Source organism: Streptomyces sp. B5E4, from assembly GCF_039871555.1.
Lineage (GTDB): Bacteria > Actinomycetota > Actinomycetes > Streptomycetales > Streptomycetaceae > Streptomyces.
In genome coordinates this window covers 1-57,671 of sequence record NZ_JBDPMI010000016.1, presented here as the reverse complement: position 1 = coordinate 57,671, position 57,671 = coordinate 1, and the positions used below count along the sequence as shown (strand labels likewise).

49 protein-coding genes and 1 pseudogene (1 of these 50 running past the window's edge) are annotated in these 57,671 nt (G+C 71.5%); 27 read left to right on the top strand and 23 right to left on the bottom strand.

The features are described 5' to 3' along the window. On the bottom strand, positions 1 to 1,749 hold the 5' portion of the coding sequence (gene dnaA / locus ABGA99_RS21140; RefSeq protein WP_347583204.1) for a chromosomal replication initiator protein DnaA. The gene continues 210 nt to the left of window position 1, outside the view; 1,749 of the gene's 1,959 nt are visible here — the first part of the coding sequence; the start codon lies at positions 1,747 to 1,749; its stop codon lies beyond the left edge, outside the window. Between the two features lie 370 nt (positions 1,750 to 2,119). Here dnaA and rpmH point away from each other — a divergent pair, with 370 nt between their 5' ends. The 9 genes from rpmH (at position 2,120) to ABGA99_RS21095 (ending at position 8,722) form a co-directional block, all read left to right on the top strand. Beyond that, positions 2,120 to 2,257 carry a 50S ribosomal protein L34 gene (gene rpmH / locus ABGA99_RS21135; RefSeq protein ID WP_027773413.1) on the top strand — a complete coding sequence of 46 codons (138 nt, stop codon included), beginning with the start codon at positions 2,120 to 2,122 and terminating at the stop codon, positions 2,255 to 2,257. Between the two features lie 15 nt (positions 2,258 to 2,272). Then, complete coding sequence (rnpA, locus tag ABGA99_RS21130) at positions 2,273 to 2,641, top strand: ribonuclease P protein component (protein WP_047020124.1); 369 nt, start codon at positions 2,273 to 2,275, stop codon at positions 2,639 to 2,641. Next, entirely contained in the window at positions 2,638 to 2,922 is a 285-nt protein-coding gene (yidD, locus tag ABGA99_RS21125) for a membrane protein insertion efficiency factor YidD (RefSeq protein ID WP_018838819.1), read from the top strand. The genes rnpA and yidD overlap by 4 nt, the downstream gene beginning before the upstream one ends. 3 nt (positions 2,923 to 2,925) lie before the next feature. Then, positions 2,926 to 4,197, top strand: coding sequence for a membrane protein insertase YidC (yidC, locus tag ABGA99_RS21120; RefSeq protein WP_347579731.1), 1,272 nt, complete (start codon positions 2,926 to 2,928; stop codon positions 4,195 to 4,197). A 56-nt stretch (positions 4,198 to 4,253) separates the two neighbouring features. Beyond that, the gene (locus tag ABGA99_RS21115) at positions 4,254 to 4,769 is read left to right on the top strand and encodes a R3H domain-containing nucleic acid-binding protein (protein ID WP_347579760.1); all 516 of its coding nucleotides are present in this window, start codon (positions 4,254 to 4,256) and stop codon (positions 4,767 to 4,769) included. Between the two features lie 106 nt (positions 4,770 to 4,875). Then, entirely contained in the window at positions 4,876 to 5,604 is a 729-nt protein-coding gene (gene rsmG, locus ABGA99_RS21110; RefSeq protein WP_347579730.1) for a 16S rRNA (guanine(527)-N(7))-methyltransferase RsmG, read from the top strand. A gap of 236 nt (positions 5,605 to 5,840) precedes the next feature. Beyond that, positions 5,841 to 6,884, top strand: a complete 1,044-nt coding sequence (locus ABGA99_RS21105) for a ParA family protein (RefSeq protein WP_347579729.1) — start codon at positions 5,841 to 5,843, stop codon at positions 6,882 to 6,884. Further along, the gene (locus ABGA99_RS21100; RefSeq protein WP_347579728.1) at positions 6,881 to 7,981 is read left to right on the top strand and encodes a ParB/RepB/Spo0J family partition protein; all 1,101 of its coding nucleotides are present in this window, start codon (positions 6,881 to 6,883) and stop codon (positions 7,979 to 7,981) included. Before ABGA99_RS21105 ends, ABGA99_RS21100 begins: the two co-directional genes overlap by 4 nt. Positions 7,982 to 8,104: 123 nt before the next feature. Further along, positions 8,105 to 8,722: a GNAT family N-acetyltransferase gene (locus ABGA99_RS21095; RefSeq protein WP_347583203.1), complete on the top strand. Its 618-nt coding sequence runs from the start codon at positions 8,105 to 8,107 to the stop codon at positions 8,720 to 8,722. A 114-nt stretch (positions 8,723 to 8,836) separates the two neighbouring features. On the opposite strand, the gene trxA is transcribed toward ABGA99_RS21095, so the two are convergent. The 7 genes from trxA to ABGA99_RS21060 all read right to left on the bottom strand — a co-directional run bounded on the left by trxA (position 8,837) and on the right by ABGA99_RS21060 (position 19,108). Beyond that, positions 8,837 to 9,196, bottom strand: coding sequence for a thioredoxin (trxA, locus tag ABGA99_RS21090; RefSeq protein ID WP_347579759.1), 360 nt, complete (start codon positions 9,194 to 9,196; stop codon positions 8,837 to 8,839). Between the two features lie 12 nt (positions 9,197 to 9,208). Continuing rightward, a complete protein-coding gene (gene trxB, locus ABGA99_RS21085; protein ID WP_347583202.1) occupies positions 9,209 to 10,186 on the bottom strand; it encodes a thioredoxin-disulfide reductase in 978 nt (325 codons plus the stop codon). A gap of 118 nt (positions 10,187 to 10,304) precedes the next feature. Beyond that, on the bottom strand, positions 10,305 to 11,258 hold the full coding sequence (locus ABGA99_RS21080; protein WP_347583201.1) for a hypothetical protein: 954 nt from the start codon (positions 11,256 to 11,258) through the stop codon (positions 10,305 to 10,307). Then, complete coding sequence (gene sigM, locus ABGA99_RS21075) at positions 11,255 to 11,941, bottom strand: RNA polymerase sigma factor SigM (RefSeq protein ID WP_347579724.1); 687 nt, start codon at positions 11,939 to 11,941, stop codon at positions 11,255 to 11,257. Before sigM ends, ABGA99_RS21080 begins: the two co-directional genes overlap by 4 nt. A 33-nt stretch (positions 11,942 to 11,974) precedes the next feature. Next, positions 11,975 to 13,786, bottom strand: a complete 1,812-nt coding sequence (locus tag ABGA99_RS21070) for a protein kinase family protein (protein WP_347583200.1) — start codon at positions 13,784 to 13,786, stop codon at positions 11,975 to 11,977. Between the two features lie 111 nt (positions 13,787 to 13,897). After that, entirely contained in the window at positions 13,898 to 16,651 is a 2,754-nt protein-coding gene (murJ, locus tag ABGA99_RS21065) for a murein biosynthesis integral membrane protein MurJ (protein WP_347583228.1), read from the bottom strand. A gap of 48 nt (positions 16,652 to 16,699) precedes the next feature. Then, the gene (locus tag ABGA99_RS21060) at positions 16,700 to 19,108 is read right to left on the bottom strand and encodes a DUF6049 family protein (protein ID WP_347579722.1); all 2,409 of its coding nucleotides are present in this window, start codon (positions 19,106 to 19,108) and stop codon (positions 16,700 to 16,702) included. 214 nt (positions 19,109 to 19,322) lie between these two features. Here ABGA99_RS21060 and ABGA99_RS21055 point away from each other — a divergent pair, with 214 nt between their 5' ends. Then, entirely contained in the window at positions 19,323 to 20,783 is a 1,461-nt protein-coding gene (locus tag ABGA99_RS21055) for a CCA tRNA nucleotidyltransferase (protein WP_347579721.1), read from the top strand. Between the two features lie 62 nt (positions 20,784 to 20,845). On the opposite strand, the gene ABGA99_RS21050 is transcribed toward ABGA99_RS21055, so the two are convergent. The 3 genes from ABGA99_RS21050 to ABGA99_RS21040 form a co-directional block, all read right to left on the bottom strand. Further along, positions 20,846 to 22,180, bottom strand: a complete 1,335-nt coding sequence (locus ABGA99_RS21050; RefSeq protein WP_347579720.1) for an MFS transporter — start codon at positions 22,178 to 22,180, stop codon at positions 20,846 to 20,848. Between the two features lie 84 nt (positions 22,181 to 22,264). Further along, entirely contained in the window at positions 22,265 to 23,347 is a 1,083-nt protein-coding gene (locus ABGA99_RS21045; RefSeq protein ID WP_347579719.1) for an inositol-3-phosphate synthase, read from the bottom strand. 47 nt (positions 23,348 to 23,394) lie between these two features. After that, the gene (locus tag ABGA99_RS21040; protein WP_347579718.1) at positions 23,395 to 24,057 is read right to left on the bottom strand and encodes a PadR family transcriptional regulator; all 663 of its coding nucleotides are present in this window, start codon (positions 24,055 to 24,057) and stop codon (positions 23,395 to 23,397) included. Between the two features lie 399 nt (positions 24,058 to 24,456). Between ABGA99_RS21040 and ABGA99_RS21035 the strand changes: the two genes are divergently transcribed. Together ABGA99_RS21035 and ABGA99_RS21030 are read left to right on the top strand one after the other, a co-directional pair. Beyond that, on the top strand, positions 24,457 to 27,177 hold the full coding sequence (locus tag ABGA99_RS21035; protein ID WP_347579717.1) for a transglycosylase domain-containing protein: 2,721 nt from the start codon (positions 24,457 to 24,459) through the stop codon (positions 27,175 to 27,177). Between the two features lie 158 nt (positions 27,178 to 27,335). After that, positions 27,336 to 28,934 (top strand): glycosyltransferase 87 family protein, encoded by a 1,599-nt coding sequence (locus ABGA99_RS21030; RefSeq protein WP_347579716.1) that lies wholly within the window; start codon positions 27,336 to 27,338, stop codon positions 28,932 to 28,934. 163 nt (positions 28,935 to 29,097) lie between these two features. On the opposite strand, the gene ABGA99_RS21025 is transcribed toward ABGA99_RS21030, so the two are convergent. The 3 genes from ABGA99_RS21025 to ABGA99_RS21015 all read right to left on the bottom strand — a co-directional run bounded on the left by ABGA99_RS21025 (position 29,098) and on the right by ABGA99_RS21015 (position 31,796). Next, a complete protein-coding gene (locus ABGA99_RS21025) occupies positions 29,098 to 30,129 on the bottom strand; it encodes an alanine racemase (RefSeq protein ID WP_347583199.1) in 1,032 nt (343 codons plus the stop codon). An 84-nt stretch (positions 30,130 to 30,213) separates the two neighbouring features. Further along, entirely contained in the window at positions 30,214 to 31,332 is a 1,119-nt protein-coding gene (locus tag ABGA99_RS21020) for a peptidoglycan bridge formation glycyltransferase FemA/FemB family protein (protein ID WP_347579715.1), read from the bottom strand. A gap of 158 nt (positions 31,333 to 31,490) precedes the next feature. Continuing rightward, positions 31,491 to 31,796, bottom strand: a complete 306-nt coding sequence (locus ABGA99_RS21015) for a hypothetical protein (RefSeq protein ID WP_347579714.1) — start codon at positions 31,794 to 31,796, stop codon at positions 31,491 to 31,493. A 294-nt stretch (positions 31,797 to 32,090) separates the two neighbouring features. Between ABGA99_RS21015 and rpsF the strand changes: the two genes are divergently transcribed. The 4 genes from rpsF (at position 32,091) to rplI (ending at position 33,906) form a co-directional block, all read left to right on the top strand. After that, positions 32,091 to 32,381 carry a 30S ribosomal protein S6 gene (rpsF, locus tag ABGA99_RS21010; RefSeq protein WP_347579713.1) on the top strand — a complete coding sequence of 97 codons (291 nt, stop codon included), beginning with the start codon at positions 32,091 to 32,093 and terminating at the stop codon, positions 32,379 to 32,381. Between the two features lie 137 nt (positions 32,382 to 32,518). Next, positions 32,519 to 33,130: a single-stranded DNA-binding protein gene (locus ABGA99_RS21005; RefSeq protein WP_347579712.1), complete on the top strand. Its 612-nt coding sequence runs from the start codon at positions 32,519 to 32,521 to the stop codon at positions 33,128 to 33,130. 73 nt (positions 33,131 to 33,203) lie between these two features. After that, entirely contained in the window at positions 33,204 to 33,440 is a 237-nt protein-coding gene (gene rpsR / locus ABGA99_RS21000; RefSeq protein ID WP_018838794.1) for a 30S ribosomal protein S18, read from the top strand. A gap of 19 nt (positions 33,441 to 33,459) precedes the next feature. Continuing rightward, positions 33,460 to 33,906, top strand: a complete 447-nt coding sequence (gene rplI, locus ABGA99_RS20995) for a 50S ribosomal protein L9 (protein ID WP_347579711.1) — start codon at positions 33,460 to 33,462, stop codon at positions 33,904 to 33,906. 156 nt (positions 33,907 to 34,062) lie between these two features. On the opposite strand, the gene ABGA99_RS20990 is transcribed toward rplI, so the two are convergent. Then, a complete protein-coding gene (locus tag ABGA99_RS20990) occupies positions 34,063 to 35,436 on the bottom strand; it encodes an MATE family efflux transporter (RefSeq protein WP_347583198.1) in 1,374 nt (457 codons plus the stop codon). Positions 35,437 to 35,941: 505 nt separating this feature from the next. Here ABGA99_RS20990 and ABGA99_RS20985 point away from each other — a divergent pair. After that, positions 35,942 to 39,835, top strand: coding sequence for a replicative DNA helicase (locus ABGA99_RS20985; RefSeq protein ID WP_347583227.1), 3,894 nt, complete (start codon positions 35,942 to 35,944; stop codon positions 39,833 to 39,835). A gap of 34 nt (positions 39,836 to 39,869) precedes the next feature. Here ABGA99_RS20985 and ABGA99_RS20980 read toward each other — a convergent pair whose 3' ends face one another. Together ABGA99_RS20980 and ABGA99_RS20975 are read right to left on the bottom strand one after the other, a co-directional pair. After that, complete coding sequence (locus ABGA99_RS20980; RefSeq protein WP_347579709.1) at positions 39,870 to 40,433, bottom strand: dihydrofolate reductase family protein; 564 nt, start codon at positions 40,431 to 40,433, stop codon at positions 39,870 to 39,872. Positions 40,434 to 40,636: 203 nt separating this feature from the next. Then, positions 40,637 to 41,422, bottom strand: a complete 786-nt coding sequence (locus ABGA99_RS20975) for a DUF6193 family natural product biosynthesis protein (RefSeq protein ID WP_347583197.1) — start codon at positions 41,420 to 41,422, stop codon at positions 40,637 to 40,639. A gap of 70 nt (positions 41,423 to 41,492) precedes the next feature. Here ABGA99_RS20975 and ABGA99_RS20970 point away from each other — a divergent pair, with 70 nt between their 5' ends. Together ABGA99_RS20970 and ABGA99_RS20965 are read left to right on the top strand one after the other, a co-directional pair. Then, positions 41,493 to 41,825, top strand: coding sequence for a hypothetical protein (locus tag ABGA99_RS20970; protein WP_347583196.1), 333 nt, complete (start codon positions 41,493 to 41,495; stop codon positions 41,823 to 41,825). Positions 41,826 to 42,055: 230 nt separating this feature from the next. Continuing rightward, the gene (locus tag ABGA99_RS20965; protein ID WP_347583195.1) at positions 42,056 to 42,625 is read left to right on the top strand and encodes a YfbM family protein; all 570 of its coding nucleotides are present in this window, start codon (positions 42,056 to 42,058) and stop codon (positions 42,623 to 42,625) included. A 203-nt stretch (positions 42,626 to 42,828) separates the two neighbouring features. Here ABGA99_RS20965 and ABGA99_RS20960 read toward each other — a convergent pair whose 3' ends face one another. The 4 genes from ABGA99_RS20960 to ABGA99_RS20945 are packed head-to-tail and all read right to left on the bottom strand — an operon-like array spanning position 42,829 to position 46,464. Further along, entirely contained in the window at positions 42,829 to 43,548 is a 720-nt protein-coding gene (locus ABGA99_RS20960; protein ID WP_347579756.1) for an ABC transporter permease, read from the bottom strand. A gap of 21 nt (positions 43,549 to 43,569) precedes the next feature. After that, positions 43,570 to 44,481 carry an ABC transporter ATP-binding protein gene (locus ABGA99_RS20955; protein WP_347579706.1) on the bottom strand — a complete coding sequence of 304 codons (912 nt, stop codon included), beginning with the start codon at positions 44,479 to 44,481 and terminating at the stop codon, positions 43,570 to 43,572. Then, positions 44,478 to 45,446 (bottom strand): ABC transporter permease, encoded by a 969-nt coding sequence (locus ABGA99_RS20950; protein WP_347579705.1) that lies wholly within the window; start codon positions 45,444 to 45,446, stop codon positions 44,478 to 44,480. Before ABGA99_RS20950 ends, ABGA99_RS20955 begins: the two co-directional genes overlap by 4 nt. Then, complete coding sequence (locus ABGA99_RS20945) at positions 45,436 to 46,464, bottom strand: ABC transporter ATP-binding protein (protein WP_347579704.1); 1,029 nt, start codon at positions 46,462 to 46,464, stop codon at positions 45,436 to 45,438. The genes ABGA99_RS20950 and ABGA99_RS20945 overlap by 11 nt, the downstream gene beginning before the upstream one ends. Positions 46,465 to 46,819: 355 nt before the next feature. Between ABGA99_RS20945 and ABGA99_RS20940 the strand changes: the two are divergent. The 6 genes and pseudogenes from ABGA99_RS20940 to ABGA99_RS20915 form a co-directional block, all read left to right on the top strand. After that, positions 46,820 to 47,647: pseudogene (locus ABGA99_RS20940) on the top strand (M24 family metallopeptidase); the annotation flags it as partial. Between the two features lie 149 nt (positions 47,648 to 47,796). Next, a complete protein-coding gene (locus tag ABGA99_RS20935) occupies positions 47,797 to 49,566 on the top strand; it encodes an SDR family oxidoreductase (RefSeq protein WP_347579703.1) in 1,770 nt (589 codons plus the stop codon). A 349-nt stretch (positions 49,567 to 49,915) separates the two neighbouring features. Beyond that, the gene (locus ABGA99_RS20930) at positions 49,916 to 50,851 is read left to right on the top strand and encodes a MerR family transcriptional regulator (protein ID WP_347579755.1); all 936 of its coding nucleotides are present in this window, start codon (positions 49,916 to 49,918) and stop codon (positions 50,849 to 50,851) included. 161 nt (positions 50,852 to 51,012) lie between these two features. Next, entirely contained in the window at positions 51,013 to 52,221 is a 1,209-nt protein-coding gene (locus tag ABGA99_RS20925; protein ID WP_347579702.1) for a hypothetical protein, read from the top strand. Between the two features lie 56 nt (positions 52,222 to 52,277). Next, positions 52,278 to 53,339, top strand: coding sequence for a GTP-binding protein (locus tag ABGA99_RS20920; protein ID WP_347579701.1), 1,062 nt, complete (start codon positions 52,278 to 52,280; stop codon positions 53,337 to 53,339). 103 nt (positions 53,340 to 53,442) lie between these two features. Next, on the top strand, positions 53,443 to 54,618 hold the full coding sequence (locus ABGA99_RS20915) for a hypothetical protein (protein WP_347583194.1): 1,176 nt from the start codon (positions 53,443 to 53,445) through the stop codon (positions 54,616 to 54,618). Between the two features lie 68 nt (positions 54,619 to 54,686). Here ABGA99_RS20915 and ABGA99_RS20910 read toward each other — a convergent pair whose 3' ends face one another. Beyond that, positions 54,687 to 55,028 carry a hypothetical protein gene (locus tag ABGA99_RS20910; protein ID WP_347579754.1) on the bottom strand — a complete coding sequence of 114 codons (342 nt, stop codon included), beginning with the start codon at positions 55,026 to 55,028 and terminating at the stop codon, positions 54,687 to 54,689. A 235-nt stretch (positions 55,029 to 55,263) separates the two neighbouring features. On the opposite strand from ABGA99_RS20910, the gene ABGA99_RS20905 reads away from it, so the two are divergent. Together ABGA99_RS20905 and ABGA99_RS20900 are read left to right on the top strand one after the other, a co-directional pair. Next, positions 55,264 to 55,815, top strand: a complete 552-nt coding sequence (locus ABGA99_RS20905; protein ID WP_347579699.1) for a hypothetical protein — start codon at positions 55,264 to 55,266, stop codon at positions 55,813 to 55,815. Positions 55,816 to 55,876: 61 nt separating this feature from the next. Then, on the top strand, positions 55,877 to 56,770 hold the full coding sequence (locus tag ABGA99_RS20900) for an LLM class flavin-dependent oxidoreductase (RefSeq protein ID WP_347579698.1): 894 nt from the start codon (positions 55,877 to 55,879) through the stop codon (positions 56,768 to 56,770). Between the two features lie 4 nt (positions 56,771 to 56,774). Here ABGA99_RS20900 and ABGA99_RS20895 read toward each other — a convergent pair whose 3' ends face one another. Further along, positions 56,775 to 57,626, bottom strand: coding sequence for a serine hydrolase (locus ABGA99_RS20895; RefSeq protein WP_347583226.1), 852 nt, complete (start codon positions 57,624 to 57,626; stop codon positions 56,775 to 56,777). Positions 57,627 to 57,671 lie beyond the last annotated feature (45 nt).

The following is a 57,671-nucleotide window of genomic DNA, read 5'->3' as shown; positions in this document are numbered from 1 at the left end:
GCGGGAGGAGCCGCACAGGTCCTCCACCGTCAGCCCGAAGTAGTCGGCGGTGGCGGCCATGATGGCGGCCGCGGTGATCTCCGGGGCCGCGTCCTCGCCGCCGGGGATGAGGTCCTTCAGCACGATCTCGGTGAGCCCGAGGTCCACCGGCTGCCGGTTGAGCGAGGCGAAGGCCGTCACCCGGATCAGGGCGCCCTCCAGCTCGCGGATGTTGCGGGAGATCCGGGAGGCGATGAACTCCAGCACCTCCGGCGGCGCGTTCAGCTGCTCCTGGACCGCCTTCTTGCGCAGAATCGCGATCCGGGTCTCCAGCTCCGGCGGCTGCACGTCGGTGATCAGGCCCCACTCGAAGCGGTTGCGGAGCCGGTCCTCCAGGGTGATCAGCTGCTTGGGCGGCCGGTCGCTGGAGAGCACGATCTGCTTGTTGGCGTTGTGCAGGGTGTTGAACGTATGGAAGAACTCCTCCTGCGTCGACTCCTTGCTCGCCAGGAACTGGACGTCGTCGACCAGGAGGATGTCCATGTCGCGGTAGCGCTTGCGGAACGTGTCCGCCTTGCCGTCGCGGATGGAGTTGATGAACTCGTTGGTGAACTCCTCGGAGCTCACGTACCGCACCCGGGTGCCGGGGTAGAGGCTGCGGGCGTAGTGGCCGATGGCGTGCAGCAGGTGCGTCTTGCCCAGGCCGGACTCGCCGTAGATGAACAGCGGGTTGTACGCCTTGGCCGGGGCCTCGGCGACGGCGACCGCGGCGGCGTGCGCGAAGCGGTTGGAGGCGCCGATGACGAAGGTGTCGAAGAGGTACTTCGGGTTCAGCCGCGCGGTCGGCTCGCCGGGTCCGGTGGCCGGGGCGGGCTGGGCGGCGAGCGGGCCGGGCGCACCGCTGGGCGCGGGCAGCTCGACGTTCCCCATGGCCTGCACCAGCGGAGGGATCGGGGCACCGGAGGGGCCGTGCCCGCCGGGATGGCCCGCCGGGTGGGCTCCCGTGTGCCCGCCGGGGTGGCTCCCGGGGTGCGCGTACCGGTCATGGGCGGGGCGCTGCCCGAGATGGTCGCGCGACCCGTAGAAATCCGTGCCGTCGGCCCCCGCCCCGGTGTCCGGCCGGGCGCCGGGCGGGCCCGGGTGGTGGTCGGCGCGGGGCCAGGCGGCCGGCGCCGGGCGCGGCTGGGCGTACTCGGGGTACGTGGGGGCGGCGGTGGGGAGGCGGTCGTCCCCGGGCGCCGGGCGGCTGTACGCGTCGTACGGCGGCTCGGGGAGCTGCCCGCCGTGGCTCTGGTGCGGCGGCTGGTGGGCCGGGTGGCTCTGGTGCGTGGGCTGCGCGGCGGTGTGGGGCAGCGGGAATTGCGGGGCGCCGGGGTGTGCGGCCTGCTCGTGCGCCGGCGGCTGCGGAGCCTGGGAGGGGTGGGGTACGTGCGGACCGTGCCCGCCCGACTCGGGGCCCGGCTGCGGCGGCGGGGCCTGCTGCGGCTGCTTCGGCTCCGGCTCGCCGGGGCTGACGGTGACGGCCAGCCCGATGGGCTGGCGGCAGGCGTGGCTCAGCGCCTCGGTGATCTTGGAGGCCAGGCGGCCCTCGAAGACACCCTTCGCGTACTCGTTGGGCACGGCCAGCACCGCGGTGCCGGCGACGAGGACGAGCGGCTGGCAGTCGCGCAGCCAGCGGTGGTCCTTGGCCTCGATGCCCTGGTCGTCCGCGAGCAGCCGCTCGAGCACGCGTGGCCAGACTGCAGCGAGATCGGCAGGCAGGTCGGCCACGGGGCACGCTCTTTCAGGTCACGGCAGGTCACGAAGGTGTGATCTCGGGACGGGTGGGATGGATCTGCGCAAGGGTCGGAAGTCCAGCCACGGTAGTCACGCCGAGCTGCCCCATTCAAGTCGCTGTCCACAGGCTGTGCACAGTGTCCGGTGGTGTGTCGGCCGCGCAGGGCGGGTTTGACCGGACGGCGGCTCCCCGCGTACCGTGTCGAGGTCGAGATGTCGACGGCTGCTGCCGCCTGCCTCCGATCAGTCTCAGGCCGCGACAGTGATCATGTCACGTGTCGGGCGATGACGAGCCGGCTCGAGGGCGCACGGTGGCAGCCGTTCGGCGCCTAACCACCCGTGACAACCCTCCTGGAGCCCCCGAGTGAGCAAGCGCACTTTCCAGCCGAACAACCGCAAGCGTGCCAAGACGCACGGCTTCCGGCTGCGTATGCGTACCCGCGCCGGCCGTGCCATCATCACGGCCCGTCGCACCAAGGGCCGCGCACGCCTGTCCGCCTGACCCCTTGGTGTGCTCGTGCTGCCCGCTGAGCACCGGCTGCGGCGGCGCGAGGACTTCGCCCGAGCGGTACGCCGCGGACGACGGGCCGGCCGCCCGCTACTCGTCGTCCATCTGAACAGCGGCGGAGACCCGCATGCCGCCGGGGAGGACGCCTCCCCGACGCGTGCGGGTTTCGTCGTCAGCAGGGCCGTCGGACCGGCGGTCGCGCGCAACCTCGTCAAGCGTCGCCTGCGTCATCTCCTACGGGATCGGTTGGATCTGCTGCCCGCAGGTAGCCTGGTGGTCGTACGGGCGCTGCCTGGCGCCGCGGAGGCCGGCTACGACCGGCTGCGCGATGACCTGGACGCAGCGCTGGGGCGGTTGCTGGGAAGGGCGCCGCGATGAAGTATCCGTTGCTTTGGTTGATCAAGCTGTACCAGTGGACCATCAGCCCGCTGCTGGGGCCGGTCTGCAAGTACTACCCGTCGTGTTCGCACTACGGCTATGAGGCGATCCGGCTGCACGGAGCGGTCAAAGGCACAGGCCTGACCGCCTGGCGCATCCTGCGCTGCAATCCGTGGTCGCTCGGCGGGGTCGATCACGTTCCGCCCCGCAAGCATCCGGTCTGGCACCAGCGGCTGCGCAGCCGCCTGGGCAAGACGCAGCCCAAGGCCCAAGGAGCCTGATTCGTGGACACGGTCCTCAAACCTCTCTATATCGCCGTTTCCTGGATCATCGTCCAGTTCCACTCGCTGTTCAGCCTCGTCTTCGACGAGGCCAGCGGCTGGGCGTGGGGGCTGTCCATCGTGGCGCTGGTGGTCGTGATCCGTATCGCGCTGATCCCGCTGTTCGTGAAGCAGATCAAGGCGACGCGGAACATGCAGGTCCTGCAGCCGAAGATGAAGGCGATCCAGGAGCGCTACAAGAACGACAAGCAGCGCCAGTCCGAGGAGATGATGAAGCTGTACCGGGAGACGGGTACCAACCCGCTCTCGAGCTGTCTTCCGATCCTCGCCCAGTCGCCCTTCTTCCTGGCGCTCTTCCAGGTGCTGAACAAGATCGCCGGTAACAACGAGGTCGGCGTCCTCAACGCCACGCAGGTCGAGCAGGCCCGTGAGGCCCACGTCTTCGGTGCGCCGATCGCCGCGAAGTTCATGGACAGCGCGAGCAAGGTGGAGAGCCTCGGCGCCACGCTCGCCGACGTCCGGGTCGTCACCGTCATCATGATCGTGCTGATGTCGGGGTCGCAGTTCTACACGCAGCGCCAGCTCATGACGAAGAACGTCGACCTGACGGTCAAGACGCCGTTCATGCAGCAGCAGAAGATGCTGATGTACATCTTCCCGATCATGTTCGCCGTCTTCGGCATCAACTTCCCGGTCGGCGTCCTGATCTACTGGCTGACGACCAACGTGTGGTCCATGGGCCAGCAGATGTACGTGATCAAGCGGAACCCCACCCCGGGCAGCAAGTCCTACGCGCACCTGCTGGAGCGCATGCAGAAGCACGTCATCGACCACGGCGGCGTGCGCGGCCGCCGCGACCGCTACGTCGTCAAGCAGATGGTCGCCAAGGGCAAGGACCGCAACGAGGACGAGCGGAAGTTCGTCTCCGGCCTGGCCAAGCACGACCTGCTGCCCCAGGCGGACGGCACCGTGATCAAGAGCGAGACGCCGCTGGCGGACGCCAAGCCCGGCGGCGGCGACCCCGGCCGGCGGCAGCAGCCGAAGCGGCAGTCGAAGTCCCAGCGCCGCAGCCACGCCTCCTCCGGCGGCTCCGGCCAGCAGCCGGAGGACGAGGACGGCGCCGCGGAGCCCGAGGACAAGAAGCCCGCGTCGAGCGCCGCGAAGAAGAAGGCGGGCGGCTCATCCGGCCGCGGCGGTGCGGGCGGGAACGCCCGTAACGCGAAGTCCGGTCAGCGCAAGGGGCCGCAGCGGCCCAAGCACCCGTCGAAGAAGTAAGAAGGAGTCCCCACGTGACGGACACCGCGTCCGCGACCGGCGAAGCCGGTTCGGAGATCGAGGCCCAGGCCGAGCAGACCGAGGCCTCGGCCGAGGACATCCTGACGCGCCTGGAGCAGGAAGGCGAGATCGCCGCCGACTACCTGGAGGAGCTGCTCGACATCGCAGACCTCGACGGCGACATCGACATGGACGTCGAGGGCGGCCGGGCCTCGGTATCGATCATCGGTGAAGGCTCGTCGGACCGTCATCTGCAGAAGCTGGTGGGGCGCGAAGGCGAGGTGCTGGAGGCGCTCCAGGAGCTGACCCGGCTGGCCGTACACCGGGAGACGGGCGACCGCAGCCGGCTGATGCTGGACATCGCGGGGTTCCGGGCGCGCAAGCGCGAGGAGCTGACCGAGCTGGGCACGGAGGCCGTGGAGCGGGTCAAGGAGAGCGGCGAGCCGGAGAAGCTGCGGCCGATGTCCCCGTTCGAGCGCAAGGTGGTGCACGACGCGGTGAAGGCCGCGGGGCTGCGCAGCGAGTCGGAGGGCGAGGAGCCCGAGCGGCGCGTGGTCGTGCTCCCGGCCTGACCGGAACACTGCTGCCTCACCCCTGGGCCGGTTGACCCGACCGGCCCAGACTGCTCCCCTGTCACCTGCCGTCGCCCCGCCCGTGCTCCAGCGAGAGGACGTCCCCGTGTCCGAAGTTGCGGATCTGCCGCCGGTGCCGGAAGCCGCCGGCAAGGTCTTCGGCGGTGCCCTTCCGGACGCGGTGCGCTACGCCGAGCTGCTGGCCGACACGGCGGTGACCCGCGGGCTGATCGGCCCGCGGGAGGTACCCCGGCTGTGGGAGCGGCATCTGCTGAACTGCGCGGTGCTCGCCGAAGTGGTGCCCGACGGCGTCGCGGTCTGTGACGTCGGCTCGGGTGCCGGGCTGCCGGGTATCCCGCTGGCCCTCGTCCGCCCCGACCTGCGGATCACGCTGCTGGAGCCGCTGCTGCGGCGGACCCGGTTTCTGCAGGAGGTCACCGAGCTGCTGGGGCTGGAGCAGCAGGTGACCGTCGTCCGCGGCCGGGCCGAGGAGGTCCTCGGCACGCTGGAGCCCGTCCATGTGGTCACCGCGCGGGCGGTCGCCCCGCTGGACCGGCTCGCCGGCTGGGGCGTCCCCCTGCTGCGCCCGTACGGCGAGATGCTGGCGCTCAAGGGCGAGAGCGCCGAGGAAGAACTGCGTGCCTCGAAGGCCGCGCTGCACAAGCTCGGCGTCACGGAGACCGAGATCGTCCAGGTCGGAGCCGATGTGGTGGACCCGCCGGCGACCGTCGTACGGGCCGTGGTGGGCGAGAGTCCCGGAGGCGTGCGCTTCGCCGCCAAGCGGGCCCGCGCCGCTCGTAAGGGCGGTCGCGGCGGGCACGGCCGACGCCGCTAGTCTGCTCGTATCCGAAAGAGGGCCGATCGGTCCATTAAAGCCGCCTACCGTACGTACACCGGAGTGTCGCTGCGGTGGGGCCCGCGGGGCTGTGCATCGTGTTTCACGTGAAACATCGTTCGTTGCTCCCCGGGATCCTCAGCCGAGGACGCGGTGCCGTAGAGGCCCGCGAGTCAGCTGTGGATAAGGAATCATCCACAGGAGAACGGGCCTCGCTGGTTCGCGACCCCGAAAGCATGGCAGGCTCTGTGCAGTGCGAGTCTGAAGTCGAGGAGAGTGAATCCTTGCGGTCCGACGCCAATGTCGCGGGGCCGATGGCCGATCCGGTCCCCGGTCCCCGCTCCGAATCGGCGGATGTTTCACGTGAAACACCGCCTCCGATGGACGACACTCCGATCGGCCGTGCCGCTCAACTCGCCGTAGAGGCGCTCGGGCGGGCCGGTCAGGGTCTGCCGCGCCCTGAGCAGACCCGTGTGATGGTCGTCGCCAACCAGAAGGGCGGGGTCGGCAAGACCACCACCACGGTCAACCTGGCGGCCTCACTGGCCCTGCACGGGGGCCGGGTGTTGGTCATCGACCTCGACCCGCAGGGCAATGCCTCGACCGCACTGGGCGTCGACCACCACGCGGAGGTGCCGTCGGTCTACGACGTGCTGGTGGAGGCCAAGCCGCTGGCCGAGGTGGTGCAGCCGGTTCCCGATGTCGAGGGGCTGTTCTGTGCGCCGGCGACGATCGATCTCGCGGGTGCGGAGATCGAGTTGGTCTCGCTGGTGGCGCGGGAGAGCCGGCTGAAGCGGGCGATCGACGCCTACGAGCAGCCGTTGGACTACATCTTCATCGACTGCCCGCCCTCGCTCGGCCTGTTGACCGTCAACGCCATGGTCGCGGGCAACGAGGTCCTCATCCCGATCCAGTGTGAGTACTACGCGCTGGAAGGGCTGGGCCAACTGCTCCACAACGTCGACCTGGTGCGCGGGCATCTCAACCCCCGGCTCCATGTGTCGACGATCCTCCTCACGATGTACGACGGGAGGACGCGCCTGGCCTCCCAGGTGGCGGAAGAGGTCCGCAGCCACTTCGGCAACGAGGTTCTGAGGACCAGCATCCCGCGCTCGGTGCGCATCTCCGAGGCACCGAGCTACGGACAGACGGTCCTCACCTACGATCCGGGGTCCAGCGGCTCGCTCTCCTACCTGGAGGCGGCCCGCGAGATGGCTCTGCGCGGTATGCCCAGACAGGGCGAAGCTCATCACGAGCGGCACGACGGAGGGGCTCAGTGACGGAACGACGCAGAGGGCTGGGCCGCGGGCTGGGGGCGCTGATTCCCGCCGCTCCCACTCCCGCCGATGACTCCGGACCACTGGTCGGCGGCGCCACCATGTCGCCGGGAGCGGTACCGGTCATAGTGTCGGAGCGGACGCCGCCGCCTGAGGCACAGGGGTACGAGGAGCAGGCACCGCCGGAGCACGCCTACGAGGCGCCGCCGGTCGTCGAGGGTGCCGCGGAGAGCGGCGAAGTGGCCGGTGCGCACTTCGCCGAGGTTCCGCTGGACGCCATCACGCCGAACCCGCGGCAGCCTCGCGAGGTGTTCGACGAGGACTCCCTCGCCGAACTGGTCACCTCCATCCAGGAGGTCGGGCTCCTCCAGCCGGTCGTCGTCCGCCGGCTGGGCTCCGACCGGTATGAGCTGGTCATGGGTGAGCGCCGCTGGCGTGCCTGCCGCGAGGCGGGCATGGAGCGGATTCCCGCGATCGTCCGAGCCACGGACGACGAGAAGCTCCTCCTGGACGCGCTGCTTGAGAACCTGCATCGAGCGCAGCTCAACCCGCTGGAAGAGGCCGCCGCCTACGATCAGTTGCTGCGGGACTTCGAGTGCACGCATGACCAGCTCGCCGACCGGATCGGCCGCTCCCGTCCGCAGGTCTCCAACACCCTGCGGCTGCTGCGGCTCTCGCCGCCCGTGCAGCGGCGGGTGGCGGCCGGGGTGATCTCGGCAGGCCATGCGCGGGCGCTGCTGTCCGTGGAGGACGCGAGCGAGCAGGACCGGCTGGCGCATCGCATCGTGGCCGAAGGGCTGTCGGTGCGGGCCGTCGAGGAGATCGTGACCCTGATGGCGTCGGAGCCCACGACCGGGCGCCGGCCGAAGGCGCCGCGAGCCGGCAACCGGATGTCCCCGGCGCTGACCGATCTGGCGTCCCGGCTCTCCGACCGTTTCGAGACCCGGGTGAAGGTCGACCTCGGGCAGAAGAAGGGGAAGATCGTCGTCGAGTTCGCCTCGATAGAGGATCTGGAGCGCATCCTCGGGTCGATGGCGCCCGGCGAGGGCAGGGTGCTGGAGAAGAAGCTGAGCGAGGAGGACGCCGACGAGGACGAGTGACCTCTCCCCTCCTCGAACCCACGAGACAGGCCGCGGATGGAATCCGCGGCCTGTTTTGTCGTCTCCGGATACGATGCATACGGGTATCGAGGGGGATGCCGGTGAAGGAGAGGATCGGGCTGCATGGGGCGAAGGCTCGTACCGCTCACCCTGGACAATCTCCGGGACGTTCCCAGACGTTGTCGCTCGTGCGTCTTCTGGGAGCTGGATCCCGTCAGCGGTGAGGCCGCCGTCAAGTCCGGGCATCCGGAGCGGGAGAAGGAAGCCTGGATCTCCTCCGTCCTGCTGGAATGGGGCTCCTGCGGCCGCGTCCTCTACATCGACGACGTGCCGGCCGGGTTCGTGATGTACGCCCCGCCCGCCTACGTGCCCCGCTCCCTCGCCTTTCCGACGAGCCCGGTGTCCGCGGACGCCGTCCAGCTCATGACCGCGTGGCTCAACCCGGGGTATCAGGGGCAAGGGCTGGGCCGGACCCTCGTCCAGACCGTCGCGAAGGATCTGCTGCGCCGGAGCGTCAAAGCCGTCGAGGCGTTCGGAGACGCGGCCTGGAAGGAACCGGCGTGCGTGCTGCCGGCGGACCATCTGGTGGCGGTCGGCTTCAAGACCGTACGGCCCCACCACCGCTATCCCCGGATGCGGCTGGAGCTGCGCTCTGCGATCTCCTGGAAGGAAGACGTGGAGCTGGCGCTCGACAAGCTGCTCGGTGCCGCACGCAAGGATCCGGTGCTGCGGCCGCTCTGACATCCGCTCCGGCACGACGAAGGGCCCGTCCCCCGCGGGGACGGGCCCTTCGTCTGTCCGTGTCTGCGTTTCACGCGCCACGTAGATGTTTCACGTGAAACGAGGACCGCTTCGTCAGCCGATGAACTCGTTGAGGTCGCGCTCCAGGGCAGCCTTCGGCTTGGCACCGACGATGGTCTTCACGACCTCGCCACCCTGGTAGACGTTCATCGTCGGGATCGACATGATGCCGTACTTCGCGGCCGTGGCCGGGTTCTCGTCGATGTTGAGCTTGACGATGGTGATCTTCTCGGGGTTCTCCGCGGCGATGGCCTCCAGCGACGGAGCGATCTGGCGGCACGGACCGCACCAGGCAGCCCAGAAGTCGACCAGTACGGGCTTGTCGCTCTTGAGGACCTTCTCCTCGAAGTCCGCATCGGTTGCGGTCACCGTGGCACCGGCCATGGCGTACTCCTTACGTCGTTGTGCGTTGATGGCTGCTCGGTCTCAGACGGCGTCTGCGACCTTCTCCGGCTCCGCCGACTTCTCCTTGTCGGCGATCGCGGCGAGGTAGCGCTCGGCGTCCAGCGCCGAAGAGCAACCTGTCCCGGCGGCGGTGATCGCCTGGCGGTAGGTGTGGTCGACGACGTCGCCCGAGGCGAAGACCCCGGTGAGGTTGGTGCGGGTGGAGGGGGCGTCGACCGTGAGGTAGCCCTCCCCGTCGAGCTCCAACTGTCCCTTGAACAGCTCCGTGCGGGGGTCGTGCCCGATGGCGATGAACAGACCCGTGACCGCGATCTCGGACTCCTCGCCGGTCTGGGTGTTCCTGAGGGTCAGTCCGGAGAGCTTGTCGCCGCCGTGGATGGCGGAGACCTCGCTGTCCCAGATGAACGAGATCTTCGGGTCCGCGAAGGCCCGCTCCTGCATTGCCTTGCTGGCGCGCAGGCTGTCCCGGCGGTGGACGACCGTGACGCTCCTGGCGAAGCGGGAGAGGAACGTGGCCTCCTCCATAGCGGTGTCGCCCCCGCCGACGACCACGATGTCCTGCTCGCGGAAGAAGAAACCGTCACAGGTGGCACACCACGAGATGCCCCGGCCGGACAGCTCGTCCTCCCGGGGCAGCCCCAGCTTGCGGTGCTGCGACCCGGTGGAGATGATCACGGTCCGCGCGCGGTGCACCGTGCCGGCGGTGTCGGTGACGGTCTTGATATCGCCGGTGAGGTCCACGGACACCACGTCGTCGGGGACGAGCTCGGCGCCGAAGCGCTCGGCCTGTGCCCGCATGTTGTCCATGAGGTCCGGGCCCATGATCCCCTCGCGGAACCCCGGGAAGTTCTCCACGTCCGTGGTGTTCATAAGCGCGCCACCCGCGGTGACGGCGCCTTCGAAGACCAGCGGCTGCAGCGCGGCGCGGGCGGTGTACAGCGCGGCGGTATAGCCCGCCGGCCCCGAGCCGATGATGATCACGTTGCGAACGTCGCTCACGGACTCTTCCTTGTCTACGACCGGCTGCCTGAAGGGGCGGGGGACCTTGCGTCCTGTCCCTCTCACCCACCCAACGGATCCTACGGGCCGGACATTCCCGTGGGTGGATGGGCGCGGCTCAGGGTCGCTGGAAGGTGTCGTGGTGCAGAATCTCGCCCGGCTGCTCCGGGGAGGATGTGCAGGAAGAATTCACCACGTAGGCGTCCACTCGCTGCGAGTCGCCGGTGTGCGGCAGCACGACGATGTAGACGGGAGTTCCCTCGTACGTGTCGGTCTCGGCCGCGAGCGGTGTATCGGCGCGGTTGACGGCGGCCCGGACGCACTGAGGCACCTGGGGAGCGTCCCCCTCGGCGATGAACGGATCGTCGCCGCTGTCGGACGGGCCCTCGCCGGCGCCCCCGCCCTCGCGTCGGTCGGGCTGCTGCAGCATGCCGAGAACCCGGGACTCCAGCGAGCCGGGGCTCAGCGCTCCCTGGCTGCCATCGCTCGGCGCGGCCTTCGGGGCGTTCCCCTGGGACTGCTCCTGGTTGGCCGTCATGTCGACGCTGCCCTCGTCGCTGCCGCTCTGCGGGAGCTGAACGAGGACGACGGTCAGCGCGACGAGCGCGGCCGCCCCGGCGGCGCCGAGGAGGGCGCGCGGCCAGCGCCGGGCGCGGCGGCCGGGGCCGGTGGCGTCCGCGCGGTGTGCGGCGGGCCGGCGGTGGGAGCGGCCGGACCGTGTTTCACGTGAAACGGCCTCGCGGGGCGCGGGCACATGGACCTCCGGCGACGCGGTTTCACGTGAAACATCGACGGCCGACACATCGGCGTCGTAGCGCGCCTCGGCGGCCAGCGCGGCGTCGATACGCCCCGCGATCTCGGCCGGCATCGGGCCGGGCTCCGGCAGGCTGCCGAGGAGCCCGCGTACGCCGTCGAGGGCCTCTTGGATCTCACGGCAGGTGGCGCACTCGTCGAGATGGTGGTGGAGCTGCTGCGAGCGGGCGGGGGAGGCCAGACCCTCCGCGAGGTCGGCCAGTTCCTCGACCTCCGGGTGCCCGTCGTCGGCGCCGGAGGGCTGCGAGGGCAGCGTCATTCCTTCTCACCTCCACCCTTCGCCGCGCGTACGTCGCTCTGCTCTGCCGTCTGTGGGACGGATGTCCCCTGCGCCGGGTTCCGTCCACCCGTCCCGGAGCCGGCTGCGGACAGCCGCAGATGACGTACGAGAGGAAGGAGACGGGCACGGCCACGAGCGCAGCGGCTCTTCACGGTACCCGCGGGAACGCCGAGGATGTCGGCCGCCTCGGCGACGGGATAGCCCGCCATGTCCACGAGCACGAGGGCGGCCCGCTGTTCCATGGGCAGGGTCGCCAGCGCCTGGCGTAGCTCACGGCCGGTGTCCTCCCGCTCCGCGGGCGCCTCGGCGGACTCCTCAGGCTCCAGCAACTGCTCGAAGTGCTCGGTGTCCCCGACGGGTGCCGCGCGGCGGCTGGCGGCCTTACGGGCCCGGTCCAGACAGGCGTTCACGGTGATGCGGTGCAGCCACGTGGTGACGGCGGACTGGCCGCGGAAGGTGTGCGCCGCGCGGAACGCCGACAGCAGTGCGTCCTGCACCGCGTCCGCGGCCTCCTCGCGGTCGCCGAGGGTGCGGAGCGCCACGGCCCACAGCCGGTCCCGGTGCCGTCGGACGATCTCGGCGAAGGCGTACGGGTCCTCACCGGAGACATGGCGGGCGAGGAGTGTGCGGTCGTCGACGTCGCCGCCGCTGGCGTTCTCCAACGCCGACCCCTCCCCCCGGTCGAGTACTGTCGCTCAACTCCGAATCTGGATGTCGGAGATCTTGCCACGGAAGTTGCCCTCGTTCGACGGCGGAATCTCCGTGAGCCACAGCAGAACGTACTGGGTGACGACCGGCTTGGTGGGCTTGAGCGTGAGATTGGTGCCGCCCGCGGCGTCGAACTCCTCGAAGCCGGAGAGGTCCGTCGGCATCGACTGCGCGTCCTGCGGGGTGGCCATGGCCGTCAGTTTGGTGTCGCCGATGAGGGACACCTTCACGCTGCCGACGCGCTGGGGCTCACCGAGATCCAGGACCAGGCCCACGCCCTCCTTGAGGTTCCCGAAGACCGCGCTGGTGTACCACTTGGTCTCCCAGTAGCTCGACGGGTCGGAGTCGTAGGCTGCGGAGACGCTGCTCGGGGACTCGCTGCCGGTGCCGTACGGGTCGAAGTCCCGGGCGCTCTCGATCTCCACCGGCTTGCCGCCCTCGCGGCCGCCGCCGGAGCCCCCGCCCCCGCCGGGCTGGGCCGCGGAGTTCCCGGTGTCGCCGCTCCGCCCGTCGTGGTTGATGAGGGCGTCGGCGAGCTGCCAACTGCCGAGGGCGAGCGCGACGATCAGCAGCACGGACACGCACCACTTCACCGCCTTCCCGGTGCGCCCCGGCAGCGTGGGCGGGGCGGGCGGCGGCACGGCGGTGGCGGGACGCGCGGCGGGCCCGCCGGGGCGGGCACCGCTCTGTGCGTAGCCCTGCTGGTACGTCGTCTGCTGGTACGGCGCGGGCCGCGGGTACTGCGGCTCCGGGGGACGGATGCGCGGCAGCTCGGCGCACGCGGCGCTCAGCTCCGCGGACGTCGTACACGGCCGCGGATGCGCCGCGGTGCCGGGGGAGCCGGCCGCGAGCGCGCGCATGGCCAGCTCCGACAGCCCGCGGTGCACCCCCGCGCGCACCTTCTCCGGCGCGATGAGGCCGACGTGCTTGGGCAGCCCGGCCAGCCCGTAGGCGTCCCCCTCGTACGGCCAACGGCCCGTCAGCGCGGCGTACAGCAGCGCGCCGACGGCCTCGGTGTCGGTGCGCTGCGGGTCGTCCGCCTCGGTGCCGTGCAGCGCCGCGTGGACGGACAGCCCGCGGATGCGCCACTGCCCGCTGCCGGTCCGCAGCACGGCGGACGGCGTCAGCCTCAGGTGCGCGAGATCCTTGCGATGGGCGGCGGCCAGCGCCTGGGAGACCTGCGTGACGAGTTCGTACGCCTCGTGCGGCTCTATCGGCGCGCCACCGGCGAGCAGCGTGGACAACTCGGTTGCGTCGGGGAGCCATTCGTGGACCACGTAGACGACGTTGTCCTCCTCGACGGCGTCGAGGACCTGGACGAAGCGCGGGTCGCCGATGAGGGCCGCGGCGCGGGCGGCGTCGAGGACCGCCTCGGCGTGGTCGTGCCCGGCGGCCAGGACATGGACGCCGACGGCGCGGCGGAGCTTCTCGTCGACCGCGCGCCAACTGCTGAAGCCGTCGAGCCGGGTGACGCACTCCTCCAGCCGGTAGCGGTCGGCCAGTTTGTGGCCGCTGTGCATGTCGGCGACGGGAACCCCGGCCCGGGGCGGTGCCTCGGGCGCCGGTGGCTCCGCGGACGGGGCGTCCGCGGCGGGAGGCTCCCCGGCGGCCGGCTGCGGCTCTCCGGCTTCCGTGTCGGTGGCTTCCGCGGCGCCGGGGGCTGCCGCGGCAGGAGCCCCGGCAGCGGACGTCTCCGCAGCGCCCGTTGGATCTTCCGTGTCCGCCGCGTCCGTCGTGTCGGCCGCATCCCTGCGGTCGGCCGCCGAGTCGTCGACGGCTGCCGTGCTCCGTTCCGCCACCGCCGTTCCTGCCTCCCCAACTCTCGTGTCTTACAGCCGCGCCATGACAATTGTGCCCACAGCCTCACGTCATCCACGACACACGGCGATGACGGAAGGTTGTGCCCCCGGTTACCGGCCGAGGCGGCCGCGGACCATCCCCATCATCGCGTTCAGCTCCTGGATCCGCATCCGCCGGGCCGCGACGACGAAGATCGCGCCGAGGGCGAGCGAGCCGGCGAGGAGCGCGGCGAGGGACCCCGTGACGCCCTCGCCGAGCTTGTCGGTCACGGCCCACGCCGCCGCGCCGCCGGCGAGCGCCGCCGGGATGCTGGCGCCGATGAGGCGGGCGTACGTGCGGACGACGTGGGCGCCGTCCAGGTCGTTGGTCCCCATCCGCTGCTTCAGCCGCCGCCAGGCGACGCCGACGCCGACCGTGTACGCGACGCCGTAGCAGGCGGCCATGCCGATGACCGCGTGCCGGTCGGGCAGCAGGACGAAGGAGATCACCGAGCCGGTCGCGAAGACCGCGGCGACGATCAGCGTGTTGTAGAAGGGCGTGCGGGTGTCCTCGTAGGCATAGAAGCCGCGCAGGACGACGTACTGCACGGAGAAGGGGATCAGCCCGAGGCCGAAGGCCATCAGGACGTACCCGATCGAGGTGGCGGCGTCGCTGCCGACGGCGGCGAACAGCAGGGTGCACATCGGGATGCCGAGCGCGACGAGCGCGAAGGCGATCGGCACGATGGCGACGGCCGAGGTCCGCAGGCCGTGCGAGATGTCGTCGCGCACCGCGTGGGGGTCGCCGTCGGAGGCGGCCCGGGAGATGCGCGGCAGCATCGCGGCCATCACCGACACCGTGATGATCGCCTGCGGCATCTGCCAGATCAGCAGCGCGTTCTGGAAGGCCATGATGCCGGTGCCCTTGTGGCCCACCTCGGCGGCGGACTCGCCGGCCCAGGTGGCGAGCTGCGTGACGACGAGCATGCCGGCCTGGTTGGCGAGGACGAAGAGGAACGTCCACTTGGCGAGCTTGGCCGCCTTGCCGAGGCCGTGGCCCTTCCAGTCGAAGCGCGGCCGGATCTTGAAGCCCGTCTGCCGCAGGTACGGGATCATCGCCAGCGACTGCACCACGAGGCCCAGGAGCGTGCCCACGCCGAGGAGCCGTACGCCCTCCGCCGGGATGGTGGTCTCGTCCATCGCCGAGGAGTCGGAGGTGCCGTAGACCCAGAGGAAGAGGCCGAAGGTGGCGATGATGACGATGTTGTTGAGGACCGGGGTCCACATCATCGGGCCGAAGCTGCCGCGCGCGTTGAGGATCTGCCCCATCACCACGTGGATGCCCATGAAGAAGATGGTGGGCAGGCAGTACTGCGCGAAGGTGATCGCGACCTCGTTGGAGTGCGGGTTGTCGGCGATCTTCACCGACATCGCGCGGATGAGCAGCGGGGCGGCGAACACGGCGACGAGCACCATCCCGCCGAGGATGACCGAGACGAGGGTCAGCAGCCTGTTGGCGTAGGCGATGCCGCCGTCGGGGTCGTTCTTCATCGCGCGCACGAGCTGCGGGACGAAGACGGAGTTGAGGCCGCCGCCGATGGTGAGGATGTAGATCATCGTCGGCAGCGTGTACGCGACGGTATAGGTGTCGCCGAGGACCGCGACGCCGAGGGCCGCGGAGATCACCAGCGTGCGCAGGAACCCCGTGATGCGCGAGACGAGCGTCCCGGCGGCCATGACGGCGCTGGAGCGCGCCAGGCTCGCGACCCGGCCGCCACGGCGCTGCGGCGGTACGGGCGCGGGCGCCGCGGGCTGCGGCTGGAGGCCCATCGCCGGCGGCTGCGGGGCGCGCTGGTCGCGGAAGAGGTGGGCGAAGGCGTCCGGCTCCGGCTGCGCCGGCCGGCCGGCCCCGGTGACGAGGTCGTCGACGCCGACGAACTGCGTGGTCTGGTCGCCGTAGTGCAGATGCCGGGTGGGGCCGTCGGGCTCGGGCGCGGGCGGGTCGGCCCACTGGCGGGGGTCCGGGCGGTAGTGCGGCGAGGGCGGCTGCTGGTACGGCGGCTGAGCGGCGGGCTGGCTGCCCGCGGGCGGCGGGGGGTGCGCGGCGTGGTCGTAGAGCGCGTCGCCGAGGGGGTCGGCGCGCTGCTGGTACGGGTCGGGCGCGTAGGCGTCCTGGAGGTACGGGTCCTGGGGGTAGGGGGCCGCTTGGGCGGCGGCTGCCTGGCCGTACGGGTCCCGGGGGTCGGCGTGCGGGTGCTGCGGCTGCCCGCCCTGGGGGTGGTGCGGCTGCTGCGGGTAGTGCGGGTCCCGGGGGTCGCTCTGCTGGTACGGGGAGCGGGGGTCGTGCGGCTGCTGCGGTGCGGGGGCCTGGGGGTCACCGGCATACGGGTCGGCGGCCTGGCCGTACGGGTCCTGACCCTGCCGGCCGTACGGGTCGGGCGCGTACGGGCCCCCGTGCTGCTGCCCCTGGTGCGCGGAGGGCGCGTGCTGGCCGTACTGACCGGGGTGGCCCTGCTGGGGGTGCCCGCCGTGCTGCGGCGGCTGCGGCTGCCCGTAGGGAGGCGGCTGACCGTGCTGACCGGGCTGCGCGTACGGGTCCTGGGCCGGGGGCGCGTGCTGCGCGTAGGGGTCGGGCGCGGCGGGGTGCGCGTAGTGGCCCGGGCCGCTCTGCGCGTACGGGTCGGCGGCGGGCGGGGCGTAGTGCTCCTGGGGGTACGGCGCGTACGGGTCCTGGGCGGGCTGTGCGTACGGGTCGGGCGCGTACGGATCGGCGTTCTGCTGGTCGGCCGGGGGCTGCGGGTGGGCATGCGGAGGCGACCCGGCGGGCGGCAGGTTCGCGGGATCGCCGGTGCCCTGACTGCGGTCACCGTCGTACGGCGCGTTCATCGACACCCCACAAGGGTCATGGCCGGCCTGGAAACGGCCTGATCGCTCTCACCGCTCCACTCTCTCACTGGCACCCGACCGGGCACCGCTTTCCGTGTCGGTGTCGTCGGTGTGATCGCCCCCGGTGAGGTGCGGTCCGTGTGCCTCCTTGTCGGCTTCCCCGGTATCGCCGTCGCTACCGGGATCAGCCGAGTCCTCCGGGCTCCCGGCACCGCCGGTCCCGTCGCCCCCGTCCCCGTTTCCGTCCTCTTCCCCGTTCCCGTCCGCTCCTTCGCCATCCTCGGCCGCCCGGGCGGCGCGCTTGCGCTGCGAGTACATGCGAACCCCGGCGAGGACGAGCAGCAGAATCCCGGCGCCGATGACGAGCAGCACCGTGGAGGTGATGGACGTCACGTCCACCTGGAAGGTCTTCGACTCGCCGAAGCGCTTGCCGTCCGCGGTGTAGAGCTGGGCCGTGATGGTCACCGGGCCGCTGGCCCGCGCGGACGCCTCGAACTTCACCGAGGTGCTGTGGCCGCCCGCCACCTCGATGGACTGCCGGTCCTCCTCGATCCGCAGCCGGCTGGGCACGTCCGACGTCAGCCGCAGCTCCAGCCCGCGGACGTTCTGCACCAGGTTGTTCTGCACCGTCACCGGGATCGTGCCGCTGTTGCCGGACAGGGTGAGGTCCGACTTGTCGATGAGCTGCACCTGCGAGGTGATGTCCTCCAGGTAGCCCTGCACCTCCCGCCGGAACGCCTCCGCCTCCGTCTTGCGCCCGCGCCACTGCGTGGACATCTCGCGCAGCAGCGCGTTGCCGAAGGGCACGGTGACCCGGAGGCTGTTGTCGAGGATCTCGGAGAAGTTGTCGAGGTGGTGCCGGGTGTCCAGGATCCGCTCGAAGGCCTCGCGGGGGATCTCCTGCTTCCGCAGCTTCTTCGGGTACGCACCGGTGGAGGGCACCACGCGGTTGGCGCCCGGGTCCGCCGGCTCCACCGCGGCGCTGCTGAGGTTCAGCGGCGTCATCCACGTGTTGGTGTCGAGGTCGCCGAGCGCCTCCGCCATCGCCTGCACCTGGCCGAGCGTGGGGGTGCGCTGCGGGGCGACCACGATGCTGCGCTGCAGATTCGGCTGCTGCAGCGTCGTCACGAGGGTCTGGGCCAGGAACTCCTGGATGGCCAGGGAGTACGTCTCCGCCCGGCTCATGTCCCCCTCGAAGGCCCGGGAGAGCTGTGCGTCGGCCACCAGCACCGTCCTGCCGCCGCCGATGGGGCGGGCCGCGGTCGGCGTGTACGACAGGCCGCTCTCGGTCATGCTGTCGCTGCGCGAGAGGATCCACTGCGCCCCGGCCGCGCCCGCGACGCCGACGATCCGCTTGTCGATCGCGCCCTCGGCGGGCCAGGCGAGGTCGGTCTCCGGCTCCAGGTGCAGGACCGACTCCACGGTCTTACGGGCCAGGGTGGTGGCGTCGCCGAGCTGGTCGAGCGTGCCGGGGACCTTGCGGCCGCGGTGGGCGACGGAGGCGAGGTCGGGGTCGCCGAAGGGCAGCGCGACGACCTCGCGGCCCTTCACGGCGTTCTGCAGGTCGGCCAGCCACTGCCGGGCGGTGGCCTGGCCCTTGCCGGGGACGGTCCTGCCGTCCTCGCCCACCACGTTGTACGCCTCCGTCATCGCGGACGCCGTGGCGAGCAGGTCCGGGTCGAGGACCCAGGTCACGGGCAGCTCCTCGCCGAGCGCGACCATCTGCTGCAGCCGGCCGCCGGGCTCCATCTGCTCCAGCAGGCGGTCGCTGGCGAGCACGGGGGTCTGCTGCTCGTCCGCCTCGGTGCGCGCGGTGAGCTGGGGGGTGGCGATGACGGGCCAGACGAAGGTGAGCCGGGTCTTGGTCGACAGGTCGTCGGGCTGCCAGGGCAGGAAGGTGTGCTCGATGCCGAGCACCTGCTCGTAGCCGGCGTCGGCGGAGGTGCCGCTGAGGGAGACCGCGAGCTGGTAGACGCCGGGCGCGTCCAGCGGCAGCCGGTTCACGGGGATCGTCAGGCTGAAGTCGCGGCTCATGCCGGGGGCCAGGCTCTTCAGCTCCTCGGTGCCGGGGCCGTCGATCTCGGTCCCGTCGTACTCCGAGATCCAGCCCGTGCGCTCGGTGGCCTGGGTGACCTCGCTGCGGCTCGTCAGCGGGCCGCTGAGGCGCAGGGAGACATGCGGGTCGGTGATCTTGGCGTCGGTCCTGTTGGTGACCTTGCCGGAGACCGTGAGGTTGTCGCCGCCGGAGGGGACGGAGGGATTCAGATAGTCCACGGACACGTTCACCGAGCGGGACCCGGACGGCTGCGCGTGGGCCTTGCCGGCCGTCGGCACCTGCACGAGTGCGGCCGGCAGCAGCAGCGCCACGAGCAGCAGGGCGGTCAGCAGCCGCCGGTGGACCGGGAGACGGGCGGGAGGGCGGTCCGGAGACCCGGTCAAATGTGCCAGCTCGGCCACGCGCTCGCCCGTCCTCGTCGTCCTCGTGCCCGGCCCGCGGCCTTGTGCCGCCTGCCTTGGACCCCGATGGTAACGAGGTACGGGACGCCGGGTGGCGGGGACCGCGTCAACCCCCGGGCGGCCCGCCACCCGATCGGCACCGGGGCCGTACGGAGAGGCCGCGGAGGGTGGCCAGTTGCGGTCCCGCGGCGCGCGGGCCGTACCCTGTTCTGTTGTGCCGAATGCCCGCGAAGACCACCGAACCCAGCAGGCCACGCTCAGCCGTGCCCAGCGCAGCGCCGTCAGCGAACTGCTGCGCGTCTCCCCCGTCGCCGACGACCTGGCGCACCGCTTCCAGGACCAAGGCGCCCGGCTGGCGCTGGTGGGCGGCTCCGTACGGGACGCGCTGCTCGGCCGGCTCGGCAACGACCTCGACTTCACCACCGACGCCCGCCCGGAGCGGGTGCTCGACATCGTCCGGCCGTGGGCCGACGCGGTGTGGGAGGTCGGCATCGCGTTCGGCACCGTCGGCTGCCGCAAGGGCGATCTGCAGATCGAGATCACCACGTACCGCTCCGAGGCGTACGACCGGACGTCCCGCAAGCCCGAGGTGTCCTACGGCGACTCCATCGAGGAGGACCTCGTCCGCCGGGACTTCACGGTCAACGCGATGGCCGTGGCGCTGCCGGAGAAGGAGTTCGTCGACCCGCACGGCGGGCTGGACGATCTGGCGGCCCAGGTGCTGCGCACCCCCGGCACGCCGCAGGAGTCCTTCGGTGACGACCCGCTGCGGATGATGCGGGCCGCGCGGTTCGCGGCCCAGTTGGGCTTCGAGCTGGCGCCGGAGGTCGTCGCGGCGATGACGGACATGGCCGCGCGCATCGAGATCGTGTCCGCCGAGCGGGTGAGGGACGAGCTGAACAAGCTGCTCCTGGCCCCCCGCCCGCGCCTGGGACTGCATCTGCTCGTCGACACCGGGCTGGCCGAGCACGTGCTGCCGGAGCTGCCCGCGCTGCGGCTGGAGCGCGACGAGCACCATCGGCACAAGGACGTCTACGAGCACTCCCTGATCGTGCTGGAGCAGGCCGTCGCGCTGGAGGAGAACGGGCCCGACCTGGTGCTGCGGCTCGCGGCGCTGCTCCACGACATCGGCAAGCCGCGCACGCGCCGCTTCGAGAAGGACGGCCGGGTCTCCTTCCACCACCACGAGGTGGTGGGCGCGAAGATGACCAAGGCCCGGATGACGAAGCTGAAGTACCCCAACGACCAGATCAAGGACGTCTCCCGGCTGGTCGAGCTGCACCTGCGCTTCCACGGCTACGGCACCGGCGAGTGGACCGACTCCGCGGTGCGCCGCTACGTGCGGGATGCCGGGCCGCTGCTGGACCGGCTGCACAAGCTGACCCGCTCCGACTGCACCACGCGCAACAAGCGCAAGGCGCTGGCCCTGCAGCGCGCGTATGACGGGCTGGAGGAGCGCATCGTCCGGCTGCAGGCGCAGGAGGAGCTGGACGCGATCCGCCCGGACCTCGACGGCAACGAGATCATGAAGATCCTCGGCATCGGCCCCGGGCCTGCGGTCGGCGGCGCGTACCGGCACATGCTGGAGCTGCGGCTGGAACACGGACCGATGGGGCACGAGGCCGCTGTCGAGGCGCTGCGCGCGTGGTGGGCGGAGCAGAACCCGCCGGCCTAGGTTCTACGGGCCCGCAGGCGCCTGGGCGTACGGAGACGGCGGCACCGCCGTGGGCACGGCCGTCACGTTTCACGTGAAACATGCGACTCGGCGCCACCCTCCAGAACCGGTGGCTGCCCTTTCTCCGCGGGCGCGTGTTTCACGTGAAACATCGACAAGGCGATGCCCGCGAAGATCACCGAGACTCCCACCACCAGCACAGCCGAGCGCCCGTCCGCGGGCAGCAGTGCCGCCGCGGCCCCCGCGGCGCCCACGAAGGCGACGTTGAAGAGCATGTCGTAGAGGGAGAAGACCCGGCCCCGATAGGCGTCGTCCACCGACGACTGCACCACCGTGTCCGTCGTGATCTTGACGCCCTGCGTGGTCGCCCCGAGGACGAACGCCGCGACCAGCATCGGACCCGGCGCGAAGGACAGCGCCAGCACCGGCGTCAGCACCGCCGCCAGCGCGGCGCACAGCGTCATCCAGCCGGTCCGGCCCAGCCGCGTCACCAGGGACGGCGTCACCACCGCCGCGACGAAGAACCCCAGCCCCGACAGTCCGACGGCCACGCCGAGCAGCGCCATGCCGTCGTCCTCACCGTCGGACCAGGCGTAGCGGCACAGCATCAGCAGCATCACGGTCAGCGCCCCGAAGCAGAAGCGCATCAGGCCCATGGCGGACAGCGCCTGTGCGGCCTCGCGCCGCTCACCCAGATGCCGTACCCCCGCGACGAGCCCGCGCGCGGTGCTGGCGACCGCCGCCCGTATCCGCGGCAGCACCAGCTCCGGGTCCGGCCCCAGCGCCCCCGGCGCCATCCGCAGCGACGCCAGGGCCGCGCAGAGATACAGCCCCGAGCCGACCAGCACCGTTATCGCGTCCGCCGTGCCCCCCTTCGGCCCGGCCAGCCCGACGAGGAAGGCGACGCCACCGCCGGCCGTGGCGGCGAGGGTGCCCGCGGTCGGCGACAGGGAGTTGCCGACCACGAGCTGCTCGTCGGTGTCCACCACGCGCGGCAGCGCGGCGGAGAGCCCGGACAGCACGAAGCGGTTGACGGCGGTGACGGAGAGCGCGGACAGATAGAACAGCCAGTCCGGCACCCCGGCCAGCAGCAGCGCCGCCGTGCCAGCGGCGAAGACGGTGCGCAGCAGATTCCCGTACAGCAGCACCTGACGGCGCCGCCAGCGGTCCAGCAGCACGCCCGCGAAGGGGCCGACGATCGAGTACGGCAGCAGCAGCACGGCCATCGCCGAGGCGATGGCGGCCGGCGAGGTCTGCCGCTCGGGGGAGAAGACCACGTACGCGGCCAGCGCCACCTGGTAGACGCCGTCGGCGCCCTGGGAGAGCAGCCGTACGGCCAGCAGCCGGCGGAAGCCGTGCAGTCGCAGCAGGCTGCGGAGGTCGCGGACAACGGGCATGGCGTTCAGCATCACATGCCCAGGGGCCCCGGGCTGCAGCCCGGGGCCCCTGAAGACGGCGAGTCGTCGGCGGTGGGGTGGTGCTCAGCGCTCCACTTCACCGCGGATGAACTTCTCCACGCTCTCCCGCGCCTCGTCGTCGAAGTACTGCACGGGCGGGGACTTCATGAAGTACGAGGACGCCGAGAGCACCGGGCCGCCGATGCCGCGGTCCTTGGCGATCTTCGCGGCGCGCAGCGCGTCGATGATGATGCCCGCGGAGTTCGGCGAGTCCCAGACCTCCAGCTTGTACTCCAGGTTGAGGGGCACCTCGCCGAAGGCGCGGCCCTCCAGGCGCACGTACGCCCACTTGCGGTCGTCGAGCCAGGCGACGTAGTCCGACGGGCCGATGTGCACGTTGTGCTCGCCCAGCTCGCGGTCGGGGATCTGGGAGGTGACGGCCTGGGTCTTGGAGATCTTCTTGGACTCCAGCCGGTCGCGCTCCAGCATGTTCTTGAAGTCCATGTTGCCGCCGACGTTGAGCTGCATCGTGCGGTCCAGGATCACGCCCCGGTCCTCGAAGAGCTTCGCCATGACGCGGTGGGTGATGGTGGCGCCGACCTGCGACTTGATGTCGTCGCCGACGATCGGCACGCCCGCCGCGGTGAACTTGTCCGCCCACTCCTTGGTGCCCGCGATGAACACCGGCAGCGCGTTGACGAAGCCCACGCCGGCGTCGATGGCGCACTGCGCGTAGAACTTCGCGGCGTCCTCGGAGCCCACCGGCAGGTAGCAGACCAGCACGTCGACCTGCCGGTCCCGCAGCACCTGGACGACGTCGACGGGCTCCTCGGCGGACTCCTCGATCGTCTCGCGGTAGTAGCGCCCGAGGCCGTCGAGGGTGTGGCCGCGCTGCACGGTCACGCCGCTGTTGGGCACGTCGCAGATCTTGATGGTGTTGTTCTCGCTCGCCCCGATGGCGTCGGCGAGGTCGAGGCCCACCTTCTTGGCGTCGACGTCGAACGCCGCGACGAACTCGACGTCACGGACGTGGTAGTCCCCGAACTGGACGTGCATCAGCCCGGGCACCCGGCTGCCCGGGGCGGCGTCCTTGTAGAACTCGACGCCCTGCACGAGAGACGCGGCGCAGTTGCCCACGCCGACGATGGCTACACGTACCGAACCCATTGACGGTTGCTCCCTGTTTTTCGTTGAGGCCGTGCCAGGGCAGGGCCTCAGATGGCGGTGTCGTCGGACGGATCCGGCCGGGTGCTGTCCCGGTCACGGGGCAGGCCGCCCGTCTCTTCCGAACCGGCGTTCCCCGAAGGGCGCTCGTCGCGCCCCGCCCGTTCGCTCTCGATCAGCTCGGTGAGCCAGCGCACCTCGCGCTCGACGGACTCCATCCCATGCCGCTGAAGCTCCAGGGTGTAGTCGTCGAGTCGCTCGCGCGTGCGCGACAGCGACGTGCGCATCTTGTCCAGGCGCTCCTCCAGCCGGCTGCGCCGGCCTTCGAGCACCCGGACCCGTACGTCACGCGACGTCTGGCCGAAGAAGGCGAAGCGGACGCCGAAGTGCTCGTCCTCCCACGCCTCGGGCCCGGTCTGGGCGAGCAGCTCCTCGAAGTGCTCCTTGCCCTCGGCCGTCAGCCGGTAGACGATCTTGGCGCGCCGGCCCGCCAGCGGTACGGCGGGACCGTCCTGGGGTGCAGAAGCGGTCTCCTCCGTCAGCCATCCCTGTGCGACGAGAGTCTTCAGGCAGGGATAGAGGCTGCCGTAGCTGAACGCGCGGAACACCCCCAGCGAGCTGTTGAGCCGCTTGCGCAGCTCGTAGCCGTGCATGGGGGACTCGCGGAGCAGACCGAGGATGGCGAATTCCAGGATGCCTGAGCGCCTGCTCATCGCCGCCTCCTTCCGTACCGCGGATGTCCCGCTCTGGTGATACCGGGCCGATGTGTCGCACCGATGTGTCGTGCTGATGTATCGACTCGATACATCCAAACGATAGGACGGGGCTCGGGCAGCAGCAAGCCGGGGTTCTGTGAACGGCGTCACATCGGCCTGGCCGGGCGCGCCGAAGTGTCCGGTAAAGCGCGTAATACCCGGCGCAAAGCGGGCAACGCCGGTGCGTACTCTGTTCCGCATGCTGTCCGAAGGGAACCGAGAGCCGCATGCGGACGTCTTCGTCCTCGGTACAGTGCGGCTGGTTGCCAGAGGACAGAGAACCGGTCGTGCATCGGGGGGACCGGCTGACAGAAAACGCCTACAGGCGATGCCACCTGTTCGAGGAGTAGTCCCTTCATGAGCGAGCACCGTCGCAAGCCGCCGAACAGCGGCCGCGGAGGAGGCCGTCACGGCGCGCACTCCGGCCGCCGCGGGACGCCCGGCGCGGACGGGGGGGCCACGGCCGGCCGCCGGGCCGCCGGGGGCGGCGGGGGCGGCCGGAGGAGAGCCCCCGACGGGAACGCCGGCTACGGCGCGGGTGCCGGAGCCGGCGCGGGTGCCGCGGCGGGCGCGGCGGCCGGCGCGGCCGGACACGGCCGCAGCCACTCCGCCGCCGGCGGCTACGACGGCCCGCGCCGCAGGCGCCGCCCCGAGCCGCCGCAGCGGAAGCGGTTCATCGACTACCCCCGCTCCAACCACACCGGCCTGCGCCGCTGGCTCCCCTCCTGGAAGCAGGTCACGGGGATGTGCGTGCTCGGCTTCGGCCTGCTCGTCGGCCTGTTCATCCTCGGCTACATGCTGGTGACCGTGCCCAAGGTCGCCGATGCCGCCATGGCGCAGAACAACGTCTACTACTGGTCCGACGGCACCCAGATGGCCACGTACGGCGGCGAGAAGAACCGCCAGGAGGTCGATCTGGAGGACATCCCGAAGGAGATGCAGAACGCGGTCATCGCCGCGGAGAACGCCACCTTCTACTCCGACCCGGGCATCGACCCCAAGGGCATCACCCGCGCCGTCCTCAACATGGCAGGCGGCGGCTCCACCCAGAGCGGCTCGACCATCACCCAGCAGTATGTGAAGAACGCCATGCTCAACGACCAGTCGCAGACGCTCTCCCGCAAGGTCAAGGAGCTGTTCGTCTCCATCAAGGTGGGCGCGAAGGTCGACAAGAACGACATCCTCGCCGGCTATCTCAACACCGCGTACTACGGCCGCGGCGCCTACGGCATCCAGGCCGCCGCCCACGCGTACTTCCGGGTCGACGCCGAGGACCTCACACCCGACCAGTCCGCCTTCCTCGCCGCCGTCCTCAAGGGTCCCGACCTCTACGACCCCCAGGGCGGCTCCGTCCCGGGCGCCTCGCCGGAGGACAACACCAAGCGCGCCAAGGAGCGCTGGGAGTGGATCCTCGACCGGCAGACCGAGGTCGAGCTGGACGGCAAGAAGATGATGTCGCCGGCCGAGCGGGCCAAGTACGACAAGTTCCCCGAGATCGCGAAGTACAACCCCAGCGCGGGTCTGACAGGACAGAAGGGCTATCTCATCGAGACGGCCAACAGATACGTCCTGAAGAACTCCAACATCGACAAGCAGGCGCTGGAGCGCGGCGGCTACCGCATCTACACGACCTTCGACAAGGAGAAGGTCGCGCAGATGGAGAAGGCGGTCGACGACGCCCGCAAGGAGTACCTCGACCCGAAGACCCGGGACAAGGACAAGTACGTCCAGTTCGGCGGGGCCTCGGTCGACCCGACGTCGGGGAAGATCGTCGCCCTCTACGGCGGCGAGGGCTTCGACAAGGACCACTTCACCAACAACGCCGACACCCTCGGCGTCCCCGTGGGCTCCACCTGGAAGCCGTTCGTCCTCGCGTCCGCCTTCGAGAACGGCACGTACCTCAGCGAGGGCCGGCCGATCTCACCGGAGAGCAAGTACAACGGCAACAACGCCGTCATCATCAAGGACCAGAACGGCGACCCGATGCCCGGCCCGGGAGGCGATGACTTCCGGCAGGTCAACGAGGCCGACAAGAGCTACGGCTACGTCGACCTCAACATGGCCACCGGGCTGTCCATCAACACCCCGTACGTCCAGCTCGGCATCGACGTGGGGCTGAACAACATCCGCGAGACGGCAGAGAACCTCGGCATCCTCGAGGACTCGATGGACCCGAACAACAACGCCTCGTTCTCCATCGGCACCTCGACCCCCAGCGCCATCCGCATGGCCAGCGCGTACGGAACGTTCGCCGCCTCCGGCGAGCACATCGAGCCGTACTCCGTGACGAAGGTGGTCAAGGACGGCAACGAGCTGGACGGGTACGACGAGCACCCCACGAAGCGCGGCATCGACGCGGAAGTCGCCGACACCGTCACGAAGGTGATGAAGGAAAACGTCATCGAGGGCGAGTACGGCGAGTACGGCAGCGGCACCGGCGTCGCCGCGCGCGACCTGGAGCGCCCCGCGGCGGGCAAGACCGGTACCACGGACAAGAACAAGTCCGCCTGGTGGGTCGGCTACACCCCGCAGCTGTCCACGGCCGTCACCCTCTTCCGTACCGATCCGCGCAGCGAGAAGCAGGAACTGCTGTCGATGAACGGAACCGGCGGCTTCGACTCCATCCACGGTGGCCAGATCCCGACCGAGATCTGGACCAACTACATGAAGGCCGCCCTGGAGGGCGAGGAGGTCAAGGACTTCCCGGAGCCCGGTCCGCTGGGCGAGAAGGTCGACGGCGGCGGCGTCCCCAGCCCCACCCAGTCGTCGATCGAGCCCGAGCCGACGGAGACCGAGCCCTCCGAGGAGCCGGACGACCCCACCAGCAGCCCGCCGCCCTCGACGTCGCCCCCGCCCAGCCAGACGTGCGAGCCGTGGGACCTGGAGTGCCAGAGCGGCGGCGCGACCAACGGGGGTGATCCCGGCGGTGAGACGGACGGGGAGACGACCGGTGAGACGACCGGAGAGACGACCACCGGTGAGACGACAGGAGAGACGACCACCGGCGAGAACAACGGCGGGGGCAACGGCAACGGGGGTTCAAACGGCGGCGACGACGGCGGAGGACTGATCCCATGACGCCCCCCGCCCCGGCCCTTGCCGCCGTCTCCTGAGCGGTCCGCGCGGGAGCCCCGCTCGGCCCCGGTCGCTTCTACGCGGCCGGGGCCGGCCCGTTTCGCCGGGCGTGGTGGACGTACGCCCGCCTGCGCCCCGTCCCCGTACGGCAGGATGGCCCCATGACGAGCGTGGACCACGACCCGGCCCGGCGGCCGGCCGCCGCCCCGGCGCCGGACGAGCCGCCCGTCGCCCCCACCCGGCACGACGAGATCGCCGCCCGCGGCAGCGAGCTCCTCGGCGGGCCGCTGGGCCGCCGGGCGCTGCTCGGCGGCTCCTGGTGGACTCCGGTGCGGGTGATCGCGCTCGTGGCGATCGGGATGTTCGCGCTCGGCATGGTGCAGAAGTACCCGTGCTACGACGGCGCCTGGTTCTCCGGCGCGAACGCGCAGTACACCCGCGCCTGCTACTCGGACATCCCGCACCTCTACCAGGGCCGCGGCTTCGCCGACGACCTCACGCCCTACTTCGACCGCATCCCGCCGGAGACCTCCGGCGGGATGGAGTTCCTGGAGTACCCGGTCCTGACCGGGCTGTTCATGGAGGTCGCGTCCTGGTTCACCCCGGGCGGCGACGACCTCGTGCACCGTGAGCAGGTCTACTGGCTCGTCAACGCCGGCATGCTGATGGTCTGCGTCGCGATCGTCGCCGTCTGCGTCGCCCGTACGCACCGCCGCCGGCCCTGGGACGGGCTCCTCGTCGCCCTGGCCCCCGCGCTCGCGCTCACCGCGACGATCAACTGGGACCTGCTCGCCGTCGCCCTCACCGCCGCCGCGATGCTCGCCTGGTCCCGCAGCCGGCCCGTCGCCGCCGGCGTGCTCCTCGGCCTCGCCACGGCCGCCAAGCTGTATCCCGTGCTGCTGCTGTGGCCGCTGCTGCTGCTCTGTCTGCGCGCCGGGCGGCTACGGCAGTTCGCCACCGCGACCGCCGCCGCGGCCGGCGCCTGGCTCGTCGTGAACCTGCCCGTGATGATCAAGGCGCCGGACGGCTGGGCGAAGTTCTACACCTTCAGCCAGGAGCGGGGCGTCGACTTCGGCTCGTTCTGGCTGATCATCTCCCAGCGCTCCGGCGAGCCCCTGGACGACGCCAACATCTACGCCGCCGCCCTGATGGTCCTCGGCTGCATCGGCATCGGCGCCCTCGCGCTCACCGCGCCCCGCCGCCCGCGCTTCGCGCAGCTCGCGTTCCTGATCGTGGCGCTGTTCATCGTCACCAACAAGGTCTATTCGCCGCAGTACGTACTGTGGCTCATCCCGCTCGCCGCGCTGGCCCGGCCGCGCTGGCGCGACTTCCTCATCTGGCAGGGCTGCGAGGTCGCGTACTACCTGGGTATCTGGCTCTACCTCGCCTACACCAACGGCGGCGAGGACGCCAAGGGCCTGCCCCCGGACGGCTACCACGTGGCCATCGCCGCGCATCTGCTGGGCACGCTGTACCTGTGCGCGGTGGTCGTACGCGACATCGTGATGCCGGACCGCGATCCCGTACGCCGCCTCGGCGACGACGATCCCGGCGGCGGCGTCCTGGACCGCGCGCGGGACGTACGGGTGCTCGCCGAGACCGGCCACGGGCGGCACGCGGCGGGCGTGCCGGGCGTGCCGGGGGTGCCGGTCCCGGGTGGGCCGGGTTCACCGGGAGCGGGCGGAGCGCCTGGGGTGCTGCGGGTGCGGTGGGGAGCGGAACGGATCGTGAAGCCGGGCCGGGTGTCCCCCACCGAGTGACGGTATCCGGCGGCCAGGGGCGTCCGACCGGGCATTCTGAGCGGTTGGTCAGCCGGAGCGGCCCGCCCCGGACACGGATGAGGGCCCGAAGCCGCGGCTTCGGGCCCTTCGTACGCGCTACGCCGTACGCGGCACGCTCCGTGCCGTACGCGGCGAGCAACCGCTAGCGTTCCACCACCCGGTCCGGCTGCGTCGTCGTGTGCCGCAGATGCGCGACCATCTCGTCGCCCTGCACCGGAGCCGACGACTCCGCCGGCAGGTACAGGATCGACACCTGCATGTGCGGCGGCTCCGCGAACCAGCGCTGCTTGCCCTCCCACACGAACGGCGACAGGTTCCGGTTCACCGTCGCCAGCCCCGCCCGCGCCACACCCTTCGCCCGCGGCGCCAGCCCGTGCATCGCCTTCGGCGCCTCCAGGCCCACGCCCTGCGACGTACCGCCGGCGACCACCACCAGGTGGCCGTCGCCCGACACCTTCTGCTGCCGGTAGCCGAAGCGGTCGCCCTTCGCCACGCGCGTGACGTCCAGCACCGTGCCCCGGTAGTGCGTCGCGTCGTGGTCGCCCAGCCACAGCCGGGTGCCGATCCGCGCCCGGAAGCGCGTCTGCGGGAACTGCCGCTGCAACTGCTCGAACTCGTCCGCCCTGAGATGACTGACGTACATCGTGTGCAGCGGCAGCCGCGCCGCGCGCAGCCGGTCCATCCACGCGATGACCTCGTCCACCGCGCTGGAGCCGTCCGTACGGTCCAGCGGCAGGTGGATCGCGAAGCCCTCCAACGTCACGTCCGACAGCAGCGGCGCCAGCTTCGGCAGTTCCTCCTCCGTCACCCCGTGCCGGCGCATCGAGCTCATCACCTCGATGACGACCCGGGCCCCGACCAGCCGCCCCACCGCGTCCACCGACGCGACGGTGCGGATCACCCGCGTCGGCAGCGGGACGGGCTCCTCGGTGAGCTGGTAGGGGGTGAGGACGAGCAGGTCGCCGCTGACGAAGTCGCGCGCCCGCGCCGCCTCGTACACCGTGCCGACCGCCAGCGGGCTCGCCCCCAGCCGGGCGGCCTCGGCGGCCAGGCGCTCGTGGCCGAAGCCGTAGCCGTTGCCCTTGCAGACGGGGACGAGTCCGGGGAACTGCTCCAGGATGTGCTGCTGGTGTGCGCGCCACCGCGCGGAATCGACGTAGAGCGTGAGCGGCATGGCGGTCGGTGTACCTTCCTTCGCGGTGTCGGGGGCCCTCTTCCTTCACGCGCAAGTCCGCTGCTTCGCGTGAAGTCGCCGTGGTCAGCGGCGGGACATGTAGATGTCGAGAGCCTTGTGGAGCAGCTTATTCAGTGGGTAGTCCCACTCGCCCAGGTATTCGGCCGCCTGCCCGCCCGTGCCCACCTTGAACTGGATCAGCCCGAAGAGGTGGTCGCTGTCGACGAGCGCGTCGCCGATGCCGCGCAGGTCGTACACGTGCGCGCCGGCGGCGTGCGCGTCCTTCATCATCTGCCACTGGATGGCGTTCGACGGCCGCACCTCGCGCCCGTGGTTGGCGGAGGCACCGTACGAGTACCACACGTGCCCGCCCACCGTCAGCATCGTCGTCGCCGCCAGGCACTCGCCCTGGTAGAGCGCGAAGTAGAGCCGCATGCGGCCCGGCTCCTCGGCGTTGAGCACCTTCCACATGCGCTCGAAGTACCCCTGCGGCCGGGGCCGGAACTTGTCGCGCTCGGCCGTGATCTCGTACAGCCGCTGCCACTCGCCGAAGTGCTCCAGACCGCCCTGCACCACCTCGACGCCGGCCTTCTCGGCCTTCTTGACGTTGCGCCGCCAGAGCTGGTTGAAGCCCTTGAAGACCTCGTCCAGGGACCGCCCCGCCAGCGGTACCTGGAAGACGTACCGCGGCTGTACGTCGCCGAAGCCCGCACCGCCGTCCTCGCCCTGCTGCCAGCCCATCCGCCGCAGCCGCTCGGCGACCTCGAAGGCTTGCGGCTCGACGACGTCCGCGTTGACGTCGCGCAGCCGCTTGACGTCGGGGTCGGCGATGCCCGCCTTGATCGTCGGCGCCTCCCAGCGGCGGATGATCACCGGCGGGCCCATCTTCACGGAGAACGCGCCCTGGCTCTTCAGATGCGCCAGCATCGGGTTGAGCCACTGGTCGAGGTTCGGCGCGTACCAGTCGATGACCGGTCCCTCCGGCAGATACGCCAGATACCGCTTCACCTTCGGCAGCTGCCGGTACAGCACCAGAGCCGCGCCCACCTGCCGGCCGTCGGCGTCGAACCAGCCCAGGTTCTCCGCGCGCCACTCGGACTTCACGTCCGCCCACGCCGGGATCTGGCAGTGGCTCGCGGCGGGCAGACTGCGGATGTACGCCAGATGCTGCTCGCGGCTGATGGGCTGCAGGGTCAGGCTCATGGCGGCGCTCCTCGTGCTGCGGCGGGTTGCCGAGTGCGGCAGGCTTCTCGCGGGTGAAGCCTACTGCGGGCGTACCTCGCCCCAGGAGGGAAGGCCCCAAGCCGCGGGGCTGCGCGGACCCGGGAACGCCGATGGTGTATGCGGCGGTGGCGTACGGATCAGAGGGAGAAGCCCCCGCGCGCCATCGCCAGGAAGAAGCCGAGGGCGGACGCCCCCAGCCCCAGGAGGATCAGGAACCGCTCCCGGGTGGTCACGGAGATCATCTGTCCCCATGCCCCGGTGACGATCCCGATCAGTCCCGCCCAGGTCGCGGGCACGTGCAGGCCGCGCCACTGGGCCAGGACGAGCGCGATCGCCCCGACGGCGAGGGTGATGGCGAGAAGGGTGTCCTGGGCCACGTGATATTCGCCGTCGTGGGCGAAAAGGCCGATGTTGCGCTGCGGGGGCTGTACTGCCTGAGGCATAGGGCACCTCCATGCCCGTATGGCGGCGCGGGCTCCAGAGTCGTACGTGACGCCGCTCACACCCGATGTGTACAGATTGCCGGTAATCGTGGCCGGATTTCAACCGGAAGGGCCGCTGCGGGTACTGTGTGCGGTCTGTAGCGGAGTCTGCCCAGGCCATCCCACCGCACCGGCGCCCCCTCGGGCGCCGCCGCCCCGGGTTGTCAGTGCCGGGCGCTACCGTTGCGACGCAATGAAGAACCTCCTGCCACGGAGAGACCGTGGCCGCCGAGTCCAGAGGAGGTGGGTTCCACAATGCGTCACTACGAGGTGATGGTCATCCTCGACCCCGATCTCGAGGAGCGTGCAGTCTCCCCGTTGATCGAGTCCTTCCTGTCCGTGATCCGTGAGGCCGCGGGCAAGGTGGAGAAGGTCGACACCTGGGGCCGTCGTCGTCTCGCTTACGAGATCAAGAAGAAGCCCGAGGGCATCTACTCGGTCATCGACATCCAGGCCGAGGCCGATGTCGTCAAGGAGCTCGACCGGCAGATGAACCTCAACGAGTCGGTGCTGCGGACCAAGGTCCTGCGCCCCGCAATCCACTGACGGCAACCGACGAGCAAACCGCGTACGGCCTGTCCGGCGACGGACGGACCGCGTACGAGTAACCACCGAACAGACCGAACCGACAGCACTGACAAGCCAGACCGCACCACCCGGCAGCAACCGCGAGAGGTCAAGACATGGCAGGCGAGACCGTCATCACCGTCGTCGGAAACCTGACCGATGACCCCGAGCTGCGCTTCACGCCGTCCGGCGCGGCCGTCGCGAACTTCACGATCGCGTCGACGCCCCGGACCTTCGACCGGCAGACCAACGAGTGGAAGGACGGCGACCCGCTGTTCCTCCGCGCGTCGATCTGGCGCCAGGCGGCGGAGAACGTCGCCGAGTCGCTGACGCGCGGCACGCGCGTGGTTGCCCAGGGCCGGCTCCGCCAGCGTTCGTACGAGACCCAGCAGGGCGAGAAGCGGACCGTGGTGGAGCTGGAGGTCGACGAGATCGGCCCCGCGCTCCGGTACGCCACCGCCAAGGTCACCAAGACCACCGGCAGGGGCGGCCAGGGCGGCGGCTTCGGCGGTGGCGGCGGTGGCCAGCAGGGCGGCCAGGGCGGCGGCTGGGGCGGAAACCCCGGCGGCGGCCAGGGCGGCCAGGGTGGCGGCGGCCCGCAGGGCGACCCGTGGGCGACCTCCGGCGGCGGCGGTCAGCAGGGCGGTCAGGGCGGCAGCTGGGGTGGGAACTCCGGCGGCGGTCAGGGCGGCCAGGGCGGCGGTTACTCGGACGAGCCCCCGTTCTGATCCCGGGCTTCCCGGGGCGTGACGAGCGTGCTCGTACACCACACTTCTTGATCACACTGGAGTAAGAGACATCATGGCGAAGCCGCCTCCGCGCAAGCCGAAGAAGAAGGTTTGCGTCTTCTGCAAGGAGAAGATCTCCTACGTCGACTACAAGGACACGAACCTGCTGCGGAAGTTCATCTCCGACCGCGGCAAGATCCGTGCCCGCCGGGTCACCGGCAACTGCACCCAGCACCAGCGTGACGTCGCCACGGCCGTGAAGAACAGCCGGGAAATGGCGCTGCTGCCCTACACCTCGACCGCGCGCTGACTGGGAGGGTGAGCCAAGCATGAAGATCATCCTCAAGGGCGAGGTCTCCGGCCTCGGTGCCGCGGGCGATGTCGTCGAGGTCAAGGACGGGTACGCCCGCAACTACCTGATCCCCAACGGTCTGGCGATCCGCTGGACCCGCGGCGGGGAGAAGGACGTCGAGCAGATCCGCCGTGGCCGCAAGCTGCGCGAGATCGCCTCGGTCGAGCAGGCCAACGCCGTCAAGTCGGAGCTGGAGGGCGTGCAGGTGCGCCTGTCCACGCGCGCCGGCGCCAGCGGCCGCCTCTTCGGCGCCGTCACCCCGGCCGACATCGCCACGGCGATCAAGAAGGCCGGCGGCCCGGACGTCGACAAGCGGCGCATCGAGCTGTCCGCGCCGATCAAGAGCCTCGGCGCCCACCAGGTGTCCGTACGGCTGCACCCCGAGGTCGACGCGAAGGTCGGCGTCGAGGTCGTGGCCGGCTGACGCCTCTCGGCGACGGGTAGAACGAAGGACGGGCCGCGCCCTTGCGGGGGCGCGGCCCGTTCGCGTGCGGACGCACGGAAACCGAGCCTGGAGCCGGGGCGTTCGCTGGGACGGTGGGCTTCGGCGGACCGGGGTCTCGCCCGGCCCGTACCGCGGCTACGCCCGGACGGCGCCCGTGACCAGCCACCGCCCCGACCGCGCGCGCAGCCACAGCGTCACCAGCCGCGTCAGCATCATCAGCCCCATCGACCACCACACCGCCGTCAGCCCTCCGCCGAGCGCCGGCACCGCCAGCGCCACCGGTGCGAAGACCACCAGGGTCAGCAGCATCGCCCAGGCCAGATACGGCCCGTCGCCCGCGCCCATGAGCACGCCGTCGAGCACGAACACCACCCCCGCCAGCGGCTGCGTCACCGCGACGACCAGCAGCGCCGGCAGCAGCACGTCGTGCACCCCCGCGTCGTCCGTGAACAGCGGCAGGATCAGCGGCCGGGCCGCCACCACCAGCGCCCCCAGCACCGCGCCGGTCGCCACCCCCCACTGCACCATCCGCCGGCACGCCTCCCGCGCACCGTCCACGTCCCCCGCGCCCAGATACCGGCCGATGATCGCCTGCCCGGCGATCGCTATCGCGTCCAGCGCGAACGCCAGCAGCGACCAGATGCTCAGCACCACCTGGTGGGCGGCGACCGACTCGTCCCCGAGACCCGCCGCCACCGCGGTCGCGATGAGCCCGATGGCGCGCAGCGAGAGCGTACGGATCAGCAGCGGCACCCCGGCCCGCGCGGAGGCCCGTATGCCGGCCGGCTGCGGGCGCAGCGCGGCGCCGTGCCGGCGGGCGCCCCGTACGACGACGACCAGATAGACCGCGGCCATCCCCCACTGCGCGAGCACGGTGCCCCAGGCGGAGCCGGCGATGCCGAGGCCGGCGCCGTAGACGAGGGCGACGTTCAGCACGGCGTTGGCGGTGAAGCCGCCGATGGCGACGTACAGCGGGGTGCGGGTGTCCTGCAGGCCGCGTAGCACGCCGGTGGCGGCGAAGACGATGAGCATGGCGGGGATGCCGAAGGCGCTGACGCGCAGATACGTCACCGCGTACGGCGCGGCGGTGTCGGAGGCGCCGAAGAGGCCGACGAGTCCGGACGCGGTGGGGACGGTGACCGCGACGAGCGCGGCGCCGAGCAGCGCGGCGAGCCAGATGCCGTCGACACCCTGCTGGATCGCGGAGCGCAGATCGCCGGCGCCGACGCGGCGGGCGACGGCGGCGGTCGTGGCGTAGGCGAGGAAGACGAAGACGCTCACGGCAGTGGTGAGGAGCGCGGCGGCGACGCCGAGGCCGGCGAGGTGCGGGGTGCCGAGGTGACCGACGATGGCGCTGTCGGCGAGCAGGAAGAGGGGCTCGGCGACGAGGGCGCCGAAGGCGGGAACGGCGAGGGCGACGATCTCGCGGTCGTGCCGCCGCCGGCTGCGGCGTCGCCGCTCGCCGGGCGTGCCCTGGTCGGCGGCGGTGGGCGCGGGGACGTCGTGCATGCAGCAAATCTAATAGTCCACAGGTAACAGACGCAACAGACCAAGGGTACTTACAGCATGACGTGTACGGGGTGACCGCGCGCCGCGTCCGCCGCGACCTCGGCCCGGAGGGCAAAGTTTTTCTCCTCCACCGGCGGTGGACGAAGAATCAGCAGGTCAAACGGGTGATCGCGGAGCGATAGTGTGCTTGTCCACAGCACTGTCCCCCGGCTCGTGCACAGCTTTCCCCAAGTAATCCACAGGTTGGCGCCCACTTTCCACACCCCCTGTGGATAGCGCAATTGGCGAGAGCCCGCCGCGGACCTACCGTGGAGCCTCCCCCCTGCCGGCACCGGCGCCGCCACCCCGCGGTCCGGGGGGCCGGCCGACGCGCCGGAAGCGGAACGCCGCGGGCGATTTGTCAGCGGCGTGCCGTAAGAAAGAGGGGCGCCCTGAGAGGTCCGCCGAGAGGCGGGTGGGAGGAGGTGGGGCAGCCGTGTCCGAGCACCGGGACTACGTGGACACCATGCCCGGGGACGTCCGTCCACTGCGCCGCGAGGCCGACCGGCACAGCCGGCCGGACCAGCCCGCGCCGGACGACCCCTGGGGCCCCGGCGCCCCCGCCGCCTTCGAGCGCGTACCCCCGCAGGATCTGGACGCCGAGCAGTCCGTCCTCGGCGGCATGCTGCTCTCCAAGGACGCCATCGCCGACGTCGTCGAGGTCCTCAAGGGCCACGACTTCTACCGCCCGGCCCACGAGACCGTCTACACCGCGATCCTCGACCTCTACGCCCGCGGCGAGCCCGCCGACCCCATCACCGTCTCCGCCGAGCTCACCAAGCGCGGCGAACTCGCCCGCGTAGGCGGCGCGTCGTACCTCCACACCCTCGTCCAGTCCGTCCCCACCGCCGCCAACGCGGAGTACTACGCCGAGATCGTCCACCAGCGCGCCATCCTGCGCCGCCTGGTCGAGGCGGGCACGCGCATCACCCAGATGGGATACGCGGCCGACGGCGAGGTCGACGACATCGTCAACTCCGCCCAGGCCGAGATCTACGCCGTCACCGAACAGCGCACCGCGGAGGACTACCTCCCCCTCGGCGAGATCATGGAGGGAGCCCTCGACGAGATCGAGGCCATCGGCTCCCGCAGCGGCCAGATGTCCGGGGTCCCCACGGGCTTCACCGACCTCGACTCCCTCACGAACGGCCTCCACCCCGGCCAGATGATCGTCGTGGCCGCCCGCCCCGCCATGGGTAAGGCCCTCGCCCTCGACACCCCGCTGCCCACACCCACGGGGTGGACGACGATGGGAGAGGTCCAAGTCGGCGACTATCTGCTGGACGCGAAGGGCAGGCCCACGCGCGTCGTTGCCGCTACCGACGTGATGACTGGGCGTCCGTGCTACGAGATCGAGTTCTCGGATGGCGCGAAGATCGTGGCCGATGCCGACCATCAATGGCTTACCTGGGACCGGAACACCCGCAAGGCGTACGACCATGCTGTCCCGGGGGCTGCCGCGTACCCGGACGACTGGCCCTCGTGGTCTCGCCCCCCGTTGTCCGCGCGACCTTACGCTGCTGGTGAGCGGGATCAGATGCGAGCCTGGCGCGCTTCCGGTCCTACGTCCGCGCAGATCGGTGCCGGACTCGGCAGGACCGCGACGGCGGTACAACAGCAGTGGAGCCGCCCCGAGCCCGAGAGCAGGGTGGTGAGGCCGCGTACCACAGCGGAGATTGCCGGCACGCTTCGCGTGCACCACGAGCACAATCACGCCATTCCAGCCGCGCAACCTCTCGCCTGCCCTGAAACCGAGCTGCCCGTCGACCCGTATGTGCTCGGCTGTCTTCTCGGTGACGGCGGCACGGCCGGAAGTGGACGTGTGGCCTGCGATCCACGAGATCGCGAGTGGCTGATGAGGGAGTTCCGCGCAGCCGGCCGTGAGGTCGTTTCCTCTGGCAGCGCAGGCCACTTCGGCGTGCGCGGACTGACAGAAACGTGGCGCTCGCTCAGCCTGTCGGCGGGCAAGCACATCCCTCCGGCCTACCTGCGGGCCTCATTCGAGCAGCGCCTGGCGCTGGTGCAGGGCCTGGTGGACTCGGGCGGTCACGTTGACGGCCACGGCGCCTATCGATTCACGAACACGAGCCGCGCGCTTATCGACGGCTTCCACGAACTCGTCGTCACGCTGGGGTGCGTTCCACAGATCCACCGGCGCACCGGACGGACCGGAGCAGGAAGGCCGAGCGCGGACTCGTGGGAGGTCATCGTACCGACCAGTCTTCCGCTGGCCCGGATGCCGCGTAAGGCGCGCTCTGCCCGGCGGCAAGGGAAACGAGAGCAGGTCACTCGGTACATCACGGCAGTCACACCTCTGGACAGCGTCCCGGTCCGGTGCGTACAGGTCGAGCACCCCGACCACCTGTACCTGGCCTCCCGGTCGATGGTGCCGACGCACAACAGCACGCTCGCCCTCGACTTCGCCCGCGCCTGCTCGATCAAGAGCAACCTGCCCAGCGTCATCTTCTCCCTGGAGATGGGCCGCAACGAGATCGCGATGCGGCTGCTCTCCGCGGAGGCCCGCGTGGCGCTCCACCACATGCGCTCCGGCAGCATGACGGACGACGACTGGACCCGCCTCGCACGCCGGATGCCGGAGGTGACGGGCGCCCCGCTCTACATCGACGACTCGCCGAACCTGTCGATGATGGAGATCCGCGCCAAGTGCCGCCGTCTGAAGCAGCGCAACGACCTGCAGATGATCGTCATCGACTACCTCCAGCTCATGCAGACGGGCGGCTCCCGCCGCCCGGAGAGCCGGCAGCAGGAGGTCTCGGAGATGTCCCGGAACCTCAAGCTGCTCGCCAAGGAGCTGGAGGTCCCGGTGATCGCCCTGTCCCAGCTCAACCGCGGCCCCGAACAGCGCACGGACAAGAAGCCGATGGTCTCCGACCTTCGTGAATCGGGATGCGTCACCGCGTCGACCCGCGTTCTGCGAGCCGACACCGGCAGCGAGGTCACCATCGGTGAGCTGCTCACCCGCGGCGAGAAGGACATCCCGGTCTGGTCGCTGGACGAGCAACTCCGGGTCGTCCCACGGACGATGACGCACGTCTTCTCCAGCGGGGTCAAGGAGGTCTTCCGCTTGCGGCTCGCTTCGGGCCGGGAGATCGAGGCGACGGCAAACCACCCGTTCCTGACGTACGACGGCTGGACCCCCCTCGGCGAACTCGCCGCCGGCTCACGTATCGCCACACCGCGGCAGATCAGAGGGCCTGTGCAGCAGAGGGCCTGGCCCGAGGCCGAGGTGATCATGCTCGGGCACCTGCTCGGAGACGGCTGCATCGCACCGCGCCGGCCCGTGCACTACACGAGCAACGACGAGGCCAACCTCGCCGCAGTGGAAGAGGCGGCGGCCCACTTCGGCATCACTCCCCGGCGTACTGCCCAAGGCACCTGGTCGCACGTCTATCTGCCCGCCCCCTTCCGCCTTGCACGCGGACGGCGCAACCCCATCGCCGCCTGGCTGGACGGCATGGGCCTGTACGGCAAGCGCGCGCACGAGAAATTCCTCCCGCGCGAGTTGTTCGCCCTGCCCGACGAGCAGGTGCGGCTCTTTCTGCGCCACTTGTGGGCGACGGACGGTTCGGTGACGGTGTCGGGTTCCGGCGCTGTCCGCGTCTACTACGCGACAACGAGCGAACGTCTCGCCCGGGACCTGCAGCAACTCCTGCTGCGCCTCGACATCCGCGCCCGACTGCGGGCAGTGGGCAACACCACCGGCCGTCCCGGCTGGACCGTGGATGTCTCCGGGGTGGACGACCAACGTCGGTTCCTGCAGAACGTCGGAGTCCACGGCGACCGCTCCCGCCATGTCGTCTCCGCGGTGGAGCGCCTACGACCCGTGCAGGCCAACCCCAACGTCGACACCGTCCCGCGCGACGTCTGGGAGCAGGTCCGCGAGCAGATGCGTGAGCAGTCCCTGACGACGCGCGCTTTCCCGGCCGCACTGGGCCCCAAGTACTGTGGAAGCGCGCTCTACAAGAGGTCGCCCGGTCGAGTCCGGCTCGGGCACATCGCGGAGATCCTGCAGAGCGCGGATCTGGAGATGCTTGCGACCAGCGACGTGTCCTGGGACGAGGTCGTCTCGATCGAGGCCCTGGGCGAGCAGGAGGTCTACGACGCCACCGTGCTCGGCACGCACAACTTCATCGCCAACGGGATCAGCGTGCACAACAGTATCGAACAGGATGCTGACATGGTCATCCTGCTGCACCGAGAGGATGCGTACGAGAAGGAGTCGCCACGCGCCGGCGAGGCGGACCTGATCGTCGCGAAGCACCGCAACGGTCCGACGGCGACGATCACGGTGGCCTTCCAGGGCCACTACTCCCGCTTCGTGGACATGGCCCAGACCTGACCCGCATGCGTGTGGTGAGACAGCGGGAAGCTGCTCAGCGCCTCGTCTCGTACCTGGTCAGGACCACGCCGCCGGGAAACGTCCGCGTCTCCACCAGGTTCAGGTTCACCTGGCCGTCCAGCGCGGCGAAGAACGGCGTGCCGCCGCCCACCAGGACCGGCGCGGTGGCCAGCACGTACTCGTCGATCAGCCCGGCCCGCATGGCCGCCCCGGCGAGCGTCGCGCCGCCGATGTCCATCGGGCCGCCGTCCTCGGCCTTGAGCCGGGTGATCTCGGCGACCACGTCGCCGGTGACCAGGCGGGCGTTCCAGTCGACCTTGTCGATCGTCGAGGAGAACACCACCTTCGACATGTCCCGCCACCGGCGCGCGAACTCGATCTCCGCCGGGGTGGCGTTGGGCTGCTGGTCGCCGGTCGGCCAGTGGGAACTCATCGTCTGCCACAGCTTGCGCCCGTACAGCGTCAGGTCGGTCGCCTGCAACTGGTCGGACCAGAACTGGAACAGCTCGTCGCTCGGCACGCCCCAGCCGATGTCGTCGCCGGGCGCGGCGATGTAGCCGTCCAGGGACACGTTCATGCCGTAGATCAGTTTCCGCATGGCGCCAGCCTTCCGTGAGTCGGTCCCACGCGTACAGACCGGCGCGGTACGGGAAACTCATCGGTGCGCGATCTGAGCTCACCTGTGGTCCTCGTGCTCGGTGGCTCAGCCGCAGACTCATCGTTCTGGAGCGCCGCCCGCCGTCAGACCGCAGCCCGCATACCGTGACCTCGGACGGGCAGGAAACCGGGCGCTCGCAGCGGCTACCGGTCGCTTGCGGCGCCGGCGACCGCCGGCCCGCGCCCTCCTGGAAGTCCCGCAACCACCAAGGCGATGGCCTCCTCTGCGGTGTCGGCCTCACTGACAACGATCCCGCGCGATGGCCCGCAGATGCGGTAACGGTCACCGCTCAACGGATCGACGAACGGCACGTCCCACGAGTACGGAAAGCCGGTGCAGGTGCTGAAGTGGAGCGACCGGTGGCTGGTAAACGGATACAACTGCCGCAGTTTCGGGTCGGCCGACGCCATCTCGGCGAGCAGCAGTGTCTGGCGGGCGAGGCCGAGCCGATGCGCCTCCTGGCGCAAATCCTCCAAGAGGAACCGCCACTGGACAGTGACTGCTTCGGCTGGACCGCGTTCATGTGCTTCGATCAGTTCGCTCACGTTGATGAAGGGGGCAGCCTTTTGAATCTCGCGGAGCCGGGCGCCGCTTCGCCAACCTGCTGTGGCTCGGGCCAGCTCTTCCAGATCGGAGGTCGAGCCTGAGAGTAGCTGCACACCTTGACGCAGGCCATTGATGTGGAACCAACGGCTCTCCGACCCGAGGAAAATCCAGCAGGGCTCCCGGTCGGAAGCTGTGCTGGGGACTCCGGCTGTCCGCAGCGGATCCGAATCGTTGCTCAGCACCGCTCCCAGGTCGAAGCCTTGCTCGGCGGCAGCCAGCGCCAGGGCCCCGGCCAGACTGCCGGCATCCGCAAGCTCCGGATAGAGATCAGGAGCGGCGGCCACTGGTTCGTGGCCAGCAGGGCGCGGAGAGTTCGAGGCCACGGCCGAAGTCTGCCGCCTTTGCTGGGGAAATGGGCACCTTCGTGAGAAGAACCTACAGGGAGGGCGGACCATGGATGAACTGCCCGAGGGGCTCCAGACCTGGTTCGACGAGCACGAGGAACGCTTGCGATCGTGCGGAATCACCGGTGCCGTCCAGCGATCGCCCGAGGACGGTCGGACCAAGGCCAGCACGTGTATGACGCTGGAAACGGACGGCCACGTCGCCATGCTCACCGTCTGGAGCAGCGGTGAGGCGGAACTTGAGTGCGGGGACGTGGCAGCAGACCGGGTTCGTCGGCAGCATCGCGATCTCCGCACCTTCGAGGAGCTTCTCGGCGCCATTGAGACCGTCCGCGAGTGGATCCGGACGAAGGGCGGAGCAACTACGGGACAGGCGACGTGATCAGCCGGGTTGCGGAGCCCCTGCGGTTTCGAACTGCGAGCCGATGCCGTTCCACATGAAGGCGTCCCGCCAGTCCCCGCACGCGGGAGCCGGCCCGCAGGTGTGGGGCGCCCGTTGAAGCGGGACCGGTCAGAAGTGCCGCGACCGGCCAACTCCCCTGCTCCGGTGGGCCGAAACGGGCAGGTGAGGTCGGGGCTGCCGTGCCAGTGCCGCGATCTACGATCCGGCCCATGAGCATGATCGGGGAGTACGCGCGGGTCACGCCAGCTGAGTTGGACCGGGCGGTCCGCGAGCCCGACTGGGCGCGGGGCTTCATCTTCGAACTCCTCGAAACCGAGACCGGCGCGGAGGAGGACGCTGGCTCGGACATCACACGGTTTCCGGACACCGACAAGGCATGGGTGGGACGCCATCGGGTATCTGCTCCGCCGCGTCGACTTCCCAGTGGACGTCACCTACGGCGAGGAATCGATACCCGGAGCCGACGACTGGGCTACGGTCCACCGCGCTACCTCACCCCCGAACAGGTGCGGACGGCCGCGGAGGTACTGGGGACGACGAGCTCCGACAGGCTGGTTCACGGCGTGTCGCAGGAGGACCTGGCCCGTGCGGACGTGTATCCGCTGATCGTCTGGGAGCGCGGGGAGTCCTTCGACTACGTACGTGGCCACTATGAGGCACTGGTCGAGTACTTCCGGGGGGCGGCGGGGGACGGTGACGGGTTGCCGCTGTGGTTGGGCCAGGCGCGGAGCCGGGATCTGCGGGCTCATGCGGTCGGGGACGGTGCGGACCAGGACTGAGCCGGCGTAGTGCCTCGGGTGCCCGGCCGATCTCCCAGCGCTTGACCTCGCACCGGCGGTACGCGTTCTCCCCCGCCCGGTCCGGAACGGCCCAGGCGGGGGAGAAGAGGGGCAGCAGCCCGTCGAGGTGCGGTTCGAACGCGGCGGTACGGGCGGGCGGATCCGGAATCATCTCGAACGTCACAGGCACCCCCGCCCGGAATCTACTCCTCGCCCGCCAGCGTCAGCGACCGCAGCCGCTGGGCGGCGAACCAGGTCGCGCCCGCCGTGACCACGATCAGCAGGACCGTTGCCACCGGCAGCGCCACGTCGGAGACGACGTGGCCGCCCTGGCCGATCTTCTCGCCCACCGCCAGCGCCCACTGCTGGATGCTGAGCGTCTTCACGCCGTCGACGAGACTGCCGAGCAGGGCCTCCCACACCAGCGCGTAGACGAGTCCGAAGACCACCGCGTGCCGCGAGATCGTGCCGAGCATCAGGAAGAAGGCGGCGTACGCGACGGAGGCGACCGCGGCGGCCAGGGCGTACGCGACCGCCAGGCGGCTGCCGTTGCCGCCGAGGATGAACCCGGCGACCAGCGTCGGGAGCGCGGAGAACGCGGCGGTCACGCCGACCGCGACGATCAGCTTGGTGAGGATGATCGTCGGGCGCGGCACGGGCTTCGCGAGCAGATAGACGATCGAACTGTCGTCGATCTCCGGGCCGATGGCCCCCGTGCCGGCGATGACGCCGATGAGCGGCACCATGGTCGCCAGCGCGAAGCCGCCGAGGAGGTCGGCGGTGACCTCGTCGTCGGCGCCGACGAGGGCGCGTACGACGATGGCGATGACGATGAGCAGGACGGGCAGCAGGAGCAGGATGAGCGCCCGGCGGCGGCCGAGGATGGCCCGCTGGGTGAGCCGGGCGACGGTGGGGTGGTACAGCATCGCGTTCTTCGCTCCTTCTCAGGCCGCGACCAGGTACGAGAAGACGGATTCGAGGGACTCGTCGGACGGCGAGACCTCGTAGAGGCGGATGCCGTGGTCCCTGGCGACGCGCGGCAGCAGCTCGGTGAAGCGGGCGAAGTCGACGGCCTGGACGTGCAGGACGCCGTCGCGCCGGTCGAGTTCGAGCCCGGCCGTGGACGGGTCGGCGATGAGCGCGGAGGCGAGCGCGCGGTCGTCGCTGGAGCGTACGGCGTAGTGGTGCGGGCGGTCGGTCATCAGCCGGCGGATCTTGCGGAAGTCGCCGGAGGCGGCGTGCCGGCCGGCGACGATCACCTCGATGTGCGCGGCGAGTTGCTCGACCTCCTCCAGGATGTGGGAGGAGAACAGCACGGTACGGCCGGCGGCGCCCATCTGCCGCAGCAGGTCCATGAGGTGCATGCGCTGGCGCGGGTCCATGCCGTTGAACGGCTCGTCGAGGAGCAGCACGTCGGGCTCGTGGACGAGGGCGGAGGCCATCTTCACGCGCTGGCGCATGCCTTTGCTGTACGTGCTGATCCGGCGGTTCTGCGCGTACTCCATCTCGACCGTGGCCAGCGCCTTGCGCGCGGCGTCGGCGCCGAGGCCGTGCAGCTCGGCGTTGGCGAGGACGAACTCGCGGCCGGTGAGGAAGTCGTACATCGCCTCCCGCTCGGGGACGAGCCCGATCTGCTTGTAGACCTGCTCGTTGCGCCAGATGCGAACACCGTCCAGGGTGACCGCGCCGGTGGAGGGGGAGAGGAAGCCGGCCATCATGTTGATGAGGGTCGACTTGCCGGCGCCGTTGGGGCCGAGGAGGCCGGTGACGCCCGGTCCGATGGCCATGGTCACGTCGTTGACGGCGACGACGTTGCCGAACCAGCGGGAGACGCTGTCGATCCGGATGGTGGTCACAGCCCGGCCTTTCGGTAGCGGCGCAGCAGGAACAGGTGGCAGAGGGCGGCGAGCGCGAGCGTGAGCAGCAGCGCCGCCGTGCCGGCCGCGGTGGACGGGTCGACGGGCTCGGGGGAGGCGGTGGCGGGGGTCGCGCCGAGGAACGTCGACTGGATGTTGTCGATGAGGCCGATCGGCGAGAAGAGCGCGAACCAGCCGATGGCGCCGAGGTTGTCCTGCTCCCACGCGATGCCCTGCAGCGCGCTGACCGCGCCGAACGGCACGGTGAACGCGGCGATGACGGCGGCGACGCCGAAGCCGCGGCGCGGGGTGAGGGCGGCGATGGCCAGGCCGATGCCGGCGAAGAGCACCGACAGCAGGGCGACGGAGAGGAGCGCCTGGGCGAAGCCCTTGGTCTGGTCGGTGAAGTCGAGCTTCGCCAGCAGCGCGCCGACGTAGAGGATCAGCAGGGGGGTGGCGGTGAGGATGAAGAGCGCGGAGGCCATCGCCGCGTACTTGGCGGCGACGTAGTCGACGCGCTCGACGGGGCGGGAGAAGTAGAGCGGGACGGTACGGAACCGCAGGTCGCGGGAGACGGACACGGGGGCCTGGGCGGCGATGAAGAGGAAGATGACGGGCTGGAGGTAGATCGCGTAGTCGGTGTACTCCAGCGGCAGTTCGTCCATGCCGGTGCCGATGGCGACCGCGACGAGGATGAGCGCGACCAGGCACATGATGCCGAAGAGGAGCGCCGGCGGGACCTTGGACTTGGCGGAGCGGCCGAGGCCGTACGCGGCACGCAGGGACTGGGTGAACAGGGAGCGGCGGGCGTAGCCGCGGCCGAGGCGGGGTCCTTCGTAGTGGCGGTAGCCGATGTCGTGGATGACGTCGGTGGCGGCGGGTGTGCTCGGGCCGGGGGCCTGGGCGGTGGCGCCGGTCTTGCCGGTGGCGCCGGAGTTGCCGGCGGCGGGCGCGTCAGTGGGCATGAGGGCTTCCTGCGGGGTCGGTCGCGGGGTCGGTCGCGGACGTGCTCGCCGGGGTGGGCGCGGCTGTGCTCGTGCTCGTGCTCGCCGGGAGGGTGTCGTCGTCGCGGAAGATCTCCGCGATGCGGTGCCGGCGCTGCTCCATGCGCACCAGCCCGAGGCCGAGCCCGGCCACCGCGTCGCGTACGACGTCGTACGTGCCGTCGTCCTCGGCCTCGACGTACAGCAGCCGGCCGTCCGCGGTGATCGCCAGGCCCGCGCCGGCGAGCGCCTTGCGCAGGGTGGCGGTGCCGTCGGGGTGGGCGTCGGTGTCGGTCACCTCGACCGCGAGGGTGGCGGTGGTCTGCGTGAAGTCGCTGGTGGAGCTGGAGCGCAGCAGCCGGCCGCCGTCGATGACGACGACGTGGTCGCAGGTGCGCTCCAGCTCGCCGAGGAGGTGCGAGGTGACGAGGACGGAGATGCCGAAGTCGGCGTGTACGCGGCGGATGAGGCCGAGCATGTCGTCGCGGCCGACCGGGTCGAGGCCGTTGGTCGGCTCGTCGAGGAAGACGAGCTGCGGGTCGTGCACGAGGGCCTGGGCGAGCTTGACGCGCTGCTTCATGCCGGTGGAGTAGCCGCCGATGGGGCGGTAGCGCTCCTCGTACAGGCCGACGTGGCGCAGGGTGTCGGCGGTGCGCTCGCGGGCCGCGGTGGCGGGGAGGCCGGACATACGCGCCATGTGGACGACGAACTCCGTGGCGGAGACGTCGGGCGGCAGGCAGTCGTGTTCCGGCATGTAGCCGACGCGCTCGCGGATCGTGGCGGCGGTGTCGCTGCCGGCGGCCACGTCGAGGCCGAGCACGCTGGCGGAGCCCTCGGAGGCGGGCGACAGGCCGAGCAGGATCTTGATCAGCGTGGACTTGCCGGCGCCGTTGGCGCCGACCAGGCCCGTGACCCCGGGGCCGATGTCGAGGGTGAGGCCGTCGAGCGCGGTGACCCGGGGAAACCGTTTGCTCAGGTTCTCGGTGGCGATGACTGTCACGTTGCACGACGGTAGTGGTGCGGGGGCGCGGGGGCGTCAGACCTGGCGATGGTTGGGGGATACGACCGGGGAGGGACGGACCCGTAGGGGGAAGGGGCCGGGAACCCTGAGGTTACCGGCGGTATCCACAGGGCGACTGACGGGCATTGACGGAGCCATGGGGCGATGTCACAGTCATTGGTGTCAGCTTTCGGGGCGGGCCCGGCTTCGGGTGAAGTCGGGCCGGACAGGGTGGATTTGGGGCGGGGCCGGCCGAGGAGGGCCGGCCGCGGCGGTTGCGGGTGTGGGTGCGGTTTCGGTGTGGGTGTGGGTGCGGGTGCGGAATTCGGGTGGCGGGAACGGGAGGGGCGGACTGATGACACTCACCGAGTCCTCGGCGGCTCTGCGGGGGTTCAGAAGCGTGCAGCGCCTGGCGTACGCGTGCGCGGAGGCGGTCGCGGCGCAGCTCCGGCCGGGGGTCACGGAGCGGGAGGCGGCGCGGATGCAGCGGGAGTGGCTGCGCGAGCGTGGCGTGCGGGACTGGTTCCACCTGCCTTTCGCGTGGTTCGGCGACCGGACGGCGTTCGCGGGCTTCAGGGTGCCGCTGCAGTTCTTCCCGACGAACCGGGAGCTGGCGCCGGGCATGCCGTTCATCCTCGACCTCGCACCGGTGCACGGCGGGCACACGGCCGACGTGGGGTATTCCGGCTCCCTCGGGCCCAACCCCGTGCACGACAGGCTGATGCGCGACCTGCGGGTGCACCGGGAGCTGATCCTGCGCGAGGTGCGCGAGCGCCGCCCCCTGCGGGAGGTCTACGAGGACGTGGAGCGCCTCATGGTCCGCCAGGGCTATCACAACCGGCACCGGGCCTATCCGTTCGGCGTCATCGCGCACAAGGTCGACCGGGTCCGGGAGCGGCGCTTCTCGCCACACGTGTTCGGCTTCGGCACGCAGAGCCTGAAGGGCCTGGCGAAGGACGCCCTGCGCGGGCACCGCGAGGGCTGGTCGCCGCTGTGGAGTCCGTACCGGTTCTCGCAGCATCCGCCGCGGCCGGGGCTGTGGGCGGTGGAGCCGCACCTGGGCTTCCGGGGCACGGGGGCGAAGTTCGAGGAGTTGCTGGTGGTGACGGATTCGCGGGACGCGGAGGAGAGCGCGTTCTGGCTGGACGACGACCTGCCGCACGTGCGGCGGTGGGCGGAGGCGGCGGCGGACCGGGAGCTGGCGGAGGACCGGGCGCGCGACGAGGCGCCGGACCCCGGGGCCGGCGAGGCGGAGGAACCGGCGCGGGACCCGGCGCCGGGCGGCGGGCCGGGTGCGGCGCAAGGGCGGGCGCAGGAGAAGGGGCGGGTGGCATGAGCGAGCGGGACGGCGCGGCCGTACGGGAGCGGTGGGTCAGGACCGCCGGGGTCGAGCTGTGCGTGGCGGAGCTGGGGGACGCCGCGCAGCCGACGGTCGTGCTGCTGCACGGCTATCCGGACAGCAAGGAGGTGTGGTCCGAGGTCGCCTCCCGGCTCGCCGAGCGCTTCCACGTCGTGCTGTACGACGTCCGCGGCCACGGCCGCTCCACCGCGCCGAAGCCGCTGAAGGGCGGCTTCACGCTGGAGAAGCTCACGGACGACTTCCTCGCCGTGGTCGACGCCGTCAGCCCGGCCCGCCCGGTGCACCTCGTGGGGCACGACTGGGGCTCGGTGCAGGGCTGGGAGTTCACCACGGTGGAGCGCACCGAGGGCCGCATCGCGTCGTTCACCTCCCTCTCCGGCCCGTCTCTCGACCACTTCGGGCACTGGATCAACGGCCGGCTGCGCCGCCCCACACCGCGGCGGGCCGGCCAACTGCTCGGCCAGACCGCCAAGTCCTGGTACGTGTATCTGCTGCACACCCCCGTCCTGCCCGAGCTGGCCTGGCGCGGCCCGCTCGGCGCGCGCTGGCCGGCGATCCTGCGGCGGCTGGAGAAGGTCCCCGGCGCCGGCTATCCGACGGCCTCCCTGGGCGACGACGCGGCGCACGGCACCTGGCTCTACCGGGACAACGTCCGCGCCCGGCTGCGCCACCCCCGCGCCGACGCCTACGCGCACGTGCCGGTGCAGCTCATCACCCCCGCCGGCGACGCCTTCCTCTCGCCGAGCCTCTACGACGACCTGGACCGCTGGGTGCCGCAGTTGCTGCGGCGCACGATCGACGCCCGGCACTGGGTCCCGCGTACCCGGCCCGACCAGCTCGCCGAGTGGATCGGCGAGTTCGTGCTCGCCCACGAGGACGGCACGCCGGTGGCGGAGATCGTCCCCGACGGGCCGTACGCGGACCGGTTCGGCGGGCGGCTGGTGCTGATCACCGGCGCGGGCAGCGGCATCGGCCGGGCCACCGCCTTCGCCTTCGCGGAGGCCGGCGCGCGGATCGTGGCGGCGGACGTCGACGCGGAGGGGGCGGCCACGACCGCCGAGTTGTGCCGGATGATCGGCGCGGCGGAGGCGTGGCCGGAGGTGGTGGACGTCGCGGACGAGGAGGCGATGGAGAAGTTCGCCGAGCGCGTCGCCGCTTCGTACGGGGTGGTGGACGTCCTGGTGAACAATGCCGGGATCGGTCTGTCCGGCCCGTTCCTGGACACCTCGACGGCGGACTGGCGCCGGGTGCTGGACGTCAATCTGTGGGGCGTCATCCACGGCTGCCGGCTCTTCGGCAGGCAGATGGCCGAGCGCGGCCAGGGCGGGCACATCGTCAACACCGCCTCGGCCGCCGCCTATGCGCCGTCGCGAACCCTGCCCGCGTACGCGACGTCGAAGGCCGCGGTGCTGATGCTGTCGGAGTGCCTGCGCGCGGAGCTGGCGGGTCAGGGGATCGGCGTCTCGGCCGTCTGCCCCGGCTTCGTGCACACCGACATCACGGCCACCACACGGTTCGCGGGAGTCTCCGAGGAAGAGGAGCAGCGCCGGCGGAAGAGCGTGCACCGCTGGTACGGGAAGCGGAACTACCCCGCGGAGAAGGTCGCCGGCGCCGTGCTGCGGGCGGTCGTGCGCAACCAGGCGGTGGTGCCGGTCACGCCGGAGGCGCGGGGCTCGCGGCTGCTGGCGCGGTTCGCGCCGAGGGCGCTGCGGGCGATAGCCCGGGTGGAGCCGAAGATCTAGCGCCGGGCTACGGGCTCCCGGCTCCCGGCTCCCGATCCACGGTTCACCGTTCCCGATTCCCGCCGGTCCTCCTGCTCGTTCCCGTCCCCGGGCCGGTGCGTCCGCCGTCCACCCACCACCTGACCAGAGCCACTTGCCTCCCAGGAGCAGCATCGTGAGCACCGAAGCACGGCCCCCGCCCGCGGAGCACGGCGTGCGCACGCCGCACCGGACCTCGTTCGACCGGCCGGAGACCCCGGCGTCCGCGCCGGCCGTACCATCCCTCCCAAGCGGGCCCGGCGCGGCGGCGAGCGGGCCGGGGGACCGGGACACGGGCGGGCCGGGCGACCGGCCGAGGGGCAGGCGAGCGGTGCTGGAGCAGCAGACGGCCGGTGAGTACCGGATCGAGGGTCTGGCGCACGCCAGCGGCACGACCGTACGTACCATCCGCGCGTACGCCGACCGCGGGCTGCTGCCCCGGCCGGAGCGGCGCGGGCGGACCAACGTCTACGGCGAGGAACACCTCGCCCGGCTGCGGCAGATAGCCGGCCTCCTCGACCGCGGCTACACGCTGGCGTCCATCAAGGAGCTGCTGGAGGCGTGGGACGCGGGCCGGGGGCTCGGCGGGGTGCTGGGCCTGGTCGCCGAGGTGCAGGGGCCGTGGACCGACGAGGAGTCGGGGCAGTTGAGCCGGGCGGAGCTGGCGGAGCTGTTCGGCGGGGCGGCGGACGAGTCCGCGGTCGAGGAGGCCGTCGAGCTGGGTGTGCTGGAGCGGGTGCCGGCCGAGCCGGAGATGTTCCTCGTGCCCAGCCCCCAGCAGCTCACGGTCGCCGCGGAACTGCACGCGGCGGGCGTCCCGTTCACCGCCATCACCGGCCAACTGCGCGAGCTGCGGCTGCGGGTGGAGGAGATAGCGGCGGGCCTGCTCGACTTCACCGCCGAGCATGTCTTCCAGCGCTACCTGGACCACCCCCCGTCGGACGCGGAGGCGACCGAGGCCGCCGGCCTCGTACGCCGGCTGCGTCCGCTGGCGCAGCAGACGATGGACGCGGAGCTGGCCCGCGCGATGCGCACCCTGGCCACGCGCCAGCTCCACGAGCACCTCGCAGGCCAGGACCAGCCCCCGGCCGCCGCCCCGGCGACGGTCCCGGTGAGCCTGCCGGCGACCACGGTGGCGGCCGTCCGCGATCTGGTGGGCCCCGCGGCGACGGCGGAGTTCGTCACCTCGGCGACGGAACGGGAGGTCCACAAGCGCCGCATGGACACCCTGGCGAGGGGCGCCGACGGGGAGGACGACGCGGGCTGAGCGGCGGGGTCTCCGGCGCCGTGAGGTGAGCGGCGAGGCCCGGTGTGTGGAGGGCCGGTCCGGCGGTGCGAGCGGCTCGGGCGGCACGGCCGGACGCGGGGTTGACCCCAGGTTACCCGCGGGTCACTCTGGGTCGGCCGTCCAACGGGAGGAGAACACCCATGCGCAGACGCAGCTTTGTCAGAGGGTTAACCGCCACGACCGCCGCCACCGGGCTCGGCCTCACCGCCGCGGGACACGGCCATGCCACTTCAGCCACTTCAGCCACCGCAGCCACCGCAACCACCGGCGCCGACGACCGGTCCGTCCGCGGCGCCCGGCCCCGGGCCGCCTGGCGCGAGGTCCCCGTACCGGCCGGGGCGCCCGCCGTGCTGCTCAGCGCCGTTGCCGCCGCGGGGCCCGATCTCGCGTGGGCCGTGGGTGAGGAGGCCCGTAGCGGGTCGACCTCCGGCCGGCCCGTCGCCCGTACCTGGGACGGCTCCGCCTGGCAGGTCACCGATGTGTCGCACCTCGCCTTCGCCGGCAGCATCCGCAACGTCGCCGCCGCTCCCGCGGGCCTCGCGGGGGCGGTCGCCGCCTGGGCCGTGGCGTACGACCGGGCCGGTGCCGACCACCTCCTCGCCTGGGACGGCACCACCTGGCGCGAGCACGACTTCCCCGGACGCGGCGCGTCCGGCACGGAGTTGTGGGCCGTCGCGGTCGCCCCCGACGGCACCGTCCGGGTCTCCGGCACCCGCGACGGCGCCTCCCGCGTGCTGCGTTCCGACGACGCGGGCGGCACCCGCTGGAGCTGGTCCCCGCCGCTGCCCACCGACGACGGGTCCGTCCCCAGCCTGTGGAACGTCCACGTCGACCGCGCCGGCGCCACCTGGGTCTCCGGTGACGTCGTCGTCGCCCGGTACGACGACCGCTCCTGGCACGTCCTGCCCCGGCTCGCCGGACTGCGCCTGTCCGTCACCGACCTGCTCCCCGTCGCCCCCGACGACATCTGGCTCACCGGCCACGACTACGGCGCCGGCGGCCCGCCCGGCAAGCCGCCGGGCGTCGTCCTGCGCCACTACGACGGCACGGCGTGGAGCGACGTCGCCGCCCCCTTCACCGTCGGCTCCCTCGGCGCCATCGCCCCCGACGCCGCCGGCCGCCCCGCCGTCATCGCCGGCTGGGACTTCTGGGACGGCACCAGCGCCCACTACCTCCGCTGGGACGGCACCGCCTGGGCCGGCGAGCGCGGCCCCGCCGCCGCTCAGGGCATCACCCCCGTGATGTCCGCCCTCGCGCCCATACCCGGCACGGCCGGCTTCTGGTCGGCGGGTACGACGGCGCAGTCGCCCTTCCCGCCCGCCCAGGCGCGTATCGAGCGCTACGGCTGACGGTCCGCCCTCTACCCTGGACGCCGGCAGAGCGGACGGCGCGGGGAGGGTGGCTGGTGGGCAGCGGACGGATCCCCGTGGTCGTTCTCGCGGGGTTTCTGGGCTCCGGCAAGACCACCCTCCTCAACGGGCTGTTGCGCAACGGCAACGGCACCCGGATCGGCGCCGTCGTCAACGACTTCGGCAGCATCGAGATCGACGCCATGGCCGTCGCCGGCCAGGTCGACTCGATGGTCTCCCTCGGCAACGGCTGCCTGTGCTGCGCCGTCGACACCTCCGAGCTGGACGCCTACCTCGACCGGCTGGCCGCCACCGGCAGGATCGACGTCATCGTGGTCGAGGCCAGCGGCCTCGCCGAGCCGCAGGAACTCGTGCGCATGGTGCTGGCCAGCGAGAACGACCGCATCGTGTACGGAGGGCTGGTCGAGGTCGTGGACGGCGCCGAGTTCGCCGCGACCCGCGAGCGGCACCCCGAGATCGACCGCCACCTCGCCGTCGCCGACCTCGTCGTGCTCAACAAGACCGACCGGATCGACGACGCCGAACGCCGCCGCCTCCACGAGGCGATCGGGGAACTGGCCCCCGGCACACCCGTGGTGGCGACGGCGTACGGGCGCGTGGACCCCGAGCTGTTCTTCGACCCGAGGGGCGACGACGGCCCCGGCGCGACGGCGCCCCGCCACCGGCAGCTCTCCTTCGCCGACCTGGCGACCGAGGAGTGCACCGGTGACGACCACGGCGCGCATCTCCACGCGGCGTACGAGAGCGTCGAGTTCGCCACCGCCGAGCCCGTCAGCCCCCGCCGCCTGCTCGACTTCCTCGACACCCGCCCCGCCGGCCTCTACCGCGTCAAGGGCTTCGTCCACTTCGGCGTCCCCGGCCACCCGCAGAAGTACGGACTGCACGCCGTCGGCCGCTTCCTGCGCTTCCGCCCCGCCCCCTGGGGCCGCGGCGAGGAGCGGGTCACGCGGTTGGTGCTGATCGGCGCGGGGATCGACGCCGATGCCGTACGCAAGGAACTCGACACCTGCCGCGGCCACGTACCGCAGGACGGTGGCGAGGACGCGATGTGGGGCGTGCTGCGGTACGTGGACGGAGCCGGGGACCCGGACGCGTAGCCGGCCACCCGGGTTCAACTGCCCGTTGCGGGACAGAAAGTCTGCGGGCCCCCAGACGCTGCAAGCTGGCCCGCGTCGTGCATCCGACCGAGAGGGATCCCGCATGAGCACGTTGAGCCGTCGCGCCCTGGTCACCGGAGCCTCCGCCTCCGGCCTCGCCCTGGCGCTGCCCCGCCCCGCCGCCGCCGCCGAGCCCGCCGCCGGAACCGCGGAAGGAGCACCCGCGGCCGCCGACGCCGCCGTCGCGTACGCCGCCTTCCGCCTCGTCCGCCTCCGCCCCGGCGACCCCGCCGTGCCCGAGGTGACGCTCCCCGACGGCTACGAGTTCGTGCCCGGCGACCGCTACCACGTCGCCAGCCGCGCCGAGTACTACTCCTTCGTCCGCGGCCCCGCCACCCCCGAGGGCATCGAGGTCTCCGTCCGCTGGCCGGGCGTCACCGTCGCCGCCGTCGTCCACATGGACACCCGGCTGCGCCTCAGACGCGACCCCGCCGACCGCCACCGCTTCGCCTTCACCCTCCCCGTCACCCAGCCCTCCGCCGACGCCAACCAGCCCACCCTGCAGATCTGGAGCCACCCCGACATATCGCCGGGGATGTACTACAAGCTCGACCACAACGACCCCGACCGCGTCGCAGGACCCTGGACCACCGTCCCGTGGCCCGCCAAGCAGGCCCGCTCCCAGCTCCACCAGCTCGTCGCCGCCCACCGCATCCTCGTCGACTCCGGCCTGAAGGCCACCGCGGCGGCGAAGGGTCACCGCTGGTTCGTCGCCGGCTTCGAGACCAACAACACGCTGCACGCGGACAACCCGCCCCACTGGCACATCTCGTACAACTCCGGCCCCGACTTCGGCTCCCCCACCCACAACACCCACTTCTGGCTCGACGCCGACGCCAAGAACTTCTACAACGGCATGGACGTCACCGGCCTCGGCCGCCTGCGCCACTACGTCGGCGACCCGGCCCGCCTCTACGACTTCGCCGGCGACGCCAACGACGGCCGCGGCGAACTCGTCGCCACCATGACCATCCGCGCGGACGGCGGCATCGGCATCGCCCCGCCCGACGGCCCCATCTACGCCCTCGCCGCGGGCCGTGACGGGACGCTGACCGAGGAGGTCACGGTCGTACGCGACGGCCGCCCCTGGCTGCGCATCGCGACCGAGGACCGCTACCGCGTCGGCATCATGACCATCCGCACCCGGGGCCTGAGCCACCCCGCCGACAACGACGTCACCGTCCTGCGCTACGACCCCCTCACCGGCGTCCTCGTCTGAGCAACCGGCGCCCCACGCTCCGCACGCAGGACGCAGCACCCCGACCCCCCACCCCCGGGTACGCGCCGTCAGATCCCCGGCCCGTACCCGGGGTCGGGCGGCCGCCGCGGCGACCACCACTCCGTGAGCCCCCACACCCCCAGCCCCAGCGCCGCCACGGCCGCCACCGCCGCCACCCACGGCCTCCCCACCCACCGCAGCCCCAGCGCCCAGACCCCCAGCGGCAGCAGCGCACCGCCGAGGACGACGAGCGGCAGGTCGACGTAGAGCACACTCAGGTCGCGCGCGTGGTCCTCGAATCCGCCGTGCACGTTGACCGCTGCCCGCGGCGCCCAGGCGAGCGGCGCGACGGCCGCCCCGAACAGGGCGAGCGCGCACCCGCCCAGCCCGACACCCGTACCGCCGCGCACCTCTGCACCCGTGCCGTCACCACCCGCGCCGTCACCACCCACGCCGTCACCACCCCTTCGTTCCCTTCCACCCCACCACCCCCGCCGGAAACAGACGCGTCCGCCCGGCGGGAAGTTCCCCCGCCTCCCGCTCCGCACCCCCTGGCGACGCGCGTAGACATCGGGCATCATCCTGCGGTGTACCACCTGCTCAGCACGACCCCCACAACTCCCCCGCTCCAGCAGGAGGTTCCACATGCGTGTACGTTCCGCACTCACCGCCCTCGCCCTCGCCGCCGGCGCGGCGGTGGGCATGGCCGCCGCCCCCGCCCAGGCCGCGGCGGCGCCCGCGGCGCCCGCGGCCCCCACCAAGGCCGCCGCGCCCGCCGCTCCCCTGGTCACGAAGATCAGTCACTCCCAGGCCACGTCGATGTTCCGCTCCTCCGGCATCACCTGGTCGTCCTCCGGCGGCTGCTCCGACCGCAACAACCCCACCTGCACCTCCTTCGAGCAGCTCAACCTCGCCTCCGCCCAGGGCGCCCAGACGCTCAAGTCCGCGAGCGGCTGCGGCCTGAACATCACCGGCGGTACCGAGACCGGCCACGCGGGCGGCACGTACAGCCACTGGAACGGCTACAAGCTCGACTACTCCCTCGGCACGTGCATCAACAACTACGTCACCGGCAACTTCGCCTACATCGGCGTACGCGGCGACGGCGCCCCCCTGTACCAGTCCGGTTCCGGCAACATCTACGCCCGCGAGGGCAACCACTGGGACGTCACGTACTACAACTGCGGCGGCTGCTGACCCGCCACCGCCCACCACCCGCGACCCTGCGGCCGCGCAACACAGGCCGTAGGGTCGCGGTATGCGACTGAGCACCCTGATCCTGCCCGTCCGGCGCTGGCACTCCGGCGGTCGTGCGCCATGGCAGCGGGCGGAGGAGCTGGGCTTTTCCGCCGCGTACACCTACGACCACCTGTCGTGGCGGACGTTTCGCGACGGGCCCTGGTTCGGTGCCCTGCCGACCCTGACCGCCGCCGCCTGCGTGACCTCCCGGCTGCGCCTCGGCACGCTCGTGACCTCGCCGAACTTCCGGCATCCGGTCACGCTGGCCAAGGAGTTGATCTCGCTGGACGACGTGTCCGGCGGGCGGATGGTCCTGGGCATCGGCGCCGGGGGTTCCGGGTTCGACGCGACCGCGCTGGGGCAGCAGCCGTGGGCGGTGCGGGAGCGGACGGAGCGATTCGGGGAGTTCGTGCCGCTGCTGGACTCGCTGCTGACGCAGGACACCACATCGTACGCGGGCACGTACTACTCGGCGCACGAGGTGCGGATGATCCCCGGGTGCGTACAGCGGCCGCGGCTGCCGTTCGCCGTGGCGGCGACCGGGCCGCGCGGGATGCGGCTGGCCGCGCGGTACGGGCAGTCGTGGGTGACGACCGGCGACCCGCAGACCTCCGCGACCGGCACCGCCGCCGACTCCCTGGCCGCCATCCGCGCCCAGGTCGCCCGGCTCGCCGAGGCGGGGGCCGCGGTGGGGCGGGACACCGCGGCGATGGAGAAGGTGCTGCTCGCCGGCTTCACCCCGGACCGGCCGCTGGAATCCCTCGACGCCTTCGTCGACTTCGCCGGCAGGCACGCCGCGCTCGGCTTCACCGAGATCGTGCTCCACTGGCCCGTCCCGGACTCGGTCTTCGCCGCCGACGAGCGCGTCTTCGAGCGCATCGCGACGGAGGCGCCGGGGCAGTTGGGGGCCTGATCGCTCACGGGGCCCGCAGCGCGTCCACCGCCAGGCGGGCCGCCGTGCCGATCACCGCGTCGGCCGCCGGGAGCGTCACCGCCGTCGCGGCGGCGCGGGTGCAGACGGCGACCGCGTAGCGGCCCCCGTCCGGGTACTCCACGACGCCGATCTCGTGCCGCAGCGTCGGCAGCGTGCCCGTCTTCCCGCTGATGCGTACGTCGTCGAAGGGGAACCCGGACGCCAGCCGGTGCCCCCACGCCTGGGTGCCCAGCGTGCGGCGCAGATCGGCGGCGTACGCGCCGGTGCACACCTCGTCGCGCCAGACGGCGGCGAGGAGGGCGGTGAGTTCGCGCGGGGTGGAGCGGTTGGTACGGGCCGGGTCGAGGGCGCGGAGGCGGGCGACGCGGGCGGGGTCGAGGAGCGCGGTGGCGCCGGCGGGGCCGGCGTCGTCGGCGAGTGCGGCGTAGAGGTCGCGTACCTTCTGCACGGCGGTGGTACGGGTCAGGCCCAGGGCGGTCATGGTGCGGTTGACCGCCTCGATGCCGACGGTGTCCCACAGCACGTCGGCGGCGGTGTTGTCGCTGACGGAGACCGCGAGGACGGCCAGGTCGCGCAGCGAGAGGCGGGCGGCGTCGCGCATGGCGCCCAGCCCGGTCGGGCCGGGGGTGCGGCCGGCGGCGGGGACGTCGACGGCGGTGGTGAGGTCGACGCGGCCGTGCTCGGCCTCGCGGTAGAGGGTGGCCAGGAGGCACACCTTGTGCACGCTCGCGGTGCTGACCGGGGTGTCGGCGGCCACCGCGAGGGCGGCGCCGGTGTCGATGTCGCGCGCGTGGAGCTGGCCGGTGACGCCGGCTTCCGTGAACGCCCGGCGGATGCGGGACCCGGCGGTGCGGTGGGCGGCCGGCGTGCGCGGGGCGGG

Bases quoted from the DNA above. Each gene is read 5' to 3' on its own strand.
- ABGA99_RS21040 (WP_347579718.1), bottom strand. From the start codon at position 24,057: ATGAGCAGGCGCTCAGGCATCCTGGAATTCGCCATCCTCGGTCTGCTC.
- rpsR (WP_018838794.1), top strand. From the start codon at position 33,204: ATGGCGAAGCCGCCTCCGCGCAAGCCGAAGAAGAAGGTTTGCGTCTTC.
- murJ (WP_347583228.1), bottom strand. From the start codon at position 16,651: ATGAACGCGCCGTACGACGGTGACCGCAGTCAGGGCACCGGCGATCCC.
- ABGA99_RS20915 (WP_347583194.1), top strand. From the start codon at position 53,443: ATGAGCACGTTGAGCCGTCGCGCCCTGGTCACCGGAGCCTCCGCCTCC.
- ABGA99_RS20900 (WP_347579698.1), top strand. From the start codon at position 55,877: ATGCGACTGAGCACCCTGATCCTGCCCGTCCGGCGCTGGCACTCCGGC.
- ABGA99_RS20905 (WP_347579699.1), top strand. From the start codon at position 55,264: ATGCGTGTACGTTCCGCACTCACCGCCCTCGCCCTCGCCGCCGGCGCG.
- ABGA99_RS21015 (WP_347579714.1), bottom strand. From the start codon at position 31,796: ATGCCTCAGGCAGTACAGCCCCCGCAGCGCAACATCGGCCTTTTCGCC.
- ABGA99_RS21095 (WP_347583203.1), top strand. From the start codon at position 8,105: ATGGGGCGAAGGCTCGTACCGCTCACCCTGGACAATCTCCGGGACGTT.
- ABGA99_RS21005 (WP_347579712.1), top strand. From the start codon at position 32,519: ATGGCAGGCGAGACCGTCATCACCGTCGTCGGAAACCTGACCGATGAC.
- rplI (WP_347579711.1), top strand. From the start codon at position 33,460: ATGAAGATCATCCTCAAGGGCGAGGTCTCCGGCCTCGGTGCCGCGGGC.
- ABGA99_RS20965 (WP_347583195.1), top strand. From the start codon at position 42,056: ATGAGCATGATCGGGGAGTACGCGCGGGTCACGCCAGCTGAGTTGGAC.
- yidD (WP_018838819.1), top strand. From the start codon at position 2,638: ATGAAGTATCCGTTGCTTTGGTTGATCAAGCTGTACCAGTGGACCATC.
- ABGA99_RS20980 (WP_347579709.1), bottom strand. From the start codon at position 40,433: ATGCGGAAACTGATCTACGGCATGAACGTGTCCCTGGACGGCTACATC.
- rpsF (WP_347579713.1), top strand. From the start codon at position 32,091: ATGCGTCACTACGAGGTGATGGTCATCCTCGACCCCGATCTCGAGGAG.
- ABGA99_RS21020 (WP_347579715.1), bottom strand. From the start codon at position 31,332: ATGAGCCTGACCCTGCAGCCCATCAGCCGCGAGCAGCATCTGGCGTAC.
- ABGA99_RS21030 (WP_347579716.1), top strand. From the start codon at position 27,336: ATGACGAGCGTGGACCACGACCCGGCCCGGCGGCCGGCCGCCGCCCCG.
- ABGA99_RS20990 (WP_347583198.1), bottom strand. From the start codon at position 35,436: ATGCACGACGTCCCCGCGCCCACCGCCGCCGACCAGGGCACGCCCGGC.
- ABGA99_RS21025 (WP_347583199.1), bottom strand. From the start codon at position 30,129: ATGCCGCTCACGCTCTACGTCGATTCCGCGCGGTGGCGCGCACACCAG.
- ABGA99_RS20985 (WP_347583227.1), top strand. From the start codon at position 35,942: ATGCCCGGGGACGTCCGTCCACTGCGCCGCGAGGCCGACCGGCACAGC.
- ABGA99_RS20925 (WP_347579702.1), top strand. From the start codon at position 51,013: ATGCGCAGACGCAGCTTTGTCAGAGGGTTAACCGCCACGACCGCCGCC.
- ABGA99_RS20935 (WP_347579703.1), top strand. From the start codon at position 47,797: ATGAGCGAGCGGGACGGCGCGGCCGTACGGGAGCGGTGGGTCAGGACC.
- ABGA99_RS21080 (WP_347583201.1), bottom strand. From the start codon at position 11,258: ATGACGCTGCCCTCGCAGCCCTCCGGCGCCGACGACGGGCACCCGGAG.
- ABGA99_RS21050 (WP_347579720.1), bottom strand. From the start codon at position 22,180: ATGCCCGTTGTCCGCGACCTCCGCAGCCTGCTGCGACTGCACGGCTTC.
- ABGA99_RS20950 (WP_347579705.1), bottom strand. From the start codon at position 45,446: ATGCCCACTGACGCGCCCGCCGCCGGCAACTCCGGCGCCACCGGCAAG.
- ABGA99_RS21035 (WP_347579717.1), top strand. From the start codon at position 24,457: ATGAGCGAGCACCGTCGCAAGCCGCCGAACAGCGGCCGCGGAGGAGGC.
- ABGA99_RS20970 (WP_347583196.1), top strand. From the start codon at position 41,493: ATGGATGAACTGCCCGAGGGGCTCCAGACCTGGTTCGACGAGCACGAG.
- ABGA99_RS21045 (WP_347579719.1), bottom strand. From the start codon at position 23,347: ATGGGTTCGGTACGTGTAGCCATCGTCGGCGTGGGCAACTGCGCCGCG.
- ABGA99_RS21105 (WP_347579729.1), top strand. From the start codon at position 5,841: ATGGCAGGCTCTGTGCAGTGCGAGTCTGAAGTCGAGGAGAGTGAATCC.